This is a genomic window from Kribbella sp. NPDC104218 (assembly GCF_055584105.1).
Map to the genome: position 1 here is coordinate 3309776 of NZ_JBVJMQ010000001.1, position 53645 is coordinate 3363420.

Annotated in this window: 57 protein-coding genes (2 of these 57 running past the window's edge); 35 read left to right on the plus strand and 22 right to left on the minus strand. The window is 69.8% G+C overall.

Annotation, left to right across the window (positions count from 1 at the left end; genetic code table 11):
• Positions 1-22: the 3' end of a HEAT repeat domain-containing protein gene (locus ACZ6ZD_RS15515; protein WP_465672354.1), read on the plus strand. 782 nt of this gene lie to the left of the window's left edge; only the last 22 of its 804 coding nucleotides appear in the window; the start codon falls outside the window, past its left edge; its stop codon occupies positions 20-22.
• Here ACZ6ZD_RS15515 and ACZ6ZD_RS15520 read toward each other — a convergent pair.
• The 3 genes from ACZ6ZD_RS15520 to ACZ6ZD_RS15530 are packed head-to-tail and all read right to left on the minus strand — an operon-like array spanning position 15 to position 2274.
• On the minus strand, positions 15-407 hold the full coding sequence (locus ACZ6ZD_RS15520; RefSeq protein ID WP_465672356.1) for an MAPEG family protein: 393 nt from the start codon (positions 405-407) through the stop codon (positions 15-17). The genes ACZ6ZD_RS15515 and ACZ6ZD_RS15520 overlap by 8 nt on opposite strands.
• Positions 404-1357: an ATP-grasp domain-containing protein gene (locus ACZ6ZD_RS15525; protein ID WP_465672358.1), complete on the minus strand. Its 954-nt coding sequence runs from the start codon at positions 1355-1357 to the stop codon at positions 404-406. The genes ACZ6ZD_RS15520 and ACZ6ZD_RS15525 overlap by 4 nt, the downstream gene beginning before the upstream one ends.
• Positions 1354-2274 carry a glutamate-cysteine ligase family protein gene (locus ACZ6ZD_RS15530; protein WP_465672360.1) on the minus strand — a complete coding sequence of 307 codons (921 nt, stop codon included), beginning with the start codon at positions 2272-2274 and terminating at the stop codon, positions 1354-1356. The genes ACZ6ZD_RS15525 and ACZ6ZD_RS15530 overlap by 4 nt, the downstream gene beginning before the upstream one ends.
• Before the next feature lie 56 nt (positions 2275-2330).
• Between ACZ6ZD_RS15530 and ACZ6ZD_RS15535 the strand changes: the two genes are divergently transcribed.
• From ACZ6ZD_RS15535 to ACZ6ZD_RS15545, 3 genes are read left to right on the plus strand one after another with little or no spacing between them, the layout of a single operon-like run.
• Entirely contained in the window at positions 2331-2810 is a 480-nt protein-coding gene (locus ACZ6ZD_RS15535; RefSeq protein WP_465672362.1) for a MarR family winged helix-turn-helix transcriptional regulator, read from the plus strand.
• 18 nt (positions 2811-2828) lie between these two features.
• Complete coding sequence (locus ACZ6ZD_RS15540; protein WP_465672364.1) at positions 2829-3455, plus strand: hypothetical protein; 627 nt, start codon at positions 2829-2831, stop codon at positions 3453-3455.
• A gap of 60 nt (positions 3456-3515) precedes the next feature.
• Positions 3516-4580, plus strand: coding sequence for a hypothetical protein (locus ACZ6ZD_RS15545; protein WP_465672366.1), 1065 nt, complete (start codon positions 3516-3518; stop codon positions 4578-4580).
• Here ACZ6ZD_RS15545 and ACZ6ZD_RS15550 read toward each other — a convergent pair.
• On the minus strand, positions 4570-4812 hold the full coding sequence (locus ACZ6ZD_RS15550) for a GGDEF domain-containing protein (RefSeq protein WP_465672368.1): 243 nt from the start codon (positions 4810-4812) through the stop codon (positions 4570-4572). The two genes, ACZ6ZD_RS15545 and ACZ6ZD_RS15550, sit on opposite strands and share 11 nt — an antisense overlap.
• A gap of 260 nt (positions 4813-5072) precedes the next feature.
• A complete protein-coding gene (locus tag ACZ6ZD_RS15555; RefSeq protein WP_465672370.1) occupies positions 5073-5648 on the minus strand; it encodes an ArsR/SmtB family transcription factor in 576 nt (191 codons plus the stop codon).
• Positions 5649-5705: 57 nt separating this feature from the next.
• Here ACZ6ZD_RS15555 and ACZ6ZD_RS15560 point away from each other — a divergent pair, with 57 nt between their 5' ends.
• On the plus strand, positions 5706-6275 hold the full coding sequence (locus ACZ6ZD_RS15560) for a dienelactone hydrolase family protein (protein ID WP_465672372.1): 570 nt from the start codon (positions 5706-5708) through the stop codon (positions 6273-6275).
• On the opposite strand, the gene ACZ6ZD_RS15565 is transcribed toward ACZ6ZD_RS15560, so the two are convergent.
• Complete coding sequence (locus ACZ6ZD_RS15565; RefSeq protein ID WP_465672374.1) at positions 6272-7195, minus strand: aldo/keto reductase; 924 nt, start codon at positions 7193-7195, stop codon at positions 6272-6274. The two genes, ACZ6ZD_RS15560 and ACZ6ZD_RS15565, sit on opposite strands and share 4 nt — an antisense overlap.
• A 15-nt stretch (positions 7196-7210) precedes the next feature.
• A complete protein-coding gene (locus ACZ6ZD_RS15570; protein WP_465672376.1) occupies positions 7211-8647 on the minus strand; it encodes an MFS transporter in 1437 nt (478 codons plus the stop codon).
• 125 nt (positions 8648-8772) lie between these two features.
• On the opposite strand from ACZ6ZD_RS15570, the gene ACZ6ZD_RS15575 reads away from it, so the two are divergent.
• From ACZ6ZD_RS15575 to ACZ6ZD_RS15600, 6 genes are read left to right on the plus strand one after another with little or no spacing between them, the layout of a single operon-like run.
• Positions 8773-9999, plus strand: a complete 1227-nt coding sequence (locus tag ACZ6ZD_RS15575) for a cytochrome P450 (RefSeq protein WP_465672378.1) — start codon at positions 8773-8775, stop codon at positions 9997-9999.
• Positions 10000-10001: 2 nt separating this feature from the next.
• Positions 10002-10646, plus strand: a complete 645-nt coding sequence (locus ACZ6ZD_RS15580) for a TetR/AcrR family transcriptional regulator (protein ID WP_465672380.1) — start codon at positions 10002-10004, stop codon at positions 10644-10646.
• The gene (locus tag ACZ6ZD_RS15585; RefSeq protein WP_465672382.1) at positions 10643-11806 is read left to right on the plus strand and encodes an NAD(P)/FAD-dependent oxidoreductase; all 1164 of its coding nucleotides are present in this window, start codon (positions 10643-10645) and stop codon (positions 11804-11806) included. The genes ACZ6ZD_RS15580 and ACZ6ZD_RS15585 overlap by 4 nt, the downstream gene beginning before the upstream one ends.
• A gap of 29 nt (positions 11807-11835) precedes the next feature.
• Entirely contained in the window at positions 11836-13047 is a 1212-nt protein-coding gene (locus tag ACZ6ZD_RS15590) for a cytochrome P450 (protein WP_465672384.1), read from the plus strand.
• A 26-nt stretch (positions 13048-13073) separates the two neighbouring features.
• The gene (locus ACZ6ZD_RS15595) at positions 13074-13268 is read left to right on the plus strand and encodes a ferredoxin (RefSeq protein ID WP_465672386.1); all 195 of its coding nucleotides are present in this window, start codon (positions 13074-13076) and stop codon (positions 13266-13268) included.
• A 47-nt stretch (positions 13269-13315) separates the two neighbouring features.
• Positions 13316-14461 (plus strand): epoxide hydrolase family protein, encoded by a 1146-nt coding sequence (locus ACZ6ZD_RS15600; RefSeq protein WP_465672388.1) that lies wholly within the window; start codon positions 13316-13318, stop codon positions 14459-14461.
• Here ACZ6ZD_RS15600 and ACZ6ZD_RS15605 read toward each other — a convergent pair.
• Complete coding sequence (locus tag ACZ6ZD_RS15605) at positions 14442-15416, minus strand: alpha/beta fold hydrolase (protein ID WP_465672390.1); 975 nt, start codon at positions 15414-15416, stop codon at positions 14442-14444. The genes ACZ6ZD_RS15600 and ACZ6ZD_RS15605 overlap by 20 nt on opposite strands.
• 54 nt (positions 15417-15470) lie before the next feature.
• Between ACZ6ZD_RS15605 and ACZ6ZD_RS15610 the strand changes: the two genes are divergently transcribed.
• A complete protein-coding gene (locus ACZ6ZD_RS15610; RefSeq protein ID WP_465672392.1) occupies positions 15471-16061 on the plus strand; it encodes a TetR/AcrR family transcriptional regulator in 591 nt (196 codons plus the stop codon).
• Here the strand turns inward: ACZ6ZD_RS15610 and ACZ6ZD_RS15615 are convergent.
• A complete protein-coding gene (locus ACZ6ZD_RS15615) occupies positions 15976-16350 on the minus strand; it encodes a GNAT family N-acetyltransferase (RefSeq protein WP_465672704.1) in 375 nt (124 codons plus the stop codon). The genes ACZ6ZD_RS15610 and ACZ6ZD_RS15615 overlap by 86 nt on opposite strands.
• 284 nt (positions 16351-16634) lie before the next feature.
• Here ACZ6ZD_RS15615 and ACZ6ZD_RS15620 point away from each other — a divergent pair, with 284 nt between their 5' ends.
• On the plus strand, positions 16635-17117 hold the full coding sequence (locus ACZ6ZD_RS15620; protein WP_465672394.1) for a winged helix-turn-helix transcriptional regulator: 483 nt from the start codon (positions 16635-16637) through the stop codon (positions 17115-17117).
• 10 nt (positions 17118-17127) lie between these two features.
• On the opposite strand, the gene ACZ6ZD_RS15625 is transcribed toward ACZ6ZD_RS15620, so the two are convergent.
• A complete protein-coding gene (locus tag ACZ6ZD_RS15625; protein WP_465672396.1) occupies positions 17128-17997 on the minus strand; it encodes a helix-turn-helix domain-containing protein in 870 nt (289 codons plus the stop codon).
• Between the two features lie 152 nt (positions 17998-18149).
• Between ACZ6ZD_RS15625 and ACZ6ZD_RS15630 the strand changes: the two genes are divergently transcribed.
• Positions 18150-18980 carry an SAM-dependent methyltransferase gene (locus tag ACZ6ZD_RS15630; RefSeq protein WP_465672398.1) on the plus strand — a complete coding sequence of 277 codons (831 nt, stop codon included), beginning with the start codon at positions 18150-18152 and terminating at the stop codon, positions 18978-18980.
• Positions 18981-19134: 154 nt separating this feature from the next.
• Here the strand turns inward: ACZ6ZD_RS15630 and ACZ6ZD_RS15635 are convergent, their stop codons facing one another.
• Positions 19135-19689 carry a helix-turn-helix domain-containing protein gene (locus tag ACZ6ZD_RS15635; protein WP_465672400.1) on the minus strand — a complete coding sequence of 185 codons (555 nt, stop codon included), beginning with the start codon at positions 19687-19689 and terminating at the stop codon, positions 19135-19137.
• Between the two features lie 69 nt (positions 19690-19758).
• On the opposite strand from ACZ6ZD_RS15635, the gene ACZ6ZD_RS15640 reads away from it, so the two are divergent.
• Genes ACZ6ZD_RS15640 through ACZ6ZD_RS15655 form a run of 4 tightly spaced genes read left to right on the plus strand, consistent with a single transcriptional unit; the run spans position 19759 to position 22152 of the window.
• A complete protein-coding gene (locus ACZ6ZD_RS15640) occupies positions 19759-20442 on the plus strand; it encodes an AzlC family ABC transporter permease (protein ID WP_465672402.1) in 684 nt (227 codons plus the stop codon).
• A complete protein-coding gene (locus ACZ6ZD_RS15645; RefSeq protein ID WP_465672404.1) occupies positions 20439-20762 on the plus strand; it encodes an AzlD domain-containing protein in 324 nt (107 codons plus the stop codon). The genes ACZ6ZD_RS15640 and ACZ6ZD_RS15645 overlap by 4 nt, the downstream gene beginning before the upstream one ends.
• A gap of 18 nt (positions 20763-20780) precedes the next feature.
• Positions 20781-21416 carry a hypothetical protein gene (locus ACZ6ZD_RS15650; RefSeq protein ID WP_465672406.1) on the plus strand — a complete coding sequence of 212 codons (636 nt, stop codon included), beginning with the start codon at positions 20781-20783 and terminating at the stop codon, positions 21414-21416.
• Positions 21417-21447: 31 nt separating this feature from the next.
• A complete protein-coding gene (locus ACZ6ZD_RS15655; RefSeq protein ID WP_465672408.1) occupies positions 21448-22152 on the plus strand; it encodes a tyrosine-protein phosphatase in 705 nt (234 codons plus the stop codon).
• On the opposite strand, the gene ACZ6ZD_RS15660 is transcribed toward ACZ6ZD_RS15655, so the two are convergent.
• Positions 22149-23153 (minus strand): glycosyltransferase family 2 protein, encoded by a 1005-nt coding sequence (locus ACZ6ZD_RS15660; RefSeq protein WP_465672410.1) that lies wholly within the window; start codon positions 23151-23153, stop codon positions 22149-22151. The two genes, ACZ6ZD_RS15655 and ACZ6ZD_RS15660, sit on opposite strands and share 4 nt — an antisense overlap.
• Before the next feature lie 6 nt (positions 23154-23159).
• A complete protein-coding gene (locus ACZ6ZD_RS15665; RefSeq protein WP_465672412.1) occupies positions 23160-24632 on the minus strand; it encodes an LCP family protein in 1473 nt (490 codons plus the stop codon).
• A 249-nt stretch (positions 24633-24881) separates the two neighbouring features.
• On the opposite strand from ACZ6ZD_RS15665, the gene ACZ6ZD_RS15670 reads away from it, so the two are divergent.
• The 4 genes from ACZ6ZD_RS15670 (at position 24882) to ACZ6ZD_RS15685 (ending at position 29388) form a co-directional block, all read left to right on the plus strand.
• Entirely contained in the window at positions 24882-25742 is an 861-nt protein-coding gene (locus ACZ6ZD_RS15670; RefSeq protein ID WP_465672414.1) for a S1 family peptidase, read from the plus strand.
• 94 nt (positions 25743-25836) lie between these two features.
• Positions 25837-27930 carry a spermine/spermidine synthase domain-containing protein gene (locus tag ACZ6ZD_RS15675; protein ID WP_465672416.1) on the plus strand — a complete coding sequence of 698 codons (2094 nt, stop codon included), beginning with the start codon at positions 25837-25839 and terminating at the stop codon, positions 27928-27930.
• A 75-nt stretch (positions 27931-28005) separates the two neighbouring features.
• The gene (galE, locus tag ACZ6ZD_RS15680; protein WP_465672418.1) at positions 28006-28962 is read left to right on the plus strand and encodes a UDP-glucose 4-epimerase GalE; all 957 of its coding nucleotides are present in this window, start codon (positions 28006-28008) and stop codon (positions 28960-28962) included.
• 102 nt (positions 28963-29064) lie between these two features.
• The gene (locus ACZ6ZD_RS15685) at positions 29065-29388 is read left to right on the plus strand and encodes a hypothetical protein (protein ID WP_465672420.1); all 324 of its coding nucleotides are present in this window, start codon (positions 29065-29067) and stop codon (positions 29386-29388) included.
• On the opposite strand, the gene ACZ6ZD_RS15690 is transcribed toward ACZ6ZD_RS15685, so the two are convergent.
• Together ACZ6ZD_RS15690 and ACZ6ZD_RS15695 are read right to left on the minus strand one after the other, a co-directional pair.
• Positions 29385-30158 carry an SDR family NAD(P)-dependent oxidoreductase gene (locus ACZ6ZD_RS15690; protein ID WP_465672422.1) on the minus strand — a complete coding sequence of 258 codons (774 nt, stop codon included), beginning with the start codon at positions 30156-30158 and terminating at the stop codon, positions 29385-29387. The genes ACZ6ZD_RS15685 and ACZ6ZD_RS15690 overlap by 4 nt on opposite strands.
• A 2-nt stretch (positions 30159-30160) precedes the next feature.
• Complete coding sequence (locus ACZ6ZD_RS15695; protein WP_465672424.1) at positions 30161-30841, minus strand: TIGR03089 family protein; 681 nt, start codon at positions 30839-30841, stop codon at positions 30161-30163.
• A 43-nt stretch (positions 30842-30884) separates the two neighbouring features.
• Here ACZ6ZD_RS15695 and tatA point away from each other — a divergent pair, with 43 nt between their 5' ends.
• The 4 genes from tatA (at position 30885) to ACZ6ZD_RS15715 (ending at position 34570) form a co-directional block, all read left to right on the plus strand.
• Entirely contained in the window at positions 30885-31076 is a 192-nt protein-coding gene (gene tatA, locus ACZ6ZD_RS15700; protein WP_465672426.1) for a twin-arginine translocase TatA/TatE family subunit, read from the plus strand.
• Between the two features lie 66 nt (positions 31077-31142).
• A complete protein-coding gene (locus tag ACZ6ZD_RS15705) occupies positions 31143-32087 on the plus strand; it encodes a hypothetical protein (RefSeq protein WP_465672428.1) in 945 nt (314 codons plus the stop codon).
• Positions 32088-32123: 36 nt separating this feature from the next.
• Positions 32124-33461: a hemolysin family protein gene (locus tag ACZ6ZD_RS15710; protein WP_465672430.1), complete on the plus strand. Its 1338-nt coding sequence runs from the start codon at positions 32124-32126 to the stop codon at positions 33459-33461.
• On the plus strand, positions 33458-34570 hold the full coding sequence (locus ACZ6ZD_RS15715) for a hemolysin family protein (RefSeq protein ID WP_465672432.1): 1113 nt from the start codon (positions 33458-33460) through the stop codon (positions 34568-34570). Before ACZ6ZD_RS15710 ends, ACZ6ZD_RS15715 begins: the two co-directional genes overlap by 4 nt.
• On the opposite strand, the gene ACZ6ZD_RS15720 is transcribed toward ACZ6ZD_RS15715, so the two are convergent.
• The 4 genes from ACZ6ZD_RS15720 to ACZ6ZD_RS15735 are packed head-to-tail and all read right to left on the minus strand — an operon-like array spanning position 34491 to position 38150.
• A complete protein-coding gene (locus ACZ6ZD_RS15720; protein ID WP_465672434.1) occupies positions 34491-35294 on the minus strand; it encodes a heme ABC transporter ATP-binding protein in 804 nt (267 codons plus the stop codon). The two genes, ACZ6ZD_RS15715 and ACZ6ZD_RS15720, sit on opposite strands and share 80 nt — an antisense overlap.
• Entirely contained in the window at positions 35291-36328 is a 1038-nt protein-coding gene (locus ACZ6ZD_RS15725; RefSeq protein ID WP_465672436.1) for a FecCD family ABC transporter permease, read from the minus strand. Before ACZ6ZD_RS15725 ends, ACZ6ZD_RS15720 begins: the two co-directional genes overlap by 4 nt.
• Positions 36325-37467, minus strand: coding sequence for a heme/hemin ABC transporter substrate-binding protein (locus ACZ6ZD_RS15730; RefSeq protein ID WP_465672438.1), 1143 nt, complete (start codon positions 37465-37467; stop codon positions 36325-36327). The genes ACZ6ZD_RS15725 and ACZ6ZD_RS15730 overlap by 4 nt, the downstream gene beginning before the upstream one ends.
• Positions 37464-38150 (minus strand): biliverdin-producing heme oxygenase, encoded by a 687-nt coding sequence (locus tag ACZ6ZD_RS15735; RefSeq protein WP_465672440.1) that lies wholly within the window; start codon positions 38148-38150, stop codon positions 37464-37466. The genes ACZ6ZD_RS15730 and ACZ6ZD_RS15735 overlap by 4 nt, the downstream gene beginning before the upstream one ends.
• Positions 38151-38244: 94 nt before the next feature.
• Between ACZ6ZD_RS15735 and ACZ6ZD_RS15740 the strand changes: the two genes are divergently transcribed.
• Genes ACZ6ZD_RS15740 through ACZ6ZD_RS15760 form a run of 5 tightly spaced genes read left to right on the plus strand, consistent with a single transcriptional unit; the run spans position 38245 to position 44742 of the window.
• A complete protein-coding gene (locus tag ACZ6ZD_RS15740; RefSeq protein ID WP_465672442.1) occupies positions 38245-38991 on the plus strand; it encodes a hypothetical protein in 747 nt (248 codons plus the stop codon).
• On the plus strand, positions 38988-42212 hold the full coding sequence (locus tag ACZ6ZD_RS15745; protein WP_465672444.1) for an HtaA domain-containing protein: 3225 nt from the start codon (positions 38988-38990) through the stop codon (positions 42210-42212). The genes ACZ6ZD_RS15740 and ACZ6ZD_RS15745 overlap by 4 nt, the downstream gene beginning before the upstream one ends.
• Complete coding sequence (locus ACZ6ZD_RS15750) at positions 42209-42493, plus strand: DUF2470 domain-containing protein (protein ID WP_465672446.1); 285 nt, start codon at positions 42209-42211, stop codon at positions 42491-42493. The genes ACZ6ZD_RS15745 and ACZ6ZD_RS15750 overlap by 4 nt, the downstream gene beginning before the upstream one ends.
• Positions 42494-42547: 54 nt before the next feature.
• A complete protein-coding gene (locus ACZ6ZD_RS15755) occupies positions 42548-43633 on the plus strand; it encodes an NAD(+)/NADH kinase (protein ID WP_465672448.1) in 1086 nt (361 codons plus the stop codon).
• 11 nt (positions 43634-43644) lie between these two features.
• Positions 43645-44742, plus strand: a complete 1098-nt coding sequence (locus ACZ6ZD_RS15760; RefSeq protein WP_465672450.1) for a mannose-1-phosphate guanylyltransferase — start codon at positions 43645-43647, stop codon at positions 44740-44742.
• A 55-nt stretch (positions 44743-44797) separates the two neighbouring features.
• Here ACZ6ZD_RS15760 and ACZ6ZD_RS15765 read toward each other — a convergent pair whose 3' ends face one another.
• The 3 genes from ACZ6ZD_RS15765 to cofD all read right to left on the minus strand — a co-directional run bounded on the left by ACZ6ZD_RS15765 (position 44798) and on the right by cofD (position 47553).
• Positions 44798-45517 (minus strand): DUF3105 domain-containing protein, encoded by a 720-nt coding sequence (locus ACZ6ZD_RS15765; RefSeq protein WP_465672452.1) that lies wholly within the window; start codon positions 45515-45517, stop codon positions 44798-44800.
• Positions 45518-45604: 87 nt separating this feature from the next.
• Positions 45605-46579 (minus strand): coenzyme F420-0:L-glutamate ligase, encoded by a 975-nt coding sequence (locus tag ACZ6ZD_RS15770; protein ID WP_465672454.1) that lies wholly within the window; start codon positions 46577-46579, stop codon positions 45605-45607.
• Positions 46576-47553, minus strand: coding sequence for a 2-phospho-L-lactate transferase (gene cofD, locus ACZ6ZD_RS15775; protein WP_465672456.1), 978 nt, complete (start codon positions 47551-47553; stop codon positions 46576-46578). The genes ACZ6ZD_RS15770 and cofD overlap by 4 nt, the downstream gene beginning before the upstream one ends.
• Before the next feature lie 115 nt (positions 47554-47668).
• Here cofD and ACZ6ZD_RS15780 point away from each other — a divergent pair, with 115 nt between their 5' ends.
• From ACZ6ZD_RS15780 to ACZ6ZD_RS15795, 4 genes are all read left to right on the plus strand, one after another.
• Entirely contained in the window at positions 47669-48844 is a 1176-nt protein-coding gene (locus tag ACZ6ZD_RS15780) for a hypothetical protein (RefSeq protein WP_465672458.1), read from the plus strand.
• 358 nt (positions 48845-49202) lie between these two features.
• Complete coding sequence (locus ACZ6ZD_RS15785; RefSeq protein ID WP_171678158.1) at positions 49203-49454, plus strand: WhiB family transcriptional regulator; 252 nt, start codon at positions 49203-49205, stop codon at positions 49452-49454.
• A 156-nt stretch (positions 49455-49610) separates the two neighbouring features.
• Entirely contained in the window at positions 49611-52523 is a 2913-nt protein-coding gene (locus tag ACZ6ZD_RS15790; RefSeq protein WP_465672460.1) for a glycosyltransferase, read from the plus strand.
• Positions 52520-53645: the 5' portion of a DUF5719 family protein gene (locus tag ACZ6ZD_RS15795; protein WP_465672462.1), read on the plus strand. Its footprint extends 359 nt past the window's final position; 1126 of the gene's 1485 nt are visible here — the first part of the coding sequence; it begins with the start codon at positions 52520-52522; its stop codon lies beyond the right edge, outside the window. The genes ACZ6ZD_RS15790 and ACZ6ZD_RS15795 overlap by 4 nt, the downstream gene beginning before the upstream one ends.

Here is a 53645-nt window from a genome sequence, read left to right on the forward strand (position 1 = left end):
GGCGCTCAAGCGGTTCACATAGTGGCGATGGCGGTGATGCCGATGGTCAGGCCGACGAGGTAGGTGCCGAGGGCGCCGATGTCGCGGAGGGGGCCGTGGGCGGCGAGGGTTTTGGCGGTGAGCATGCCGATGGCGTGGGCGAGGCGGACGACGAGGGCGGCGATGGCTAGGCCGTCGACGAGGGGGCTGTCGCTCAGGGTCGAGCAGATCAGGAGCAGGACGAGCAGGGTGGGGATGTACTCGGCGGCGTTGCCGTGGGCGCGTTGGGCGATCAGGAGGCGGTCGGCGGGGTCGGAGGGCTGTTGGTTGCCGGCGCCGCGGAGGATGCGTTGCCGGGTGACGTTGGCGCCGAGCAGGAAGAGCAGGATGCCGAGCAGCGCCATGCAGACGACGGTCACGGTGGTCATGTCAGGACTCCTTCACGGGTCAGATGACGAACGATGGTTTCGCTGAGGGTGGTGCCGAGTAGGGCGTCGGTCTTGTGCATGCCGCCGGGGCACGTCACGTTGACCTCGATCAGGCGGCCGCCGATCACGTCGGCGCCCGCGATGGCCAGGCCGTGCTCGATCAGGACCGGGCGGAGCGCGGCGGCGATCGCGCGATCGGCCGCTTCGATCGGCGCCACCGCGACCGGCGGCCCGATCCGGAAGTCGGCCGCGGCCGGACGGCGTAGGACGGCGCCGACGATCTCGCCGTCCAGCAGGAAGAGTCGTTTGTTGCCGTGTGCAACGGCTGGCAGGTATTGCTGCGCGATCACCTGCCGGCGGCCGCCGCGGGTCGCCGACTCCAGGAGCGACGTGGCTGCGTGGTCGTCGGGGACGAGCCAGACGTCGAGTCCGGCGAAACCGTCGACCGGCTTGACTATCGCTGTCCCGACCCGTGCGACGAACTCCCGGAGCGCGGCGACCGACGTCCCGACGGTGGTCGGTGGGCACAGCTCGGGGAAGCGCAAGGCGATCAGCTTCTCGTGGACCGCGCGGACGCCGTCCGCCCGGTTGATCACGCGGGTGCCGGCGAGGTCGAGCAGGTACGTCGTGTGCAGGTACCGCTCGTCGACCGGCGGGTCGATCCGCAGGTGGACGACGGCGAACTCGCTGACCGCGACGACGTCCGTCTCGAGCTCGTCGAACCAGGTCGAGTCGACGATCCAGCGGTGGTCGATGCCGGGGTGGCGCGGCCGGAGGCGGATCCGGTGCGCGCGGGCGACGAGCCGACCGTCGGCGACGGCGAGCTCCTCGGGCCCGCAGCACCAGACGGCGTGGCCGAGGCGCTGGGTCGCGTCCATCATCCCGATGGTGGCGTCGATGTCGGCGGCCAGTCCGCTGAGCGGGTCGGTGACGAACAGGACGCCGTTCATGCTGCCAACTCCTGGTAGCGCGGGAGATCGCCGGCCGCGGCGGCCTGCCAGTGCGCGGCGAGGTTGGTGCGCTCGGGTTCGAGTGCGCGGAGGACGGCCCGGCGGCGGACGTCGTCGTACAGCAGGCTCGTCAGCGTGGTGATCACCCGGTCGACGGAGGTCGGCTCCTGGACGTCGAGGAACCGGACCTCCAGGTACGTCGAGCGCGGGCGGACGGGCGGGAACATCGTGGTCAGATGCTCGGCCGGGTCGCCGGAGGTGAAGACGGTCGCTCCGGCCGCGAAGGCGGTGTACGCCGCGACCGGGTCGTCGCCGTACAGCAGTCGGTCGTCGAAGCCGGTGCGCGCCGGGTCGAGTTCGAGCCAGGTGGCGAGCCGGCCTTGTGGCCCGGAGCTGCGGGCGAAAGTTGCGGCGAGGAACGGCGCCGCGAGGTTGAGCACCCGCCATTGCTCGGCGCCGGCTCGGCCCGGCCACCAGTCCAGGCAGATCTGCGTGGACGCCGTCCGCCGCATCATCCGCCGTCCGGCTGGTCCGATCGAGTCGAAGTGCCGGTGCATGGCGACGTACCGCGGGCTGGTCAGCTGCAGGGGGACCTCATGCTCGGGGCGTGGGTCGACCGGCAGCGCGTAGAGGGTGATCTGGTTCGCGGCCAACTGTTTGGTGAGGCCGGCGACGGCAGTGCGGAGCTGGTCGGCCGGGTCGAGTCCGCACGGCAGGCTGAGTTCCAGCTGGCCGCCCGGCTCGAAACCGACGTACGGCGTCCTGCCCGCGGCCTGTCGCGTCCGGGCGATCGGCACAGCGGCGCCGGTGACCGCGTCGGCGACCAGGAACTCCTGCTCGACGGCGACCCGGACGCTGCGCCGGCGGCCGCGGGTGAACAGGGCCGCGACGTGCGGTGACAGCTCCTTCGGATCCATGACCACTCCTGATACTGTAAGGATTCCTGTCGAAATATTGGAAGGAATCCTTACGAGTGTCAACCCCTGAGCTGCCCCGGATCGGGGTCAAGCCGTTCATCGCGCTGGTCGACCGGGCGAATCGGGCGCTCCAGAACGACATGGTCGAGACGATGCGCCGCGCCGGTCATCCGGAGGCCAAACACGCCTACAACGGCGTCTTCGGCACGCTGCAGTCGGAGGGTTCCCGGTCGGCCGACATGGCGGCCCGGGCCGGGATGACGCGGCAGTCGATGGGCGAGGTGATCCGCGAGATGGTCGCGCTCGGCATCCTCGAGATGGCGCCCGATCCGGAGGACAAGCGGGCCAAGATCGTCACCTACAGCCCACGCGGGCGGGAGATCGCGCGCAGCGGCTACGCCCACCTCCGCGACCTCGAGGACCGGTTCGCCGCGGAGTTCGGGCCGGCGGAGTATTCCACCGCGCGCGAAGTGTTGGCGCGGGTCGCCGACGTCTTGGAACAATGGGCGTCCGAGGCGGACCGCGCCCCGGAGTGACCCCTGGGGGAGGCCACCATGCGGGCCGATCGTGTTCTTGCCATCGTCTCCGTCGTCGTCGGAGTCCTGGGCGCCGCCGCCGCTCAGCTCGGCGCACCGGAGGCGGACCGGACGTTCGCGCTGGCGGCGACCACCGCGCTGAGCATCATCTCGATCGGGTTGCCGTTCATCGGCGCGCTGATCGGTGCGCGCTATCGACGGACGGCGATGCAGCCGGCCTATCGCGAGGCGTACGGCTGGGCCCTGTTGCTCGGCGCGATCGGATTGGTGGCCGCGCTGCTGATCACCGTGCTCGTTCCGTCGACGGCCGCCGACCAATGGCAGTACGCGCCGGTGATCGTGCTCGGCGCCTTCGTGACGCAGCTGGTCGCGCAGACGACCGGTATCGGTCTCGGCGTCCTACTCGGGCGTGGGTGGATCGCGGGTGTGCTGACCATCGTCGTCCCGCTTGGTCTGTACTTCGCGCTGCCGGAGTCGGTGCGCGCGTTCTTCGCGCCGTACGCGTCGGCTCAGCTGTGGTGGTCCGGTGAGTTCGGGCTGGGCGATCTGCTGCCGTTCCTGGTGATGGTCGCGCTGTGGGGTCCGGTACTGCATTTCTTCGCCTGGTCGCGAACAAAAACCGCGGTCCGAGCATCCAGTCGTTGACGTAATTCCAACGACTTGGAGGAACTTGTGGTCCAACTGGTGAGGCGTCGGAGCGGGCGGATGGCGTTCGGGGCCGGGGCGGTGGGGCTGCTCACGGCGTCCGCGCTGACCGCACAGGCCGCGCCGGCAGCCCTGCAGTGGCAGGATCTTCCGATCAACGCGGCGTCGGCGATGATCGACGACGTCGACAGTCGCGGCGGCGCGACCTGGGCGGTCGGGGCGACCGGCGAGAGCGTGGAGGACCAGAAGGCGCTCGTACTCCGGTTCGAGGCGGGCAAGTGGAAGACGGTCGCGCAGCCGGTGAAGACCAACGCGTCGCTGCATGCGGTCGCGGTCGCAGGTCCGAAGAACGCCTGGGCGGTCGGTGACGACAACAGCGTCTCCGGTCAGCCGAAACCCCTTGTTCTGCAGTGGAACGGGACGCGCTGGAAGGTCGTCCCGCCGCCGGCCGTGCCGACCGGCTCGCTGAGCAGCGTCGCGATCGGGCCGGACGGCGTCCCGTGGATCTCCGGCTGGGCGGACGTCGCCGGCCGCGAGCACGCGACGGCGTACCGCTTCGTCGGTGGTAAGTGGCAGTCGCTGACGAAGGGTCTGGAGGGCTCGATCAACGGCAACACCCTCGCCGTCGTCGGCCCGAACGACGCCTGGCTCGGCCTGAACGCCGGCCTCGCCCACTTCGACGGCAAGACCTGGAAGCTGGTCGCCGACCTGCCCACCAACGGCAGCAAGATCCCGACCGCCCTCGCCGTCGCCGGCCCCAAGGACATCTGGCTCGTCGGCGTCGACCACACCAACCGCGAACGCCGCCTCGCCATGCACTACGACGGCGCCCGCTGGACCGACGTCCCCGTCCCGGCCGGCTGGGCCCAGCTCCACGACGTTGCCCTCCACAACAATCGCCCCGTCGCCGTCGGCGAGAACTTCACCGACGAAGGCGACTACACCCGCAATCAGCCCGACGTCCTCACCTACAACGGCAAAGCCTTCGTCAAGGCCCCCGCCCCCAAGACCCCCCTCGGCGTCCTCACCGCCGCCACCATCACCAACAACCAACTCCTCACCGTAGGCATCGCCCAAGACAACTTCACCACCCCCTACAAGGGCCTCTCCGCGATCACGCGATAACGACGCGGTTCCGTCCACTGCTCTTCGCTCGGTAGGCCGCGGTATCAGCGGCCAGTAGGACGGCGTCCAGCGTGTCGCCATGACTCGGATAGCCGGCCGTCCCGACCGAGCAGGTCAGACCGGTCAGCGAGGCCTTGCCGTCGGGGCTGTCCACCTCGACGGCAAGCGCCTCCACCCGACAACGGATCCGCTCCGCAATCACCGCCGCATCCACAACCGACGTCCGCGGCACACGAACGGGTAGAGGTGGGCTGCCCGGGCCGCGCTTGCGCTTGGCGGTTCGGCTTGGGGTGGACTACTACCCGTCGGTCGGTTCGTCGTCGTCGGTGGGTGGAGGTTCTTCTTGGATCGGGCCGGAGGGGGAGAGCCAGGAACGGGCGAGGGCGATGGCTGCTTCGAGCAGCGATGGTCGCTCCATCGTGCGCCTCCCCGACGTCGGCTCCTAGTAATAAGGGATTTCGGCGGGGTTCGGGGGGTGGTGGCAGGAAGTGGTCACGGGGTGGGTGGGGGGAGGGTGGGGTAGTTGAGGATGGGGTAGAGGCCGACGGTGAAGCCGTAGGTGGTTTCGCCGGAGCGGGGGAGTTGGTCGAAGGTGTGGATGAGGGTGTCGACGGCTTGCCAGAAAGCGGCGGCTTGGTCTTCGGGGATGCGGGCGTGGCGGATGAAGGAGCGGAGCTGGCCGGCGTCGTAGGCGGTGCGGGACTCGTCGGCGGCGACTTCGAAGTCGTTGAAGTCAGGTGGGAGGGGGACGCCGTTGGCCTGGCGGCCGAGGCCGACGAAGAACATCCGGGCGGCGCGGCCGTAGAAGCGCTCCTCGATCGCGCGGACCTTGCGGGTCCGGACGACGCGCAGGACGCCGGCGTCGGTGAGCACCTTGACGTGGTGGGCGACGGTGCTCTTGGGGCGTTTGACCGCGGTGGCCAGCTCGGTGACGGTCGCGGCGCGCTCGTGCAGCAGGCCGAGGATCGTCGTCCGGAGCGGGTCGCTGATCGCCCGGACCTGCTCGGCGGTGGTCAGTTCGAGGGTCTCGGCGAGCTCGTAGTCGGGCACCGGACTGTTGCCTGTCACAGTCGAACATACTAACATCGCCGATTGTTCGAGATATTTGGATCATTGGAGCGCATCGTGACCGAGATCGTGCTGTTTCACCACGCCCAGGGCCTGACGGACGGCGTCCTGGCGTTCGCCGAGCAGCTCCGGCAGGCCGGGCACGCCGTCCATACCCCCGACCAGTACGAGGGCAACACCTACGCCACGCTCGAAGAAGGGCTCGAGTACGCCAAGGCGACCGGCTTCGGCGCGCTCCTCGAGCGCGGGCTGAAAGCGGCCGAGGACTACCCGAGCGAGGTCGTGTACGCCGGATTCTCGCTCGGCGTGATGCCGGCCCAGCAGCTCACCCAGACGCGGCCCGGCGCCCGCGGCGGGCTGTTCTTCGACTCCGTCCTGCCGTACACCGAGTTCAGCGCGAGCTGGCCGCAGGGCGTGCCCGCGCAGATCCACGCCAAGGCGGAGGACGAGTTCTACCTCGAGGACGCCGAGAGCGCGCAACAGCTGATCGCCGCGACCGACGACGTCGAGCTCTTCCTCTACCCGGGTAAGGAGCACATCTTCGCGGACGCCTCGATCCCGTCGTACGATGAAGCGGCCGCGAAGCTGCTCATCTCCCGCGCGCTGGCCTTCCTCGATCGCCTTTAGGGCAAGGTGTTTCCGGCGGCCGTGTAGAGGCGGTACCACTCCTCGCGGCTGAGCCGGATCGCCGCGCCGGCGGCGGCGTCCTGGACCCGGCTCGGGGTGGTGGTGCCGACGACGATCTGCATCTGCGCGGGGTGCCGGGCGAGCCAGGCGATGGCGATCGCGTCCGGGGTGGTGCCGTGTGCGTTGGCGATCTCGTCGAGCGCGTCGTTCAGCGCGGGGTAGTTGGTCCGATCGCCGATGAAGACGCCGGACGCCGGGCTCTGCACCGAACCCCAGGTCTGGATCGTCATGTCGTTCAGCCGGCTGTAGTCGAGGATGCCGAGGTCGCGGTCGGCCGACTGCTCCAGGCCCATGATGTTCGCGGCTAGGCCCTGCGCGACCAGGGCGGCGTTGGTGATGCTGAACTGCAGCTGGTTCGCGACCAGCGGCTGCCGGACCGACTTCTTCAGCAGCTCGATCTGGCCGGGCGTGTGGTTCGAGACGCCGAACGCGCGGACCTTGCCCTTGTTGTGCAGCTCATCGAACGCCGCCGCGACCTCGTCCGGCTCGACGAGAGTGTCCGGGCGGTGGATCAGCAGGACGTCGAGGTACTCCGTCCGGAGCGCGGCCAGTGACAGGTCGACGCTGGACAGGATGTGCTCGCGGGAGGAGTCGAAGAAGCCGGACCGGATCCCGACCTTCGACTGCAGCAGGATCTGGTCGCGCTCCGCGGCCGGGACCGGCGCGGCGTCGCCGTACCGCTGCTCGCAACCGTGCGGACCGCCGTAGATGTCCGCGTGGTCGAACATCGTCACGCCGGCCTCGCGCGCCGTCCCGACCAGAGTGCGGATCTCGGCGTCCGTCTTCTCCTTGATCCGCATCAGCCCGAGTACTACCCGCGATGCCGTCGTCCCACTGCTGCCCAACTCGACCGTCGTCATACGACCGACGCTAGCTCACGCCGTCGCCTCGACCACGGCCGCCGGGGCCTCGGCCGGCGTCCGGCGGGTCGGAATGCAGGCGGCGACGGCGAGTGCGAGCAGTGCGGCGCCCGCGCCGATGGCCAGGACGACGCGGAATCCGTTCTGCGAGGGCAGTGCGTAGCCGCCGAGGTTGATTGTCAGTTGGGCGAGGACGGTGCCGGCGACCGCGCTGGAGACCGACGTACCGATCGAGCGCATCAGGGTGTTGAAGCTGTTCGCGGCCGCGGTCTCCGAGACCGGTACGGCGGCCATGATCAGCGCGGGCATCGCGCCGTACGCGAGACCGATCCCGGCGCCGATCAGCAGGGACACGAGGACCAGCTCCCAGACCGAGCCCATCAGCGCGATGCCGAAGCCGTAGCCTGCGGCAACGACTACTGCGCCCAGCATCAGCGTCACCTTGGGGCCGCGGGCCTTCGAGAGTTTGGCCGACAGCGGTGCGGTGACGAGCATGATCAGACCCGACGGGCCCATCACCAGACCCGCGCCGAGCATCGACTGCCCGAGTCCGAAACCCGTTGCCTTCGGCATCTGCAGCAGCTGCGGCAGGACCAGCGACATCGCGAACATGGCGAACCCGAAGACGAGTGACGCGGCGTTCGTCAGCAGAACCTGCGGGCGGGCCGTCGTCCGGAGGTCGACGAGCGGCTCCGGCGTACGCCGTTCCCACCAACCCCAGGCCAGCACCGCCACCACGGCCAGGGCGAACAGGCCGAGCGTCCGCCCGCTCGTCCAGCCCCACTTGGCGCCCTGGGAGATTGCCAACAGCAACGAAATCAGACCGACCGAGAGGCCGATCCCGCCGAGGACGTCGAAGCGGCCGCCGGAGCGAACCGATGACTCGGGGACGAAGCGCAGGACCAGGCCGAAGACGACCAGGCCGAGTGCGGCCGAGACCCAGAAGAGCGTGTGCCAGCTGGCGTACTCGGCGAGCAGCGCGGACGCCGGGAGGCCGAGCGCGCCGCCGACGCCGAGGGAGGCGCTCATCTGTGCGGTCGCAGTGCCGAGCCGCTCGCTGGGCAGCTCGTCGCGCATGATGCTGATCCCGAGCGGGATCACTCCGGAGGCCATGCCCTGCAGGGCGCGGCCCGCGATCATCGGCAGCAGTGAGCTGCTGAGCGCCGCGACCACCGAGCCCGCGACCATCAGTCCGATGCTGATCAGCAGCATCCGGCGCTTGCCGTACATGTCGCCGAGGCGGCCCATGATCGGGGTCGCGACCGCGGCGGCGAGCAGGGTCGCCGTGATCACCCAGGCGGTGTCGCCGGCGGCGGCGTGCAGCAGTCGCGGCAACTCGGGGATCAGGGGAATCACCAGGGTCTGCATGAGCGCGACCGTGATGCCGGCCGAGGCGAGCACCGGGACGACGGCGCCGGCGCGCACTGCGGGTTCGGCGGGAACAGCGGACATCGAACGCCTCCGGGAGAAGGATCACCAAATAGTTGGTTTCTGCAACCATAGATTAAGTCAGGCGGTTGACTTAAACAAGATCGCGAGGCAAGGTGGGAGGAAGATCAACGCGGAGGTGATGTCTCGTGACCCAGAGTGAGCCGAGCGAGCGTGCGCTGGACTACCCGATGCCCCCGATCGACGCGATCGAGCCGCCGTCCGAGTGGGCCGAGCTGCGGCAGCAGTGCCCGGTCGCCCATGTCCGGCTGCCCAGCGGTGATCAGGCGACGTTGCTGACCCGATACGGCGACGTCCGGCAGGTGCTCGCGGATCCGCGCTTCGGCCGGATCGCCGAGGAGGAGGGTGGCGTCCGTATCGCGGCCGAGGGGTCGAGCACGATCTTCGACCGGCGGGCCGAGCCGTCGCCGATCCCGCAGTCCGGGGAGGGGCATCAGCGTTGGCGGCGGATGCTGACGAAGTGGTTCACCGCCAAGCGGATGGCCGCGATGCGGCCGCGGATCGAGGCGATGGCCGAGCAGCTGGTGGACGAGATGGTGGCTGCCGGGTCGCCGGCCGATCTGAAGGCCGGGCTGGGGTATCCGCTACCTGTCTGGGTGATCTGCGACCTGCTCGGCGTCCCGGACTCGGATCGGGATCGGTTCGCGTACTGGTCGGACACCTTCCTCAGCCTGAGCCGGTACCAGCAGGCGGAGATCGACGCGGCGCAGGCCGAGCTGACGGCGTACATGGCCGGGCATGTGGAGGCCAAGCGGCTGGCGCCGGGTGACGATCTGCTCAGTGACCTGATCACCGGGGCGGATGCCGCCGGCGCGAAGCTGAGCACCGAGGCATTGGTTGTCACCGGCAAGGGATTGTTGATCGCCGGGCACGAGACGACGACCAACATGATCGGCAAGATGATGGCGATGCTGCTGGCGGACCGATCGGCCTGGGAACAGCTGGTCGCCGATCCGGGGCTGATCCGGACGGCGGTCGAGGAGATCCTGCGGTACGACGCCAACCCCGGCTTCGGGTTGACGCGGTATCTGACCGAGGACGTCGAGGTGCCGAGCGGCGTCCTGCCGGCCGGGACGACGGCGGTCTGCAGCATGGCGGCCGCGAACCGGGACGACAGCGTGTTCGCGGATGCGGAGTCGCTCGACCTGACTCGGAGTCCGAACGTGCACATCACCTTCGGCGTCGGGCCGAAGTCCTGTGTCGGTCAGTCGTTGGCGCGGACGGAGCTGCAGGTCGTGCTGGAGGTGCTGGTACGCCGGCTGCCGGGCCTCGCGCTCGCCGTAGGGTCGGCGGAGTTGCGACCGGTGGAAGGGCTGCTGGTCGGTGGGTTGCAGAAGGTTCCGGTGGTTTGGTGATGATGGCGAAGACGGTGCGGACCGATCGGGTGCAGGCGACGCGTGAGTTGATCCTCGTGACGGCGGAGCGGATGTTCGCCGAGCGCGGGATCCATGAGGTGTCGAACCGGCAGATCAGCGAGGCGGCCGGGCAGGGCAACAACACCGCGGTCGGCTACCACTTCGGGACGAAGACCGACCTGATCCGGGCGATCCTGCGCCGGCACTCGGGTGCGGTAGAGGAGCGCCGGCAGGAGCTGGTCGCGGCGCTGTCGCCGGACGCCGATCTGCGCGCGTGGGTCGAGGTGCTGGTTCGGCCGACGACGGATTACCTGGCGACACTCGGCGTCCCGAGCTGGATGGCGCGCTTCACCGCGCAGCTCGCGACCGATCCGGCGTTGCGGGACGTGATGTTCGAGGAGATGCTCGGCTCGCCGACGATGTTGCGCGTGATCGACGCGCTGTCGGAGTCGATGGGTGAGCAGCCGCCCGCCGTCCGGATGGAGCGCGGCGCGATGGCGCGCATCCTGATCGTCCAGATGAACGCCGACTTCGAACGCGCCCTCGCCGCCGGCGACCTCACCGCCCGCGCCACCTGGCACGACATGGCCACCGGCCTGATCGACGGCATCGTCGCCATCTGGTCCGCCCCCGTCAGCACTCCATGAGCACCCTCATCGTCGGCGCCTCCGCGGCCGGCCTCGCCACCCTCGAAGCCCTCCGCCGCCACAACTACCCGCACCCCATCACCCTCCTCGGCGCCGAACCCCACCTCCCCTACGACCGCCCACCCCTGTCCAAGCACTACCTCACCGGCGCCACCACCCACCCCACCCTCCGCCCCGAAGCCCACCTCGCCAACCTCAACGCCACCTTCCTCCTCGGCGACCCCGCCATCAGCCTCGACGCCACCCACCGCACCGTCCACACCGCCTCCGGCCGCTCCCTCACCGCCGACCACATCGTCATCACCACCGGCCTCCACGCCCGCACCCTCCCCAACCAACACACCCTCACCGGCGTCCACGTCCTCCGCACCCTCCCCGACGCCACCGCCCTCCGCCAAGACCTCCTGGACCGACAGGTGATGGGTGGTGCGGCTCGGGTTGTGGTGGTGGGGGATGGGGTTTTGGGGGCTGAGGTTGCGGCTGCGGCTCGGGGGTTGGGGTGTGAGGTGGTGTTGGTGGGGCCGCAGCGAGGGGTGTTGTGGGGGCAGTTGGGGGAGGTGGTTTCGGGGTTGTTGGGGGAGGTGCATGGTGCGGCGGGGGTGGAGTTGCGGTTGGGGTGTGCGGTTAGTGGGCTGACTTCGGTGGATGGGCGGGTGACTGGGGTTCAGCTGGTTGGGGGTGGGCATCTGGCGGCTGAGGTTGTGGTGGTGGCTTTGGGGGCGGTGCCGGCGACTGAGTGGTTACAAGGGAGTGGGGTGGAGGTGGGGGATGGGGTGGTTTGTGATGAGTGGTGCCGGGCGGGGGAGGGGATCTGGGCCGCGGGGGATGTGGCTCGGTGGTGGCATGGCGGGCTGAATCGGCTGCTGCGGTTGGAGAATCGGACTAATGCGTCCGAGCAGGCTGCGGTGGTGGCGGCGAATATCGCGGGGCAGCCGACCAGGTACGAGCCGATTCCGTACTTCTGGACGGATCAGTTCGCGACCAAGATCCAGGTGCACGGGATACCGACCGCGGACGCCGAGGTGAGTGTCGCGGAGGGCTCGATCGACGAGCGGCGGTTCGTCGCGCATTACCGGCGCGACGGGCGGATCGTCGCCGTCCTCGGGTGGAACATGCCCAAACAGACCCGCCTGCACAGGAAACACCTGCTGCCGGCGTAATCCGGAAACCTCACTGGGGAAGGGATTCGATGACAACGACCGATCATGCTCCGGCGTATCCGATGACCCGCGCGCAGGGCTGCCCGTTCGATCCGCCGCCGCAGCTGAAGGACCTGCAGGACGAAGCGCCGCTGGTCAAGGTCGAGGTGTTCGGCCGACCGGCCTGGCTGGTCACCCGGTACGCCGACCAGCGCCGCCTGCTCGCGGACCCGCGGCTCAGCTCCGACGTCTACCGGCCCGGCTTCCCGGGCACCACGAAGGAGCCGCTCCAGCCCGACGAGAACGCCGGGATCGGCTTCATCGTTCTCGACGACCCCGAGCACGCGCGGCTGCGCCGGATGGTCACCGCGCCGTTCATGATCAAACGCGTCGCGGCGATGCGGCCGCGGATCCAGCAGATCGTGGACGGGCTGATCGACGACCTGCTGGCCGGGCCGAAACCGGTCGACCTGGTCGAGAAGTTCGCGCTGCCGATCCCGTCGCTGGTGATCTGCGAACTGCTCGGCGTCCCGTACGAGGACCACGAGTTCTTCCAGCGCAACAGCAGCGTCCTGCTCCGGACGAGCGCCTCGATCGAGGAGCGGACCAAGGCCCGCGGCAACATCGGCGGCTACCTGAACGAGCTGATGGGCGACAAACTGGAGCACCCCGGCGACGATCTGCTCTCCGGGCTGGCCGAGCGGGTCACGGCCGGTGAGCTGACCCGCCGGGACGCCGCCGGCATCGGCGTCCTGCTGCTGATCGCCGGGCACGAGACGACCGCGAACATGATTGCCCTCGGCACCCTCGCGCTGCTCGAACACCCCGACCAGCTGGCCAAACTCCAGCAGTCCGACGACCCGGCCGTGGTCGCCGGCGCCGTCGAGGAGCTGCTCCGCTACCTCAACATCACCCACAACGGACGCCGTCGCGCCGTCCTCGAGGACATCGACTTCGACGGCGAGATCCTGCGGGCCGGTGACGGCGTGATCTTCCCGAACGACATCGCCAACCGTGATCCGGCCGTCTTCGCCGATCCGGACACCCTCGACCTGGACCGCGACGCCCGGCGGCACGTCGCGTTCGGCTTCGGCGTCCATCAATGCCTTGGGCAACCATTGGCGCGGCTCGAGCTGCAGGTCGTTTACGGCTCCCTCTACCGGCGGATTCCGACGCTCCGGCGCGCGGCGGAACTGACCGAGATCCCCTTCAAACACGACGGCGGCGTGTACGGCGTCTACGCGCTCCCCGTCACCTGGTAACCCCCGCGAACAGAATCGAGAATCCCATGAAGATCATCGTCGACCAGGACAAGTGCGTCGCCTCCGGCCAATGCGTCACCGCGGCCGAGACCGTCTTCGACCAGCGCGACGAGGACGGCATCGTCGTCCTGCTCACCGACAACCCGTCCGAGGACCTCAACGCCGACGTCCACCAGGCCGCCGCGGTCTGCCCGGCGCTCGCCATCGTCGTCGAGGACTAGCGGCCGAATCGCCGGGGCCGCCCCGCCCGGCGACGTAGGTTCGGTCCATGGACGAGTTCAGGATCGCCATACCGGACAGCGTGCTCGACGACCTGCACGACCGAATTCGTCGAGCCCGCTGGCCGCGGCAGCTGCCTGGCGACGGGTGGTCGCGCGGCGTCCCGGTCGACTACCTGCGGTCGCTCGCCGAGCGGTGGCTGGAGTTCGACTGGCGGCGATGGGAGGCGCGGCTGAACGAGTACCCGCAGTTCACGACCCGGATCGACGACCAGACCATCCACTTCCTGCACGTCCGATCGCCGGAGCCGGACGCGTTGCCGTTGATCCTCACGCACGGCTGGCCCGGCTCGATCGCGGAGTTCCTCCCGGTGCTCGGGCCGTTGACCGACCCGGCGGCGTACGGCGACGATCCGCGCCAGGCGTTCCACGTCGTCGCGCCCTCCGTACCCGGCCATGGCTTCTCCGTCCCGCTCGAATCGGGTTGGGATCATCAGCGGATCGCTCGCGCTTGGGCCACGCTGATGGCGTCTTTGGGGTACGAGCGGTACGGCGCTCAGGGCGGTGACACCGGATCGGTCGTGTCGCCCTTGCTCGGAGTCGTCGATCCGGAGCACGTGGTCGGCGTCCACATCAATGGCGGCCTCGCGTTCCCCGACGTACTCGCCGCTGATCTGCCGCAGCTGACCGAGGTCGAGCGGGCCAGGCTCGCGGCGGCCGAGCGGTTGCGCGCGGTCGGGACCGGGTACGCCGAACTCCAGGGCACCCGGCCGCAGACGGTGTCGTTCGGGCTCAGCGACTCACCGGTCGGGCAGTTGGCCTGGATCGCGGAGAAGTTCTGGGAGTGGACCGATCCGGCGCGGCCGTTGCCCGAGGATGCGGTCGACGTCGAGCACCTGTTGGTCGACGCGAGTATCTACTGGTTCACCAACACGAGCGCGACGTCCGCCAACCTGTACTACGAAGGCCGCGCCGAACCGGCGTACCCAAAATCGGCCGTGCCCACCGGGGTCGCTGTCTTCCCGACCGACCCGGCGATCCGCCGGGTGCTCGACCGCCAGCACCGGATCACCCACTGGTCGGAGTTCACCCGCGGTGGCCACTTCGCCGCCCTGGAGGCGCCCGACCTACTGGTCGCCGATATCCGCCAATTCTTCCGACCGTTCGGCCTGTCGATCAGGGGTGGGCGGCGGTGAAGGCGGTGATATCGGCGGCGATCTCCTTCGGGTACTCGCCGTTGATGGCGTGCGAGGCCTCCGGATAGAACTTCACCGTCTTGGCCGGCAGGGCGCGATCGGCGGTGGCGCGGGCCTTGGCCGGGTCGTGCATGACGGATTTACCGGCGATGATCGCGAGGGCCGGGACCTTCAGGGCCTTGAGCTGGTCCTCGGTGATGCGCTGCGGTTGCGGCTGGTGCATCGTGTAGTTCTTCATGCCGGACTCGATCATCTCCGCGACCGGGACCTGCTCGACCGGGGCGCCGCCGGCGGTGTAGGAGTTGAAGCTGTCCCGCCACGACCGCGGCAGCCACTTCACCGCGGCCGGCAGCGAGCGGATGGCGGTCTCGACCGGGATCGAGTCGAAGATGCTCACTCCGTCGAGCGTGGTGACGGTCGCGACATGGGCCGGCCGGTGGACGGCGAGGTTCATCGCGGTCCAGCCGCCGATCGACAGGCCGAGGACGTGGAACTTGTCGCCGGGCAGCGCGGCCAGGGTCTGGTCGATCCAGGCCGCCTTCTCCTCGGACGTCGTGATCGGCCGGTTCTGGATGCTCATCCCGGGCTCACCGAGCAGGTCGATCGCGTAGACGTCGCCGCGCTCCAGCAGCGACGGCAGGTTGTCCGCCCAGACCGGCGTCCCGGACGACGTGCCGGGGAGCAGGACCAGCGGGCGCGCCTTCGGTTGGGCGCCGGTGAACCGGTACGCGCGGACCAGGCCGTAGTCCGTCCGGATGTCGAGGGTCGCGGCGGGTTTCGGCAGGTCCCGCATCGCGAGGTCGTACTTCGCGACGTAGTCCTGGTAGCCGGCGGCGCTGTTCCAGTGCCCGACAGGGGACGGCGAACGCAGCACCAGAGCGAACCCGACGACGATCGCGGCGACCACGCCCAAGGCGATCAGCAGGCGGCGGCGGCGCCGGGGTTTCTTCGTCATGACGACTCCCTAACCAAGTGGTAAGTGCTTTAACCATACGGTAAGTTGGAGGTCATGCGCGAACGGACCTTCACCGAGCAGGCCCGGCGGGCCCAGCTGATCGACGTCACGATCGAACAGGTGGCCGAGCACGGCTACCCGGCCACCTCGCTGGCGCGGATCGCCGCCGCCGCGGGGATCACCAAGGCCGCGGTCATCTACCACTTCGCCTCGAAGAACGCGCTGGTCGAGGCGGCGCACGCGCAGGTCCTGTCCGCCCTCGTCACCACGGTAGGGACGGCGGTCGACGCGGCCGGGCCCGCCGACGCGCCCGCGGCGTACGTCCGCTCGATGATCGGCCACCTGCGCGAGCATCCGCGGCACACCCGGATGATCATCGAGGCGATGACGAACGTCGTCCCCCCGGAGCAGCTCCTCGAGCAGCGCGTCGCTCGCTGGTCCCCGCTCGCCGAGCTCCTGCGCGCCGCCCGCGCGGCTCACGGCCTCGTCGCGGAGGTGGATCTTCGGACGGCGGCCCTCGTTATCGGCGGCGGTATCGACGCGATCGTCCAGGAGTCGCTCAGCGACCCGTCGTACGACACAGCTCCCGCGGCCGAGCTGCTGATCGAGGCTCTGCAGCTTGCCTGGCTGGCACCACGAAACTGAGCAGGCTCCCATCCCGCTCAACCACCGCCTCCGGCCAGCGCCGCCGCACCATTTGCAGACTCCGCTCATTGGAAGCGCCAACCACCAACAGAAAATGCGTAGCCCCCGCAGCGACCGCATCCGCCGCGGCGGTCGCCAACATTCGCACGCCTAACCCCCGCCCCTGCTCTTCGTCAGCAACCACCGCCGCCAGCTCAGCAATCCGAATCTGGCCCGGCTGCGCAGAGGAGGCGCCGGCGCTCGGCGCTGCCTGCGTGGGAAGGGACGCGGGGGTTGCCCAGGCCCACATGGCGTGGGCTGCGGGACGGGCGGCTCGGGTCGCCAGCCAGGCGGCGCCGTTGGGGTGCAGGAGGTGGTTGAGCAGGGTGCGGCGGGGCGGGGCGCCGATGGCGGTCTGGAAGCGGTGGTGGCGGCTGGCGTCGGAGAGGCCGGTGAGGAGCTGGGAGAGGAGCTGGACGTCGGACTCGGCGGCGGGGCGGATGGTGACGGCAGGGGCAGCTACCTGAGTCTGATTCACGGATTCAGCTTGGCTGGGGTTTGCTGAGTCTGTCAAGGAGACTTATCGTGATGGGTATGGCGGAACCGGAGGCGATGAGCTGGTCGACCGAGAACTGCACGATCTCGCGGACGATGGAGATCCTCGGCGACAAGTGGACGTTCCACGTCTTGCGGGAGCTGTTCGTCGGCGTCCGCAAGTTCGAGGACATCCGGGCTCGGGCCGGGATCCCGCGGCAGGTGCTGACGGATCGGCTGGCCGGGCTGATCGAGCGCGGCGTCATCCGCCGGCATCCGTATCGGGTGCCCGGGCAGCGGGAGCGGTCGGAGTATCGGCTCACCGAGGCGGGGCTGGCGCTGTACCCGGTGCTCGTCGCGCTGATGCAGTGGGGTGATCAGTACGTCGCCGTCGACGCCGGCCCGCCGATCGAGGCGCGGCATCGTGAGTGCGGCGGTCAGGTGCAGGTGGTGCTGCAGTGCGAGGCCGGGCACGAGCCGGCTCCGCGCGAGGTGGCGATCCGGCCGGGGCCGGGCGCCGTCCGCCGGGAGCCGGCTGCTTAGAGCTTGTCGCTCAGAGCTTGTCGATCGCGGCGCGGATGAGGCGCTCGGTGTCGCGCGGCTGGGCGGCGGCGATGGACAGGGCGTCCATCGTGACGACGTACGTGTCGAGGTCCTCGCGTTTGTCCAGGTAGACGGCGCTGGTCAGGTGCTCGATGTAGACGATGTCGGGCAGGTCGGTGGCGTTGAATCGCAGCAGCGTGAACGAGCCGCCGGTCGCGGTGTAACCGCCGGTGCCGAACGGGATGACCTGCAGCGTCACGTTGTGCCGCCGGGACGCCTCGATCAGGTACTCGAGCTGGTTGCGCAGGATCGTCTTGCTGCCGATCGGGCGGTGCAGCACGGCCTCGTCGATGACGGCCCACAGCCGCGCCGGCCGCTGCCGCGTCAGCACATCCTGGCGGCGCATCCGCAAGGTGATCAGGCGATCCTGCTCGGCGCGCGGGAGCGGCTCGTCCAGCCGGCCGAGCGCGACCACGGCGCGGGCGTAGTCCGGCGTCTGGAGCAGGCCGGGGACGAACTGGAGCTCGAAGGTGCGGATCAGGTCCGCAGCCATCTCGAGGCCGATGTAGGAGTTGAACCAGCTCGGCGTGAGGTCGTCGTAGCGCTGCCACCAGCCGGGGTTGTTGGCCTCGCGGGCCAGCGTCAGCAGCCGGTCGCGCTCGACGTCGTCCTCGAGTTTGTAGAGCGTGAGCAGATCCTCGACGTCGCGGACCTTGAAGCCGACCCGGCCGAGCTCGAGCCGGCTGATCTTGGACTCCGAGCCGCGGATCGCCCAGCCGGCGTCCGTCCGGCTGATCCCGGCCTCCTCGCGGAGCCGGCGCAGGTGGGCGCCCAGCATGATGCGCAGGGCGGTCGGCCCGCCGTACGCCGCTTCCGTCACGCCTGTCCCTCCCGGTCTGCACTAGCGCAGCGATCATTTCACAACCGAATGTAACCGCGTCTACCCCCGACCCGCGTACACGACGTGTTCAGGGAGCCTTACTGTCAGTAGAGTCTCCTCACAGACTTCCCGACATTCACGAGGTTCAGCACATGCCAGACACCAGCAAGGCTCCCAGTTCGGTTCCGGTCGGGGTGGATACCACCAGGGCCAGTATCGCCCGGGTGTACGACGCCTTCTTGGGCGGCAAGGACAACTTCGAGGTCGACCGCGAGGTACTCCGCGGCGTTCAGGCGGCCGCGCCGCAGGCCCAGGACCTGGCCTGGTCGAACCGGAACTTCCTGATCCGCGCCTGCCGGTTCCTCGCGGGCCAGGCGGGGATCACGCAGTACCTCGACTGCGGATCCGGGTTGCCGACCGCCGAGAACACCCACCAGGTCGTGCAGCGGATCCAGCCCGATGCCAAGGTGCTCTACATCGACAACGACCCGGTGGTGCTCGCGCACGGCCGCGCGCTGCTCGAGGAGAACGAGAACACGCTCTTCATCGCGGCCGACATCTTCGAGCCCGAAGCGGTCCTGAAGGTGGTCAAGGAGCAGGACTTCCTCGACTTCACCCAGCCGATCGCCGTGATGCAGGCCGGCACGCTGCACCACTACATCGGTTCCGAGGGCGCGCAGATCATGCAGGAGTACGTCGACGCGGTGGTGCCCGGGTCGTACACGGTGATCTCGCACTTCTTCGACCCGGAGACGCCGGAGCACACGGCGGTCGCCCAGAAGATGGAAGACAAGTTCATCCACAGCCCGATGGGCAGTGGCCGATTCCGCACCCGCGCGGAGCTGATGGAGTTCTTCCCCGGCCAGGAGCTCGTCAACCCCGGCCTCGTCCTCTGCGACGACTGGTGGCCGGACGGCCCCCGCATCAAACCGCTCAACCAGGTCGAAGAGTGCATCGTCGGCGCCGTCGGCCGCAAAATCTAGAACCCCAACCCCGAAGCGCCCGGAACCACCAGGTTCCGGGCGCTTGCCGTTCGCCGTCCTCGGGTTGCCCGGGCGGTGCTGGTCGTTTGTCTGGGGTGAGTGGTCGGGGCGCCGAGATGGGGGTTGCCGCAAGCTCGTGGGCGTGGGGGGTGGGTCAGGGGTGTTCGGAGATTAGGGTGGCGAGGGTGTTGGGGGTTAGGGCTTGGAAGATGTGGGGGAGGTCGCCGGGGTAGGCGAGGTAGTCGCCGGGGTGGAGTTCTACGGGGTTGTCGGCGGGGCCTACGAGGGCTCGGCCGGTGCCGAGGAGGACGTGTTCGACGACGCCGGGCATGTGGGGGTCCGAGCGGCGGCCGGGGCCTGGGTTGACGGCGATGCGGTAGATGTCGCGGCGGGCGTAGGGCGGGGAGGAGGCGACCAGGGTAGCGCTGTACTCGGGGTTCTCGGAGTAGATGACCGGGCCCTCGCCGGCGCGGATGAGCTGGACCTGCGGGCGGGGCGGGTCGAGGAGCGCGGCGAAGGGCGTGTCGAGGGCGACGGCGAGGGCCCACAGGGTCTCGACGCTGGGGTTACCGGTGCCGGACTCGAGCTGGGAGAGCGTCGACTTCGCGACCCCCGCGCGTTTGGCCGCCTCGCTGAGCGAGAGACCGGCGCGGGCGCGGTGCCGGCGTAGCGAGGCGGCGATCACGTCCAGTGGCGCCTTGGTATCCATCGGTGTTCGCTCCATCGGTCTAGGCGTTCGGCTTGACGAACGAAAGCTGACGTGTTCATCATAATGGCCATGCGTTCGATCTGGCGAACACTCGACCGGCGGCTCGCCCGCGACATCGCCCTGGTCTGTCTTGCGGACGGCGTGGTCGCGGTCTCGTACGGCGCGATCAGCGTCGGCAGCGGGCTGGCCTGGTGGGTGCCGGTGGTGTTGTCGGTCGTGGTCTTCGCCGGCGCGTCGCAGTTCCTGTTCGTCGGGATCGTGGCGGCCGGCGGCAGCCCGATCGCCGCGACGATCGCCGGCCTGCTCGTGAACACCCGGCACGTCGCGTTCGGCCTGGCGGTCAGCGACGCCGTCGGGACCGGCTGGCGCCGCTGGCTGGGCAGCCACGTGATGACCGACGAGAACGTCGCGTTCGCGATCGGCCAGGACGACCCGCGCCGGCGGCGCGCGGCCTACTGGGCCTGCGGGATCGGCATCTTCGTCTGCTGGAACCTCGGCGTCCTGATCGGCGCCGCGGCCGGCTCGGTGATCACCGACACCGACGCCTTCGGCCTCGACGCGGCCTTCCCCGCCGTCCTGCTCGCCCTCGTCCTGCCCGCCCTCCGCGACAAGTCCACCCGGACGGCGGTACTCGTCGGAGTGGTGATCGCACTCGCGACGACGCCGGTCCTGCCGGCCGGCGTCCCGGTGCTGTGCGCCCTGCTGGGGCTGGCGTTCTACCGCAGTCCGAAACTCGTGGAGGCGACCCGATGACCAACACCCCGCTGCTCCTCGCCGCGATCGGGATCCTTGCTATCGGCACCTTTACGCTCCGGATCGCGGGCCCGGCGATCAGCAGCCGGTTCGAGCTGTCGGAGCGCGTCCAGCGCATGCTCGCCGCGGCGGCCGTCGTCCTGCTCGCCGCGGTGGTCGCGACCGCCGCACTGACCGAGGGCCACGGCCCGGCCGGGGTCGCCCGACCGGCCGGCGTTCTGGTCGGCGGCGTCCTCGCCTGGCGCAAGGCGCCGTTCATCGTCGTGGTGGTCGCGGCCGCCGCAACAGCTGCTGGACTGCGTCTACTCGGGGTTGAGTAATCCGGCTACGGTGGCGCCATGAGCAGCTACTCCGCCCCTGCTGCGCCGCGTCGACGACTGGTCTGGATCGGTATCGCCTGCTGGTTGGCAGGCCTGGCGCTCACGGCGTTCTTCGTCGTGCGGATCGTCGCGTCCGCGCCCGCCACGCCGCAGCCCGCGCAGGGCACCGTGACGCTGAGCGAGAAAGGCCTGACGATCTGGGCCTCGATCCCGGTCGAGGGTGAGCCGTGCGGCGTCAAAGACGCCCAGGGCAACGACATCCCGCTGGTCGACCCGCGCGGCACGGAGCAGATCACCGTCAACGGCGACAGCTGGTACGTCGTCGCCCGGTCGGCCGAGCCGGTCCCCGCGGGCGACTACGCCGTCGAGTGCACGGACGAGGTGGACGGCGCGGAGTACGGCATCGGCCCGCGGAGCACCGTGACGTCGTTCGTCCTGTCGATCTTCGGGGCGATCGGCTCGTTCCTGGTGTTCGGGGCCATCGGCGCGATCCTGTTCACCATCGGCATGATCAGAAGCCGTCGCGCGCCTGTCGGTCGCGTGCCGGGCTACGCGCCGCCCCCTGGCAGCCCGGCCCCGCCGGTCAACCAGACCTTCCCCGCGCCCCCGCCGTACGTCCCCGGCTCGAACCCGGACCGCCCGCAGGACCGCTGATCGGTCCGCTCGGGTCTGTTTGGATGGGGGAATGGATCTCGACTGGCCCGGGTGCCGGAACGTACGCGATGTGGGTGGTTTGCCGACCGGAGACGGACGGCGGATTCGGCCCGGCGTGCTCATTCGCTCGGAGAGTTTGCAGTACTTGACCGCCGCGGGGGTCGAGGCGCTGGGCAAGGCGGGCGTCGGGCGGATTCTGGATCTGCGCAGTGACGGGGAAGTCGAGTTGGCGCCGACGCCGTTCACCGGGACGGCGCTGGCCGTGCGACAGCGGGTCGCGGATCCGGCGGATCCGCAACACGGGCAGCCGACGATCATCGCCGCGTGCACGTGGATGCTGGATCGGCGTCCGGAGCTGTTCGCCGCGGCGGTCAAGGCGGTGGCGGACGAGGAGGACGGCGCGGTCGTCGTGCACTGCCACGGCGGCAAGGACCGGACGGGGATGGTGGTCGCGCTGGCGTTGCGGGTGGCCGGCGTACCGGACGACGAGATCGTCGCCGACTACTTCCTGACGCAGAGCCGGCTCCAGCCCTGGCTGGAGGAGCAGCTGGCCGCGGAGCCCGACACCGCCAAACATCCGGAGATGATCGAGTTCCGCGACACCCGCGCCGAGTCGATCGTCGCGATCCTGCGGCACGTGGACGACGTGTACGGCGGCGCCGCGGCCTACCTGCGCCACGGCGGTCTCACCGACGCCGACCTGGATCGGCTGCGAGACCGCCTGATCGAGCCCTAGACCGTGCGGGGCTGCTCGCGCAGACCGACGAGGAAGCCGAGCCCCCACGACATGTGCATGGTCATCACGATCATCGGCATCCGGGCCAGCGCCTTCCACGGCAGGTAGCGGCCTTCGAAGACCGAGCCGAACAGGATCAGGACGCCGTACCCGACCGGCGCCAGGAAGCCCAGGTCGAGCCAGGTGATCCCGGTGATCAGCCCGACGATGCCGAGCAGCGTGCCGAGCGCGATCGCGATCACGGCCAGCGGCGGCGCCAGGTAGCGCTTGTTCGCGGTCTCCGGGTGCCGGCGGACGACCTCACGCCGCCACTGCCCGGTGTGGAAGAACTGCTTGGCGACCGCCGACAGCGAGGAGCGCGGCCGGTACGTCACCGACAGGTCCGGGCTGAACCAGATCAGGCCGCCGGTCTTGCGGATCCGGTAGTTCAGCTCCCAGTCCTGGGCGCGGTGCATGGTCTCGTCGAACCCGCCGACCCGCTCCAGCGCCGCCCGCCGGAAGACGCCGAGGTAGACCGTGTCGGCCGGTCCGGCCTTACCGCCCTGGTGGAACGTCGACGCGCCCAGCCCGAGCCGGGACCGGTACGCGCACGCGACCGCCATTTCGGTCGGCGTCCGGCCCTCGGCGGCCATCACGCCGCCGACGTTGTCCGCGCCGCTCTCGTCCAGGACCTCGACCGCGCGGGTGATGTACCCGTCGGTGAGCGCGCCGTGGCCGTCCACCCGGACCAGGATGTCGTGCCGCGCGTGCGCGATCCCGACGTTCAGCGCGGCCGGCGTCTTCCCGGTCGGGTTGTCCACGATGCTGATCCGCGGGTCGCGGTCGGCGAGCTTCCCGGCGATCTCGTGGGTGCGGTCCTTGCTCGGCCCGATGGCCAGCACGACTTCGAGCTCACCGGGGTAGTTCTGCTCGAGAACGCGGCCGACCGCCTCCTCGAGGTGGCGCTCCTCGTTCAGCACGGGCATCACGACGGACACGGGCGGCCAGTGGGACAACGGCATATCAGGTCAGGCCTTACAGATCGAAGCGACGTCGTCGACGTCGTTGGCGGGTTTGGTCGGTGAGCCCGTCGGCTTCTTCGAGGTCGACGTACTCGGTTTCTTGGTGGTGGCGGTGCTCTGCGGTGCCTCGGACTTCTTACCGTCCCCCTCCTCGGCGGCCTTGTCCAGCGCTTCCGATTTCCGGATCGCGTCGGCCACCTTGGAGCGGATCAGCTCGAAGTCCGGCTTGCCGGTGTGGATCAACGGCGGGACCGCGGAGAAGCTTGACACCGGCAGCTTCTTCGCGTCCAGCGCGAGGTCGGTGAAGGTACCGAGCTCACCGGCCGGAATGCTGGTCTTGACCACTTGTTTACTGGCCGCCGCGATGCCCTGGAACTTGGTCAGCACCGTCTGCGGGGACAGCTGGTTCAGCATCGCAGACATCACGCACTTCTGCCGAGTCATCCGCTCGTAGTCCGAGGACTCGGCGCGCGACCGGGCGAACCACAGCGCGTGATAACCGTCCAGGTGCTGGTTCTTCCCGGCCTCGATGTAACCCTTGATCGGCGAGCTGCCGCCGCCGATCGGGACCCGTTTGCCGATGTCCAGGGTGATCCCGCCGACGGCGTTCAGCAGGTCGCGGAACCCGGCCAGGTCGATCAGCACGTAGTAGTTGATCTTCAGCCCGGTGGTCGCCTCGACGGCCTGCTTGGTCGCGGTCTCACCCGGGTTCGGGTCGCCGGGGAAGAGGTCCTTGTGATTGACGGCGTACGTGTAGACGGCGTTCAGCAGGCACTCGGCCGCGCACTTGTTCCACCGGAAGCCGTCCGGGAACTCCTTGTTCATCGCGGTTCCGGCCGGGAACGGGACCCGGGCCAGGTTCCGCGGCAGGCCGATCAGGACCGTCCGGCCGGTGTCGGCGTCGATACTGGCCACCGTCATGCTGTCCGGCCGGGTGCCGATCCGGTCCGCGCCGGAGTCGCCGCCCATCAGCAGCACGTTGTAGCGGCCGTGCTCGGCCTTGGACTTCTGGCCGTTGCCGAAGACGCTGGCGACGAAGTCACGCTGGGTGTTCACGAACGAGCTGGCCCAGATCAGCGCGCCGGCCACGACGAACACCAGGACGGCGTCCAGGATGCTGGTGGTCAGCCGGTGGTTGCGCTCCAGCGTCAGCGGCTGGCCGAGCCGGTAGGCGTCGACGAACAACGCGGCCCACCCGATCGCCAGCAGGATCAGCAGGATCTGGACGACGCGCAGCGTGCCCGGCCGGGCCAGAAGGTTGATGGTGCCGGAGCGCCAGATCAGGCCCAGCAGCACCAGGAAGATCACGATCGCCAGCAATCCGGCGACGATTCGCCAGGCGTATCGCCCGGCACGTTTACTACCCGCCACGATCTGCGCGGACCCGGGCAGCACCAGGGTCATCAACACCAGCGCCAGGGCCCGCTTGAACCGCACCGGCTCGCTGAGGTTGCGCAGGTCTGCTTTCTCCTGCGGCATGAGGTCCTTCCGTTCTCGGCTCGGGCGGGCTCTGCCGACCGTACCGTGTCGCTCCCACCGTCAGGAGGTACGACGTGCCGGAGGCCGCGATGGTTCGAGCCGAAGACGAAGCGTAGCAGGGCGGCCACTCAGTGCAGGAAAACCCCTGCATACACCCTGTGGTCGCCTGGTTTCACACGGTTGTGATGGTGCTGTGCGCTACCGATCGGTTATCTGTTCTGCACACCGCAAACAGTGAGGAACCGCCCCATGAAACTGTTTCGTCCCCTTCTGGCTGCCGTCACGGTGGCCACCGTCGGGCTCACCGGCCTGAGCACCGCCCAGGCAGCGCCGGCGTCCACGACCGCCCCGGCCGCCGTCCAGGCCCCGGGCGCGGACTACACCGGCATCGCCGGTCTCAGTAACTGCTCGGGTTCGCTGGTCCGCTTCGCCGAGTCGCAGCCCACCGACCCGGCGCTGATTCTCACCAACGGTCACTGCCTGGAGAGCGGGATGCCGGCGCCGAACCGGGTGATCGTGAACCAGGCGTCCAGCCGGACCTTCAGGCTGTACAAGTCCGCGACGCAACCGACCCGTGCGGGTACCGTTCGCGCGAACCGCGTGCTGTACGCGACGATGACCAAGACCGACGTCGCGCTGTATCGGTTGACCGAGACGTACGCGGCGATCCAGTCGCGGCTGCCGGGCGTCAACCCGCTGACGCTGGCCAAGTCCGCGCCCGCGAACGGCGCCGGGATGGCCGTCATCTCCGGCTACTGGGAGCGGATCTACACCTGCTCGGTCCAGGCCACCATTCCCGAGCTGCGCGAGGCCGGCTGGGTGATGAAGAACTCGATCAAGTACCGCCAGCCGGGGTGCGAGACCATCGGCGGGACGTCGGGCTCCCCGATCGTCAGCACCAGCACCGGTGAGGTGATCGGCGTCAACAACACCGGGAACGAGGACGGCGGCCGCTGCACGCTGAACAACCCGTGTGAGGTCGACGCGAACGGCAACATCACGGTCGATCGGGGTGCGGCGTACGGACAGCAGACCTTCTGGTTCTACAGCTGTCTGACGGCGTCCCGGACGATCGATCTCAACAAGGCCGGGTGCCAGCTCGCGAAGTAGCTGGTCACTCTCCGGGGTCGGCCGTCATTGCGCGCGGCCGACCCATGGAGTGTGAGTGACGTAGAGCACTGTGATTGAGGTAACGTCGCGCCGCATGGCAGTCGACTCCTCCACCGCACCGGTGACGACGAGCAATTGGCCCAGTCCCTTCGGGGTCCGCACCCGACTCGTGGCAGCCAGTGCGCTGATGCTGTTCACCGAGCTCGCGCTGATCCGCTGGACCGGATCGAACGTCGTCCATCTCAGTTACTTCTCGAACTTCGTGCTGCTCGGGTCGTTCCTGGGCATCGGTATCGGCATCCTGCGCGCCGGTAAGGCCAAGCGCCTGCCGTACTACTCGCCGGTGATGCTCGGCCTGCTCGTGCTGGTGATCGCGTGGAAACCCGTCACCGTCGACCGCGGCTCGTCGTCCGATGTCGTGTACTTCACCAGTCTGAGTACGACCGGGCCGCCGGTCTGGCTGATCCTGCCGATCATCTTCATCGCGGCGGCCGTCGTCCTCGCCGGTCCGGCCGAGCTGGTCGGTCGGTGCTTCACCGAGCTGCCGCGGCTGACGGCGTACCGGTTCGATCTGATCGGGTCGCTGCTCGGCATCGTCAGCTTCACCGTGCTGTCGTTCCTGGGCGCGCCGCCGGTCTGGTGGGGGCTGATCGTCACGATCGTCTTCGCCGCGTTGATGATTCCGCGGTCGCGGGGCGCCGGCGTACCGGTGCAGTCGATGGTCGCGACGGTGGTGACCGCGGCGCTGGTGCTGGTCCCGTTGCTGGCGATGGTCGGCGTCCTGGTGAACGAGTCGACCAAGTCGGAGAACAGCTGGTCGCCGTACTACAAGGTGCAGACCAAGTCCGAGGTCCACAAAGAGGTGCCGCTGCTGACGATCACGGTGAACGGCGTACCGCATCAGCAGGCGATCCCGGCCGACTTCCGGCTGCAGTGGGAGCCGCAGTACGGCCTGCCGTACGAGCGGGCGAACGCCGGTAAGGCGCCGAAGAACGTGCTGATCATCGGCGCCGGCTCCGGTTCGGATGTCGCGATCGCGCTGAAGAAGGGCGCCGAGCACGTGGACGCGGTCGAGATCGACCCGCGGATCCGCGATATCGGCAAGGCGCTGCACCCGGACAAGCCGTACCAGGACCCGCGGGTCTCGTCGCATATCGACGACGGGCGCGCGTTCCTGTCCCGGTCCGACAAGAAGTACGACCTGATCCTGCTCGCCCTGCCGGACTCGCTGACGCTGGTGAACGGCGCGAGCTCGCTGCGGCTGGAGAGCTACCTATTCACGCAGCAGGCGTTCGAGTCCGCGCGCGACCACCTGGCCCCGGGTGGCGCGTTCGCGATGTACAACTACTACCGCGAGACCTGGCTGATCGACCGGCTCGCCTCGACCGCCGAGCAGGCCTTCGGCCACAAACCCTGTGTGGACAAGGTCGGCGACGACCTGCAGCAGGCCGTCGTCACCGTCGGCCTGACCGAGGCCGACCAGAACTGCGGCGCCGCCTGGGCCGGGACGACGTCCACCACCCCGCCGCCGGCCACCGACAACCGGCCGTTCCTCTACCTGTTCACCGACCGGATCCCGTCGCTCTACCTGATCACGATCGGCCTGATCCTCGTCGCGGGCGTGATCGGCGTCGGCATCGGCGGCGGCGGCTCGTCGTACAAGCGGATGCGCCCGTACGCCGACCTGTTCCTGCTCGGCGCCGGCTTCATGTTGCTGGAGACCAAGAGCATCACCGGTTTCGCCCTGCTCTTCGGGACGACGTGGGTCGTGAACGCGATCGTCTTCGCCGGCGTCCTGGTCGCCGTCCTGGCCGCCGTCGAAGTCACCAGACGCTTCAAGACCCCACCAATGAAGGTGATGTACGCGATCCTGTTCGGCGGCCTGCTGCTGTCCTGGATCTTCCCCGACAACTGGCTGCTCTCGATGCCCGTCGGCCTCCGCGCCGTCGTCGCCGTCCTGATCGCCTTCACCCCGATCTTCGCCGCCAACGTCATCTTCGCCAAACGCTTCACCGACACCGCCGACGGCACCGCCTCCTTCGGCGCCAACCTCCTCGGCGCCATGCTCGGCGGCTGCCTCGAATACGGCGCCCTGCTGATCGGCTTCGACGGCCTCCTCATCATCGCCGCCCTCCTCTACATCGGCGCCTTCCTCCTCACCCCCAAGGTGCGAGCCGCGGTCGGCTGATCGACCCCCAGACCCCCTGGTACGGGTTCGGCCCGTTCTGGGGGGTTTGGGGTGGTGGGGTGCGAGGATTTGGGTATGACATGGCTGGTTAGTGGTGGGGCTGGGTATATCGGGGCGCATGTGGTGCGGGCGTTTCTTGCTGATGGCATCGATGTGGTGGTGGTCGATGATCTGTCGAGTGGGAAGGCGGAGTTCGTGCCGGGCGGGGTGCCGTTCGTGCAGGCGAATCTGCTGGATGGGGACGCCGTGCGGGGGGCGCTGGCGGGGGTGAGTGGGGTGGTGCACCTGGCGGGGTACAAGTACGCCGGGGTGTCGGTGGAGAAGCCGTTGCACACCTATACGCAGAACGTGTCGGCGATGGTTTCGTTGCTGGCGGCGATGGACGCGGAGGGCGTGCGGAATCTGGTGTTCTCGTCGAGTGCCGGTGTCTACGGGACGCCGACGGACGAGGTGGTGACGGAGGAGACCACGCCGGCGCCGGAGTCGCCGTACGGGGAGACGAAGCTGATCGGGGAGTGGCTGCTGCGCGACCAGGCCGCGGCGACCGAGCTGCACCACACGTCGTTGCGGTACTTCAACGTGGTCGGCTCGGGTGACCCCGAGGTGTACGACGCCAGTCCGTACAACCTGTTCCCGATCGTCTGCAACCTGCTCAGCCAGGGCAAGACGCCGCAGATCTACGGCACCGACCACCCGACCCCGGACGGGACGTCGGTCAAGGACTACGTGCACGTCGCCGACCTCGCCCGCGCACACGTCGCCGCGGCCCGCGCCCTCGACGGCGGCACAAAACTCGCGCCGGTCTACAACCTCGGCAGCGGCACCGGCACGTCCGTCCGGCAGATCATGGACGCCGCCCGCCGCGTCACCGGCATCGACTTCACGCCCGGCGAGACCCCCCGCCGCCCCGGCGACCCCTCCCGCGTCGTCGCCAACGGCGACCTGGCCACTCGCGACCTGGGCTGGCAGAACACCCACACCGTCGACGAGATGTTCGCCTCCGCCTGGGCCGCCTGGCCCGCGAACCGCTAACGCTCCACAATCGACGCGCCGACCGCGCTTCCCCGCTCACACGGCAAGCTGCCGGCCAATTGTGTAGCGCTGGCGATCCGCACCTCCATTAAAGTCCCGGCCATGAGCTACCTACAGCAGGCGCCGGTGGGGTGCGGGTGCGGGCGGGAGGTGCGGCAGCCGTGGCGTACGCCGGACAGCGCCTACAGCCCGGCGTCGTTCGTGGGTGGGCTGTTCTGGCTGGCGCTCGGCGTCGGGTCGGTGATCGGCGGGTGGACCGTGTTCGGCCTGGCCGTGCTCGGTGTTCTCGCGGGGTTGGTGCTCGGCGCGCTGGTGGTGCAAGGACGCCGGGGGCATCGCGGCGGCTGCCTGGTCAGGCGCGGGTTCTGGTTCGGGATCGCCGTCTCAGGCCTGCCGCTGCGCGTCGCCTACTGGTTCAACTTCTAGTACTCCTTGCGGAACGGCCCCGACGGCGTGAGGTCGAGCAGACCGGGCCCGGTGAGGACGCCGCCTTCGACCGGCAGCGTGTGGCCGGTGATCCAGGAGGCGTCGTCCGAGGCGAGGAAGGCGACCGCGGCCGCGACGTCCTCGGGCTCGCCGACCCGGCCGAGCGGGTAGAGCTTCTTGAACTTCTCCAGCGTGTCCAGCTGGTTGTCCCAGTTCGGCGTCCGGATCGTCCCGGGCGCGACGACGTTGAAGCGGACGCCGAGGCCGCCGTACCGGGCCGCGTAGTTCGTCGTCATGGCGATCTGGCCGGCCTTCGCGGCGGCGTACTCGAGGTTGCCGAAGGCGCCGATCGCGTTCACCGAGCTGATCGTGACGACATTGCCGCGCGCCTCCACCAGGTGCGGGAGCGCGGCCTGGATACAGCGCGCGGCGCCGACCAGCGTGAGGTCGAGCTGGCGATGCCAGTCCTCGTCGGTGGTGTCCTCGGGGACGGAGGTGACGATGCACCCGCCGGCGTTGTTCACCACGACGTCGAGCCGGCCGAACCGCTCGACGGTCGCCGCGACCGCCGCGTCGACGTCCGGCCGCTGTGTGACATCGACCCGCAGCCCGAGACCGCCGATCTCGGCCGCGATCTCCTTGACCTTGTCCTCCTGCAGATCGGTCACCACGACCGACCCGCCCTCGGCCGCGATCCGTCGCGCCACCGCGGCGCCGATCCCTTGCGCGCCGGCTGTGACCAGCGCTACCCGCCCCTCGAACCGCTGCACTGTCAGTCCTCCAACACTCGGTCGATCTTCTCGTCCGCTACGCGGCGGTCGAGCTTCGCGGGATCCAGATTGCGGCACAACACGATCGACCCGCCATCCGTGATCGCCCCGATCAGGACCCGGAGCCCGTCGGGCGTCGTCAGATCGCGCGTCGTCAGGATGCGATCCGCGAACGGCGTCGCCGCCTCGATCAGCTCGGCATGCGTCAGCTCGTCGTACGCCGGGGAGTCGGCCGTCGGCGGGTCGAACGGGACGAACACGTCCGGGTGGTTGTAGACCTCGGCCCCGTAGTCGTGCACGCCGTCCGGCAGCGGCTCCCGGAAGCGGCCGCCCAGCGGCAGCAGCGCGGACGCGATCGTCTCCCGCTCGCCCCGGACGGCGAAGTCCGGCCCGGTGATCGCAAGCGTGCCCGGCCCGGAGGTCAGCGACGCCCCGGCCGACCAGGTCGCGAGCGCCCAGACCACGCCGAGCCAGTGCGGCGGCAGGCCGATCGCCACCGTCTCGCCGGCCTCCAGGTCGTACTCGTCGACGAGCAGGTTGGCCGTCTTGGCCACCCAGTTCGCCGTCGTCAGCGCGCTCAGCTCGATCCGCTCACCGGTCGCGTCGTCGTAGTACGTCAGCAGCGGGCTCGCGCCGTCGCGCCGCACCGCCGCCGCGAACACCTCAGGCAGAAGTCGTGACATATGGCCCAGCCTACGGTCCGCGAACCGGCCTAGCGTGGCCGGTATGTCACCACTCCTCGCACTGCCGGCGGGCGGCGAATGGCTGGTCATCCTGGCTGTCGTCGTCCTCCTCTTCGGCGCAAAGAAACTCCCCGAGCTGACCCGCAACGCGGCCCTGGCGATGAAGGAGTTCAAGAAGGTCCAGAACGAGTCCGACGAACCCGCTTCGACCCCCGTCGAACAGCCCCGGAGCTGACCCCGGAAACGGCTTACCCTGCAGTCGACCGGCAGCTCGCCGGCTGGGCTGCCGGGAGGGTGTCACGTGCTGGGACTGTCGAGCTACGGACTGCGATTCGGCCCGCCGAACTCCCTGACGGTGACGGTCGTCGTCGGCCTGGTCTTCTTGCTGGCCGGCGTCGCCGGGATCCTGCTCACCAATCGCCGGATCGCCGCGGCCCGCGCGCAACTCCCGCCGCCGCAGCCCCCGCACCTCGGCCCGCCGCCCCAGCAGCCGTACGGCGTCCCCCCGGCCCAGCCGCCGTTCGGCCAGCCCCAGTTCGGCCAGCCCCCGATGAGCCAGCCCCCGGTTGGCCAGCCCCAGTTCGGCGGCCCGCCGCCGCAGTACGCCGGTCCGCCGCAGCCCCCGTTCGGCCAACCGCAGTTCGCCGGCCCGCAGCAGCCGCCGTTCGGGCCGCCGCGGCCGGTCAGCTCACCTGAGCTGCAGCGCGCCCAGACCCTGCGCGGCTTCGCCATCGCGGCCCTGATCGCGGGCATCCTCGCGATGGGCGTCCACTACGAGGTCCGGCTCGACGGCCGGATCGCGATCCCCGAGGTGGCCGGCGGCATCCCACGGGTGCCGACCCCGCCGGCGGTCGAAGCGGACGCACAACGCCAACTCCGGAACGGCAGCTCGTTGAAGTACGGCACGTACGAGCACCCGAAGTACAAGGGCGTGCGCGGCCCGGAGGCGAGTGTGATGGTCTTCTACGGCCTCGAAGGCAACCAGCAGCCGAGCGCCACCTTCGACCGCGCCTTCGTGGCGCTGGGCAAGAAGGGCAAGCTTCTGAACGGGGTCAGCGACCACCCCGGCGGTCGTGGCAACGAGACGATCCGGTGCGCGTCACTGCAGGGCCCGGGTTTCGTCGAAGCACATTGCTTCTGGGCCGATGCGACCACGTTCGGGCACCTGTTCGCCACGGAGATCACCGAGGCCGAGCTGGCCGAGCTCCTGGCCCGGATGCGACCCGACCTCGAGCCGACCGCCTGACCGGACGCGAGCCCGGCATCCCATAAAGTCTGGGGCATGTTGATCCTGGTCGGGCTGGGCGTGGTCCTGCTGCTGACTGTTGCCACCGGCTACTTCGTGTCGCAGGAGTTCGCGTACGTCGCGGTGGACCGGAGCCGGCTGCAGACGCTGGCGGACGGCGGCAGCGCGGCGGCCGAGCGGGCGTTGAAGGTGACGGCGCGGTTGTCGTTCGTGCTGTCCGGCTCGCAGGTCGGGATCACCGTGACCGCGCTGCTCGCCGGGTACTTCGCCGAGCCGTACCTGGGTGAAGGTCTGGAGGGCGTCCTCGGCGCCGCCGGGGTGCCGACGGCGGTGAGTATGTCGCTGTCCGTCGTCCTCGCGCTGCTGCTGGCGACGATCATCCAGATGGTGCTCGGGGAGCTCGCGCCGAAGAACCTGGCGATCGCGAAGGCTGAGGCGATCGCGTTGCGGTTGTCGCGCTCGACGCTGATCTACCTGACGGTCGCCGGTCCGATCATCCGCGTCTTCGACGCCGCCTCGAACCGGATCCTGCGCCGGGTCGGGATCGAGCCGGTCGAGGAGCTGCCGCAGGGCGCCACCGCCCAGGAGCTGGACCGGATCATCGTGTCGTCGTACGAGCAGGGCCTGCTCGACGAGGACACCATGCGGCTGCTCGACCGCGGGCTGGACTTCCGCGGCCGGACGGCGGACGAGGCGATGGTCCCGCGGGTCGACGTCGTCACCGTGCACCGCGACGACCCGCTGACCAAGGTGGTCGCGCTGCAGGACACCGGTCACAGCCGGTTCCCGGTGATCGCCGGCTCGGTGGACGAGGTGGTCGGGGTGATCGCGGTCGGGGACGTCGTCGCCGTCGAGCCGGTCGACCGGCTGCAGGTGACGGTCGGGTCGCTGGCTTCGCCGCCGGTCGTCGTACCGGAGACGCTCGCGTTGCCCGCCGTCCTGGAGCGGTTGCGGACGGCGCACCGGCAGCTGGCGATCGTCGTCGACGAGTACGGCGGTTTCGCCGGGATCGTCACGCTGGAGGACATCGCCGAGGAGCTGGTCGGGGCGATCCGGGACGAGGACGACCTGCCCGAGACCTCGCCCGTTCAGGGCGGTGACGGGTCGTGGGTGCTGCCAGCCCGGTGGCGGCTCGACGAGGTGGAGGAGTCGACCGGGATCGCGCTGCCGGACAGTGACGACTACGAGACCGTGTCCGGGCTGGTGATGGAGCGGCTCGGGCGGATCCCGGCGATCGGTGACGAGGTGGTCGTCGAGCTGCCGCAGCGGCTCGACCACGAAGGACGTCCGGTACCGGCGGAGTTCGTGAAACTCGTCGTCCAGACGCTGGAACGCCGGGTTCCCGGCCTCGTCGTGATGGAGCGGGTCGGATGAGTACGACGCTGGCACTGATCATCTCCGTCGCATTGCTGGCGGCGAACGGGTTCTTCGTGGCCGCCGAGTTCGCGCTGGTCGCGTCGAAGCGGCATCGGCTGGAGGAGGCCGCGGCGGCCGGCAGCCGGTCGGCGCGGTCCGCGATCGCGGGGATCAGCGACCTGTCCCTGATGCTCGCGGGGGCGCAGCTCGGGATCACGTTGTGCACGCTCGGGCTCGGCTCGCTCAGCGAACCGGCGATCGCGCACCTGCTGCATCCGTTGTTCGAACTCGTGCATATCCCCGAGGGCGCCGGGCATGTGATCGCGCTGATCATCGCCGTCGGCGGGATCGGTCTGCTGCATGTGCTGCTCGGCGAGATGGCGCCGAAGTCGTGGGCGATCAGCAACCCCGAGCGTGCGGCGCAGCTGCTGGCGATGCCGTTCCGCGGGTTCACGACGCTCGTTCGTCCGCTGCTGCTGGCGCTGAACGGGATCGCCAATCTCTGCCTGCGCCTGATCGGCGTCACCCCGCAGAACGAGCTCGCCAGCGCCCACGGGCCGGACGAGCTGCGCCTGTTGATCGAATCCTCCCGCGAGCACGGCACCCTCGAAGCGCCCGAGCACGACCTGCTCACCGCGATGCTCGCCCTGCAGAACATCACGATCTCCCAAGTGATGACCCCGATCGAGCGGCTCGTCACCGTCCCCTACGACGCGTCCGCCCGCGACGTCGAGCTGACCAGCCGCCGCGAGGGCCGCTCCCGCCTGGCCGTCGTCACCGGCCCGACCATCTGCGGCATCGTCCACGTCCGCGACGCCGTCCGCGCCACCACCACCGGGGGCACGACCCTCCGCGCCGCCGAGCTGATGACCGCACCGCTCAACCTCTCGCCGACCACCCCGGTCGCCACCGCCATCCGCACCATGCGCGACCGCCGCTCCCAGCTCGCCGTCGTCTGCACCGGCACTGACCCCCTGGGCGTAGTGGCCCTGGAAGACCTGCTCGAACAGGTCATCGGCGAGTTCGACGACGAGACCGACCCCATCATCACCGCCGCGGCAGAATCACCGGCCCGCCGCTCCCCGGATGCTCCCAAACCTCCACCGGATGCCGATAAACCCCGCTGAGCAACTCCGCCGTCAACACCTCTCCAGGCTCGCCCTCAGCAACCACCCGCCCTCCGTCCAGCACCACCACCCGATCCGCATACCCCGCTGCCAAGTTCAAGTCATGCACCACAACCACCACCGCATCTGCCTCGGCGGCCTGCGCGCGGGCGAGTTGGAGGACTGCTTCTTGGTGGTGGAGGTCGAGGGCTGCGGTTGGTTCGTCCAGCAAGAGGAGTTGGGTTTGCTGGGCGAGGGCTCGGGCCAGGGAGACTCGGGCGCGTTCGCCGCCGGAGAGGGAGTTGAAGGACCGGTCGGTGAAGGGGGTGATGTCGGCGGTTTGCAGGGCGGCGCGGATGGCGTCTTCGTCGTGGGCGGCTCGGGGGGTGTTGTGCCAGGGGGAGCGGCCCATCGCGACGATGTCGGCGACGGAGAAGGGGAAGGAGATGGCGGACTGCTGGAGCATGACGGCTCGGCGCATGGCGGTTTCGACGGGGGACCAGTGCGACAAGGGTTCGCCGGCCAGGTGCACCGAGCCGCTGTCGGGGGTGTGGTCGCCGGAGAGGACGCCGAGGAGGGTCGACTTCCCCGCGCCGTTGGGGCCGACGAGGGCGAGGACTTCGCCGGTGCGAACGGCGAGTGAGACGCCGTCCAGGATGACGGCGCCACCGAGCCGCAGCGACACGTCGCGGACTTCGGCGATCGTCGTCCCGGCGTCCAAGCGCGTCGGGAGGCGGCGTCTCATCCCCAACCTCCTTGCCGAGTGCGAGTACGCCGAAGCAGCCAGAAGAAGAACGGCGCGCCGACGAGGGAGGTGATCATGCCGATCGGCAGGTCCGCGTTCCGGATCAGCGTCCGCGCCAGCAGATCGGCGACGATGGTCAGTACCGCGCCACCCAAAGCACTTGCCGGGAGCAACAACCGGTGGCCGGGCCCGGCGATCATCCGGATCAGGTGCGGGACGACGAGGCCCACGAAACCGATGATCCCGGCGAACGCGACGCCCGCCCCGACCAGGAGCGCGACGACCACGATCACGGTCAGCCGGAGCCGTTCGACGTCCACCCCGAGGTGGGCCGCGGAGCGGTCCCCGAGGGCCAGCAGATCGAGCCGCCGGGCGAGCACGATCGAGGCGACCACGCCGACTGCCGTGAACGGCAGCACCGCGGTCACGGCCGGCCAGGTCGCGCCGTTCAGGCTGCCCAGCTGCCAGAAGACGAGCTGCTCCCGCGCGCTCGTGTTCGCGATGAACGTCGCGAACGAGATCAGCGTGAAGGCCAGCGAGTTGACCGCGATCCCGGTCAGCACCAGCGTGACGACCTCCGTCCGGCCGCCGGCCCGCGACAGCGAGTGCACGAGTAACGTCGTCCCCAGGCCGGTCACGAAGGCCGCCGCCGCGATCGTCCAGTTCCCGAGGAAGGTCACCCCGGTCACGATCACCAGACTCGCGCCGACGGCCGCGCCTGACGACACCCCGACCACCGACGGCTCGGCCAGCGGGTTCCCGAACACGCCCTGCATCAACGCCCCGGCCGTTGCCAGCGAAGCCCCGACCAGGACGGCGAGCGCCACCCGCGGGAACCGCACCTTCCACAACGCGTTGTCACCCTGGGGATGACTCGGCATCGGCCCGACGTCGAGGCCGAGCCGGTGCATGATCGACCCGACGATCTCGGCCGGTGGGATCCGCAGCTGACCGATGCCCGCGGCAACGATCGTCAGGACCACCAGCGCGACGACCAGGAACCCGACCAGGCCCAGCGATCGCAACCGGCTCAAGGCGTGTAGACCGCCTTGGCGAGTGCGGCGACCGTCCGTCCGGTCCGCGGCCCGAAGCCGAGCAGCTCGGTGTCGTTCATATCGATGATCCGCCGCCGCTGACCGGCCGGCGTCTGGCCGATCCCGGGCAGTTTCAGCAGCCCGTCGACGCCCTTCACCGACTTCAGCCCCTCGGTCATCACGATGATCACCTCGGGTTGCGCCCGGATCAGCGCCTCGCTGGTCAACGGCACGAACGTCTTGTCCAGCCCGATGTCGGTCCCGGTGTCGACCCCGCCGATCGCCTTGATCATCGCGTCCGCACCCGATCCCGGCCCGCTCATCAGGTACACGCCGGCCGACCCGCGGATGTACAGGAACGTCATCCGCAACGGTTTCCCGGACGCTGGCGCGAGGGCGAGGGACGTCGTGATCTCCTGCTCGGTCCGCTTGACCAGCTCCGCGCCGCGGTCCGGCACGCCGAGCGCCGCCGCGACCGCGCGGATCTGGCTCGGCATCCCGTCCATCGTCCGCGCGTCGCTGAAGAAGATGACCGGTACGCCGGATGCCCGCAACTGCTCGATCACCTCGGGCGGCCCGATGCTCTTGTCGGTCAGCACCACCGTCGGGTCGAGGGACAGGATCGCCTCGGCGTTCAGGTCGTGCGCGGACGGCGTCACTTTCGGCAGCTTGGCCGCCTCGGGGAACCCGGTCGAGGTGTCCCGGCCGACGACCTTGTCGCCGAGGCCGAGGCTGAACACGATCTCGGCCAGCGTGCCGTAGAGGTCGACGGCGATGATCCGGCTGACGTCCTTGACCTGTACCTGCTTGCCGTCACACGACTTCACGTCGACCGGCAGCTTCGGCTCGGATGTCGCCACCACCGGGTGGATCGCATGGTCGGTGAGCGTCGCCGTCGCCGGGCCGGTCAGCGTCTGCGGGTCCGGGCCGGGCTGTTCCGTGCTCGTTGCCTTGGGCAACGGTTTGCCGTCGGCGTCGGTGGTGACCGCGAAACCCTTGACCGGTGGGCGGCAGGCTTCGACGGTGGTGGTCTGCCCGGCGGCCGAGGTGGTGGCCGGTCCGGCGCACCCCACGGTGACGATGAGCAGCAGGACGACGAGGATCGCCGTCCGGTAGGTGCGGGACAGGTCCAGCGTCACGAGGCGACCTGGGGGTAGTGCGGCAGGATCTGATCGGCCAGCGAGGCCAGGACGTCGACGTTGAACCGGTAGGCCAGCAGGACCTCCTCCAGCACGCGCTCCTGCTCGGCGTCGTCGAACGGCGCCTCGTCGAGCAGCAACCGGTAGGCGTCCTTGAATGGCTTCGGTTTCACGTTGTCGAACACATAGAAGCGGACGCCGTCGCCGCCCGGGATCAATCCGTATTCGGTCGCGATCAGCCGCCCGATCGCCTGTCCGCCGGACAGGTCGCCCAGGTAGCGCACGTAGTGGTGGGCCACGAATCCGGCCGGCCATTCGGCCAGCTCGGCCAGGCGGGCGGCGTACTCGCGGGTCGCCGCGGTCGGCTCCGGGATCGGGACGCCGCGGGCGCGCAGGAAGGCCAGGTCGGCCTCGAGCGCCGTCCGCCGGTGCAGGTCCGGGAAGACGAACCGGCCGGCCACGGGGTCGCCGCTCAACCGGTCCGCGAGGTCTTCGAGGGCCTGGTAGATGGCGGCGTGCTGGGCGACCAGGGCGGCGTACGCCGTGAGGTCGAGCCGGCCCCCGGTCAGGGCCGTGAGATAGCTGCTTCCTTCGGCGTCCTGGTGCATGCGCATACTCCGCTCCCGGAGGCGCTGCGAGAACGACGGCTGTGCGGTGGCCGGCGGGCCCGATTGTGGGGTCACGAGAGTTAGGTTAGCCTAACCAATTGCATGTTAGGTGAGGCTATCCTGCATTTTTCGTGTCGTCCGCGGAGAGTGCAGTGGGGAGGAACAGAGCGTGACGACCAGGGTGGGACTGTGGCTGGCCGGGCTGGTACTGGCCCTCGGCGCGACCGGTACGGCGCTGCCGGCGTCCGCGGCGTCCGGGCCGAACGGGCAGACCGTGACGGCGTCCCGGACGAGCGGGCTCGACCCCGCCGGGACCAAGGTGACCGTCAAGGGCAGTGGATTCGACCCGAACAAGGGCATCTACGTCGCCTTCTGCGTGAACAAGGGCCCAGGGCAACTACCTTCGCCCTGCCTGGGCGGCGTCGACATGAAGGGTGAGTCGGGCTCCTCGGTCTGGGTCTCCTCCAACCCGCCGTCGTACGGCGAAGGCCTCGCGCGTCCCTTCACCCAGTCCGGTGGCAAGGGCTCCTTCGAGGTCCAGCTCACGGTCAAGGCCAAGGACCAGTTCACCAACTGCCTGGACAAGAAGGTCGCGCCCCTCGGCTGCGCCATCAGCACCCGCGCCGACCACACCCGGACCGCCGACCGCTCGGCCGACGTCCTCATCCCCGTCACGTTCACCACCGGCGGCTCCGGGGGCAACCCCACCACCACGCCGACCAAGAGCCTCACGAACCAGCCCACCTCCGGCCCCACCACCGGCAGCGGCGGTAACGACACCACCAAGCCGAAGGGCTCCCTCGCCAACACCGGTGGCCTCGCCCTCGGCTTCGGCGCAGCAGCTCTAGCCCTGCTGGGTGGCGGCGCCGCCCTCGTTCTCCTGACCCGCCGCAAGACCAAGGAGCCCCAGGCATGACCCGCCGCGCATGGCCCGCCCGCACCGCAGCTGTGCTCGCGGCCCTCGCCATCTCCACACTCGGACTGACCCTGCCCGCGCACGCCGAAGACCCGGCGCCGCAGGTGCCGGCTGCTTTTGTGCCGAAGATCGAGGTGTCGAAGACGACTGGGGTGACCAACGGGGAGGACCTGTTGGTGAAGGGCTCCGGGTTCGATCCGGCGGCGAATGTCTCGACGCGGGTGCCGGTGACGCCCGGGCAGCCGGCCGGGGTGTACGTCGTGTTCGGGAGCTTCGCGGAGAACTGGCAGCCGTCGACGGGGGCGGATGCGAGTACGCGGACGCTGCTCGACACGAAGTGGGCGGTGCCGCAGCCGTCGTTCGACCAGGTGCAGCGCGACTTCCCGGCGCAGAAGCCGCGGATGGTGCTGCTGAACCCGGACGGCACGTTCGAGGTGACGGTGAAGGCGAAGACCGTCGCGGAGAACCCGCGTAACTACGGCGTCTACACCTATCCCGGCGGCGGCGCGGTCAACGCCGCCCATGAGCTCGGCGTCCAGGTCACCTTCGCCGGTGACAACCCGACGCCGACGCCGCCTCCGGTCGGCTCCCTCGACTGGGGTCTCAAGGCGTCGTTCCGCACGTACATCGAAGGACCGATCGCGCATGGCTCGATCACCCTTCAGCCGCCCGCGACCCGCAACACCGACGGCACGTTCCGATTCGCGAACGGCTCCGGGACGGCGGCGCAGGTCGCCTTCCAGGGCGGCGTGTACTTCAAGGGTCACGAGATGCAGGCCGGTAACCCGCTCCTGGAGGTGACCGCGAAGGACATCCGGATCGCGCTCGCCGGCAGTAGCGGCAAGATCATCGCCGACGTCACGAGCAAGAGCCTCGAGACCGGCCAGCCGACGACGTACGACGATGTCGAGCTCGCCACCGTCGACCTCGCCAAGCACCCGGTCGTGATCAAGGACGACGTCGCCACGGTCCTCGGCGCGACCACCACCCTGACCGAGGCCGGCGTCCCCGCCTTCGCCGGCTTCTACACCGCCGGTACGGCGCTCGACCCGATCAGCTTCGCGGTCAAACTGACGACGACGCCGGTCTGGCAGCCGAAGCTCGACGTCCTCGGCCCGGACGGCAAGCCGCTGACGACCGTCCCGCCGCAGGGCGTGACCGCGACCGTCCGCGGCAGCGGCTTCGACCCGGCGGCGAACCTCTCGACCCGCCCGCCGGTCCCGGTCGGTCAGCCGACGGGCGTGTACGTCGTCTTCGGCAGCTTCGACAAGACCTGGCGGCCGTCCGAGGGCGCTCCCGCCGCGACGCGCCGCGTGCTGGACCAGAAGTGGGCGCTGCCCGATTCGTCCCGCCCCGGCTCGGACCCGGCGTTCGTCACGCTCAAGCCGGACGGCACCTTCGAAGCCACGCTGAACGTCAAGCCGGCCGATGCCGCCACCGGCACGTACGGGATCGCGACGTACGCCGCCGGTGGCGCCGCCCCGAACGCCGCGCAAGAGCTCTTCAAGCCGGTCGTCTTCACCGGCGGTACGCCGACCTTGACGGTCGACCCGAGCGTCGACCTGAACGACGGCCAGACCATCACGGTCAAGGGCGCCGGCTACGCGCCGAACCGCGCCCTGTACGTCGCTCAGACCCCGCAGGGCGCCCCCGGGACGTCGAACCCGTCGCCCTTCACCGGCGCGCAGCGAGTCGTCACCTCGGCGTCCGGCGCGTTCCAGACGACCGTCCCGGCCGTGGTCACTTTCACCAACGAGGGCGTGCAGATCGACTGCAAGAAGGTCGCCTGCTACGTCGCGAGTTTCAACTCACCGCTTGCCTCGGACAACGAGGTGGTCGACCTGCGCGGCGACCGGACCCAGGACGTCTTCAAGACGATCACCTTCAAGACCCCTGGCCCGCAGCCGGTCCTGCCGGTGGTCACCACTCAGCCCAAGGCGGCGACAGTGGTTGCTGGCGGCAACGTCCAGTTCACCGCGGCAGCGACCGGTACGCCGGCGCCGACCGTGCAGTGGGAGCGCAGCTCGGATGCGGGGAAGACCTGGGCGCCGATCGCCTCGCCGTCCGCCGTCACGGCGACGCTCGCGCTGACCGGCGTACAGGCAGCGGACCACGACGCTCGCTTCCGGGCCGTGTTCAGCAATGCGGCCGGCTCGGCTACGACGTCCGCGGTCGCGCTGACCGTCACGGGCGCGGAGCCGAAGGTTGCCGTGTCCCCGGAAACCGTCAAGCAGGGCGCCGAGCTGGTTGCCGATGGCAGCGGATTCCCGGCCGGGCAGAAGGTGTCGGCCGCGGTTGACGCGGCGGCGCCTCCGGGGGCGACGGAGTACAGCTTCAGTAACAGCAACGGGCAGACCGTGACGGTCAGCTCCGCCGACAGCAAGCCGCTGACGGTTGCCGGGGGCAAGCTGCGGCTCACGGACGGCGCGCAGCTGGCCGTGAAGGTCAGCGGACTGAAGAACAGCAAGGAGAACACCGCAGCCGCGCCGAGCGGGTTCTACACGCTGACCGCCGTCGACAACGGCGCGGGTCAGGTGGCTTCGCCTGCGATCGGCGGCGCCGACATGACCGGCAAGACCGGGCAGTCGGCGTGGATCACCAACTTCCCGTACGCCGGTTCGGAGAACATCGTCGTCAAGATCGGGGCGGACCTGATCGCGCGGACGACGCTGACGGTGGCGTCGAAGGACGAGCTGACCGACTGCTCGAAGGTCGCGAAGGGGTGTGTGCTGTACCTGCGCGCCGATCACCGCTCGACGGCGAACCGGGCGTTCGACGTCCGCGTGCCGTTGGAGTTCGCGGCGGCCGGAGCCATGGCGAAGGCCGCGACGGTCGCCGGGCCGACGCTGGGGGAGCAGGTGGCCGATGCCGAGGGCAAGGTTCGCTTCACCTGGAAGGTGCCGGCCGACTTTGCCGTCGGCAAGCATGTGCTGACGCTGAACGGCCCGTCGGGCCTGACCGCGGCGGCCAACTTCTCGGTGTCCTCGGCAACCACCCCGACGCCGACTCCCACGCCGACGCCCACTCCTTCGCCGACACCGACACCGACTCCGACTCCGACTCCGACCAAGACGACGCCGCCGGTGACCGATACCCCGACCAAGCCGACCGGCTCGCTGGCGAACACGGGTGGCGCGGGTGTCTGGCTCCCGATCGGCGGCGGCGTCCTGCTGCTGGCCGGCGTCCTGATCACGCTTGCCACGCGGAGGAAGAAGGCATGACGCACCCCTTCACGCCGGAGATCGTCGCGGCGGTCCTCAAGCACATGAACGCCGATCACGGCGGCCATTCGCTGGAGATCGTCCAGGTGCTCGGCGAGCGCCCGGACGCGACCGCGGTCGAGCTGACCGCGCTCGACCAGGCCGCGGCGATCTTCACCGCCCAGGTCGCGGACGGCGACCCGGTAGAGGTCCGGATCCCGTGGTCCGAGCCGATCACCGACCGGCCGCAGTTCCGCTCCGAGTTCGCCCGCATGCATCGCGAAGCCGAAGCCGGCCGCTGACCTGGTAGCTCCTTGGCCCAGCGGGCGCTCCGGCTACGGTTGGGGCACCCGTGGGTGAAGGAGGAACGCGCCGTGGTGGAGCGGATCGGGCTGGTGGTTCATCAGGGCCGGGAGATGGCCGTGCGGACGGCGGCGACCGTGCGGGAGTGGGCCGACCGGCACGGGATCGGCTGTACTGACATCGATGTCTGGCAGGACCACGGGCATCGGCGCGGCGGGATGGCCGAGCTGCACCATGCCGGCGATCCGGATCTGGTCGTCACTCTCGGCGGTGACGGGACCTTCCTGCGCGGCGCGCGGATCGCGGCCAAGAACGACGCCGCCGTCCTGGGCGTGGACCTGGGCAAGGTCGGCTTTCTGACCGAGGTCGCCTGTAAGGACGTCGAGGCGGCGCTCGAGGCCGTGCACCACGGCGGGGCGACGATCGAGGAGCGGATGACGCTCACGATGCGGGCCTCCCGCGCGCTGGAGATCCCGGAGGGGATCGAGTCGTTGCTGCGGTATGGGCACGGTCCGGCGCTCCCGCCGCCGGCTGTGCGGCCGGAGAGCACCGAGGGGGACGGCTGGGGCCTCGCGCTCGACGTGACCGCGCTGAACGACGTCGTCCTGGAGAAGCTGGCGCGCGATCACCAGGTGGCGCTCGGCGTGTACCTGTCCGGGCGGCTGCTGGCGTCGTACTCCGCGGACGCCGTGATCGTGGCGACGCCGACCGGGTCGACGGCGTACAGCTTCGCGGCCGGCGGGCCGATCCTGTCGCCGAACACGAATGCCATCGTGTTCACCCCGGTCGCGCCGCACATGACCTTCAACCGCAGCGTGATCGCCGCCCCGGATGAGCCGATCGCGCTGCGGGTGCTGCCGCATTCGGGGCAGGCGGCGGTGAGTATCGACGGGCAGTTGCGCGGCGTCCTCGACCCGGGGGACTGGATCGGCGTTTACGGGTCGGCGCGGCCGCTGCGGCTGGTGCGGTTGCGGCCGACGGACTTCTACGGCCGGCTGCGGGACCGGTTCCGGCTGACCGATGCGCCCGCGACCGGCGTCGACGGGGAGTCCGACGCGTTCTTCCTGCCTTCGGATTCGCCTGTCCCGCCGGACCTCGCGCACCTGCGCCTGCCACCTGCGGTTGGCGAATCCCGGTAGGGTCTGTCCCCATGCGAAACGTGGTGATCCTGGCCGGGGGCTCGGGGACGCGGCTGTGGCCGATGTCCAGGGACGACAGGCCGAAGCAGGTGCTGCCGTTGGCGGCCGGTGAGTCGCTGCTGCGGGTGGCGTACAACCGGCTGCAGGGGCTGGTCGAACCGGAGAACATCTATGTGTGCACGGTCGGCGCGTACGCCGACGTCGTCCGCAAGGAGCTGCCGGAGCTCGGCCCGCACGCCATCATCGGCGAACCGGCCCGCCGCGACACCGCGAACGCGGTCGGTCTCGCGTCCGCCGTCGTCGCCCGCAACGACCCGGACGCCGTCGTCGCGTTCGTCGGCTCGGACCACCTGATCAGCCCCGAGGACGAGTTCCGGTCGGCGATCGAGGCCGGGTTCGCGGTCGTCGAGGCGCGGCCCCGCTCGCTGGTCACCTTCGGCATCGAGCCGACCCACCCGCACACCGGGCTCGGCTACATCGAGCGCGGCGCGGCGATCGACGGGACGTCGGCGTACGTCGTCGACCGGTTCCGCGAGAAGCCGGATCTGGCCACGGCCGAGGAGTACCTGGCCACCGGCCGCTTCTGGTGGAACTCCGGCATGTTCGTCTGGCGCGCCGAGACCGTGCTGAGCGTCCTCGACGAGCTGCTGCCCGAGTCCGCCGCGAACCTCCGCCAGGTCGCCGCCGTCTGGGACACCCCCGACCGCGACGCCACCCTGGCCGGTATCTACCCCAACCTGCGCAAGATCAGCGTCGACTACGCCGTCATGGAGCCCGCCTCCCAGGGCAAGGTGAACGCCGAGGTCGTCGTCGTCCCGATGCCCGTCCACTGGCTCGACGTCGGCTCCTGGGCCGCCCTGGCCGGCACCTACACCGCCGACCCCGCCGGCAACCGCACCGACGGCACCACCCTCAGCTGCCTGCTCGACTCCCACGACAACATCATCGTCACCGACGACCCCAACCACCTGATCGCCACCGTAGGCCTCCGCGCCCACATCATCGTCCACACCAAGGACGTCACCATGGTCTGCCCCCTCACCGACGGCGAACGCGTCAAAGACCTGGTAGCCCAAGTCCAGTCCGACCACGCCGAGAAGTACCTGTAGCCGAGAACACCCCCGCGACCGACCGGTCGCGGGGGTGTTCTGTTCGCTGTTGGGGTCAGCCGCCGTTGGGCTCTTGGGCGTCGGCGGCGGGGTACTTGTCCATGAACTGGTTGAGGGCCTCGCCGGAGACGGCGCCGCAGAACTGGCGGTGGCCGAAGGCTTTGGTGGCGCCGGGCTTGTTACCGGACCAGTGGGAGAAGGCGACGTTCTTGCCGGCGGGCCATTCCTTGCCGTCGGTGACGCGGAAGGGGGCGGCGATGAACTTGCCGTTGGTGCTGTCGGGGAGCTTGGCCTTCGCGATCGACTCGATCTGCGACTTCTGGTCGTCCGGGAGGGTGTCGCGGTACCAGAGGATGGTGTAGCCGTGCTCCAGGTTGTGCACCAGGTTCGGGATCGCGGGCCGGTCGTCGAGGGTGTAGAACTTCCGCGCGAACGGCGCCCAGTCCGGGTAGTGCGAGCCGGACGACGGCGGTGAGACCGCGTAGTCGATCTGCGTGCCCTCGGGCTTGTGGTCCATGGTGCCGGTGGCCTCGTCCTCGGTGATCGCGTCACAGGACGCAGCCGACGCGGCGACGCCGAAGTCGCCGATGGGTTGGCCCTTGGTGCGCGAATCCTGGATCAGCTTGACCGCCGGGTAGGCGATGATGGCCAGGCCGACGACGATCGAGGCGACCACGATGAGGACGGTCCGGTTCCGGTCCGACTTCGCCTGGTCCCGCTGCATCTTCTCGATCATCTGGCGGCGCGACTGCTTCTGCGACGACGCTTTACCCACAGTGTTGGTCTTCCCGGTGTCGGGGCGGCCACCGCGCCGCCGTGCTGATGCAGTGTACGAGAGGACCCTGAGAAGTTGCCTAGGAATCTAAACCGACCGTGAGCCGAACGTGACCGTCGCCTCACTCCCCGGCCCCGTCCGTACGCTCACGCCGTAGCCCTCCGCGTGCAGCAGGACCGCCAGCCGCTCGGCGACGACCCCGACTGTGACCGGTTCCTCACCGAAAACGGTGACAGCGCTGTCAGCGACGTCGAGCCGCACACCCTCGACCGAATCGAGGAGGCCGTCCCACAGCGCCGGATCCGCCGGCCGCGGCCCGGTCGGCGCCTGCCGCGCCAGGACGGCGGCCCGCGCCGCCTCCCGGGTACCAAGGCTGAACATGTCGTGCTCGGCGTCCCGGACCAGCGCCCGCGCGCCCGGGCCGTGCTCGCCGACCGGCAGTACGACGTCCTGCAGCCCGCGCAGCACCGCGACCGGGACGCCGTCCGCCTTGCCCTTCACCAGCTCACTGGCACTGGCGATCTCGTCCGCCAGGGCCGGCTCGGTCACTGCGAGCACATTGCCGTGGCTGTCCGTCGTACCGCGCAGATCCGCCAGAACGCGGACTCCGGCCGCGCCGATGGCCAGATCGATCTGACCGGTCCGCCACGGCCGCCCCAGGGTGTCTGTGACGACGACGCCGACGTTCACGTCGTACCGGTCCTTCAGAGCCGTCCGCAGCGCCACAGCGGACGCATCCGGGTCGACAGGTAACAGCAGCACCGTCCCCGGCGCAGTGTTGGACGTGTCCGTCCCAGCGGCGGCCATCACGAGGCCGTGCCGCGTCTGCACGATCCGGGTGTCGCCGCGCTGGGCGACCACTCTGACCAGCTCCGAGTTCACTGCCTCGTGCCGGGTGCCGGTGGTGATCCGGCCCTCGGCCTTGCTCATGATCTTCGACGTCACCGACACCACGTCGCCGTCGCGCAGATCGGCGGCGTCGCCGATCAGCGCGGCCAGGTCGTCGCCGGCGGCCACTTCGGGCAGCCCGGTCACCGGTACGACTTCCAGGTGCTTCCTCATCGCCGTACAGCCTCCGCGAGGTTCAGAGCCGCGTCGGCCATCGCGGCGGTGGTGGTCTCGTCCGTCATCCACAACGGCACCGCCTGTACGTTGATTCCGGCGCCGGCGATCGAGTCCGCCTGGATGGCGTCCGAGGAGTCGATCAGCCACCCGTCCAGGACGCCGCCGGACGCGCGCGACCCGTAGTACCGGGCCACGGCGGACGCCGTCGCCGCGACGCCCACGGTCGCCAGCACCTTGTCGGCCATCCCGCGGACCGGGCCGGTGCCGATGATCGGCGACAGCCCGATGACCGGCGCCGACGTCTCCCGGACGGCGTCCCGGATCCCCGGTACGCCGAGGATCGTGCCGACCGAGACCACCGGGTTGGACGGCGGGATCAGCAGGACGTCGCAGTCCCGGATCGCCTCCAGGACGCCGGGGGCCGGTTTCGCCTTCTCCTGGCCGACGGCAACGATCTGGTGGGCCGTGACGTCGGCGTGCCAGCGCACCCAGTACTCCTGGAAGTGGATGGCCTTCCGCTTGCCCGGCTGCTCCGGGTCGTCGACCACGACATGCGTCTCGACGCGGTCGTCGCTCATCGGCAGCAGCCGCACCGGCAGCTTCCAGCGCTGACACAGCGCCTCGGTCACCGCGCTCAGCCCGTACCCGGCGTCCAGCATCTGCGTCCGGACCAGATGCGTCGCCACGTCCCGGTCGCCCAGCCCGAACCACGTCGGCTCGACGCCGTACTCCGCCAACTCCTCCTTGATCACCCAGGTCTCGTCCTCGCGGCCCCAGCCGCGCTCGGCCGAGATGCCGCCGCCAAGCGTGTACATCACCGTGTCGAGGTCCGGGCAGACCCGGAGCCCGAACAGGGTGATGTCGTCCGCCGTGTTCCCCACCACGGTGATGTCGGCGTCCGGGCGGGCCTTGATGAGCCCGCGCAGGAAGGTGGATCCGCCGACGCCACCGGCCAGCACTGTCAATCGCATGGGAAGAGTCTGCACGAGTCGTCAATGCGCCGAGCCACCGCACGACTATGCTGCGGTGGGTCCGAACATCCGCACAGCTCAGTTGTACGGCCCCCCAACATCCCGAGGAGCCCTCGTGGTCACCGACGCAACCAAGAAGCTCAGAGAGCCGGTCGCGTACATCCTGCTCGCATTCGCCGGCCTGTTCGTCCTGGCCGCGCTGATCCGGCTGTTCGTCGGCGGCGCGGGTTTCACTGCCTCCGCCGGCAGCGTGCAAGGCACTCTCACCCCTCCCGGCATCCCCGCGCTGGTGCTGCTGACGGCGCTGGTCGCATCGGTCTGGCTGGTGAACGAGTCCGGTGAGCGCACGCAGAACGCGCGGACCGTCACGCTGGCCGCGGTCGCCATCACCGGCGTCGCCGCGCTGCTCGGCCTGATCACGGCGTTCGCCGGGTTCGCCGAGACCAGCACCGCCGGTCTGAAGGTCGTCGCGTTCGTCTGGGCGCTGGGCGGTCTGTCGCTGTACGCGGCCGCGGGCCTCTACCTCTTCAAGACCTTCCAGGGCCTGCCGGCTCCGGTGCGCGCCCCGAAGCCGGGTCAGTTCGCGCAGCAGGGTCAGTACGGCAACCAGTACGGCGGCCAGCAGCAGTTCGGCGGCCAGCAGGGCTACGGACAGCAGGGCCAGCAGCAGGGCCAGTACGGCCAGCAGGGCCAGTTCGACCAGGGCCAGGCCCAGGGCGGTCAGTACGGCGGTTACGGCGCGGCAGCCGGTGCGGGTGCGGCCGCTGGTGCCGCCGGTGGGTACGCCGCTGCCCAGCAGGGTGGCGAGCAGCAGTGGCCGCAGGAGCAGAGCTGGAACCAGGGCGAGCAGCAGCAGGCCTGGTCCGCGAGCGACGCCGAGGCGCAGCCGCAGCAGCCGGCCGAGCAGGCCTGGTCCGCCGGTGGTCACGCCGAGCCGACGCAGCAGTGGAGCTCCGAGGGCCAGCAGCAGTGGAGCGGCCAGGAGCAGCAGGGTGCCCAGTGGCCGCAGGAGCAGCAGCAGTGGTCGTCCGGTCAGGACTACCCGCAGTCGGAGTGGCCGTCGCAGGGTGAGCAGGCGCAGCCGGAGGGTCAGCAGGCCTGGCAGGGTGAGCAGCAGAGCTGGCCGGCCGAAGAGGCTCCGGCCGCCGACGCGCCGGTCGCGGAGCAGCCGAAGACCGAGCCCGCGCCGAACGAAACCCGCGTGGATCCGCGCGTTTCCGAGGGTACGAAGGACGACCAGGGTCAGCAGCAGGGACAGGGTCAGCAGGGCTGGTGGTCGCAGCCGTCCTGACCGGGAACTCCTTCCTGAGCAGGCAGCAATCCGGCAGCAAGCCTTTGCCGCGTTACCCGATGCGGCAGAGCTGAAACAAGTTCAGCGAACTTCATGCGCTACCACATGATGACGAGAGGCCTGTGTACACAGGCCTCTCGTTGTTTTGCAGCCATGTTGCGGATGATGCCAATAGCAGACCACGGCTTGACTTTCGTGCATTGCAGGAATGTAATTTCAACCGTGTCGTTCGTTGGACACTCGGTATCGGGGACCGTTGCAGAGCGCAGGACGGACGAGGTCAGGCATGTGGACCGCAAACCCACATGTACAGGGGAACGAACAGGGTCGAGGAGGTCGGACCGTGACAGAGAGCCTGATGGCGATTGTCGACGGTGAGGCGATCGAGGAGGAGCCGAACTGGCAGGAACGGGCGTTGTGCGCCCAGACCGACCCAGAGGCGTTCTTCCCGGAGAAGGGCGGGTCAACCCGCGAGGCGAAGAAGGTGTGCCTCGGGTGCGACGTCCGCGGGGAGTGCCTGGAGTACGCACTACACAACGACGAACGCTTCGGAATTTGGGGCGGGCTGTCGGAGCGTGAGCGTCGCAAGCTGAAGAAGAGGGCCGTCTGACGGTCTGAGCAGAAGCCGCCACACAACTTCACACGATCTTTCCGCGAGGCCCTGGGGACTACCTGTCCACCGGGGCCCGCGGCTTTTCCGAAGGCTCCCGAGGCGGCTGTATGGTGACCCAGACCGTCCGTACCGACCGAGGTGTCACTGCGCCGCATGGAACAAGAAGCTCCGGCCGGCTGGGAGTTCTTCGACTCCGTCGACTTCCCGACCGACCACATCGACGACCCGATGGGCCGCCCGCGGATCCGGCACGTCGTCACCGCGGTGGTGGTCGGGCACGAGGGCGCCGCCTGGTTGCCGCGGCTGTCCGAGGCGCTCTGGGCGCTGAACCCGCGTCCCGACCGGCTGATCGCGGTCGACACCGGCTCCACCGACGAGACCGCCGAGCTGCTCGCGTCGATGCCCGGCGTCGAGCCGGTGGTCAGCGTCTCGGCCCGGACGGGTTTCGGGACGGCGGTTTCCCGCGGCGTCGAGGCGGTCGGCTTCGCGCCGATCCCGTCGCCCTACGGTCCGTACGGCGACGACGCGCAGATCCCGGTCGTCGAGTGGCTCTGGCTGCTCCACGACGACTGCGCGCCGGCGCCGAAGGCCCTGGAGAAGCTGTTGCTCCAGGCCACTACCGCGCCCGACGTCGGCATCTGGGGGCCGAAGCTGCGGCTCTGGCCGCGGGATCGTGAGCTGCTCGAGGTCGGCGTCACGACATCGCTGGGCGGCCGCCGCGACACCGGCATCGAGAGCGGCGAGCTCGACCAGGGCCAGCACGACCAGCCGCGGAACGTGCTCGCCGTCAGCTCGGCCGGCATGCTCGTCCGTCGCGACGTCTGGGAGTCGCTGCGTGGGTTCGACCCGCGGCTGCCGATGTTCCGCGACGACATCGACTTCGGCTGGCGCGCGAGCCGCGCCGGCTACCAGGTCGCGGTGGCGCCTGATGCGGTCGTCTATCACGCACAGGCCGCTGCGACCGGTGAGCGGGCCCTGGCGGGCACGCGGCGGCATGCTTACCAGCTCGACCGCGCCCACGCCTACTACACCGTCCTGGCGAACGCACCGGGCAAGCTGCTGCCGCTGCTGATCCTGCGCTTCCTGCTGGGCACGATTCTGCGCTCGGTCTGGTTCCTGCTCGGTAAGACGCCGTCCGGCGCCGTCGACGAGTGGACGGCGCTGCTCGGCACCGTCCTGGCCGGCGGCTGGACGCAGGCCCGCAAGGACCGCCGCAGTGTGGACCGGGTCCCGTACGACGACATCAAGGGCCTCTTCTCCCGGTCGGTGAACGCGCTGCGTCACAACCTGGAGGAGACCACCGGCACGATCTCCGAGCGGATCCGCGAGGCCTGGGCGGATGAGCCCGAGGAGCAGGTCGTCACGACCGCCCGGCGTGCGAAGAGCACTGCGCGGGTAGCGGTCGACCAGCCGCGTTGGCGCCGTCAGCTGATCCGTCGGCCGTTCCTGGTCGCGTGGGTCGTGCTGGCGCTCGGTTCGTTCGTTGCGGCCCGCAGTCTGATCGGCAGCGGCGTACTGCGGTCGAACCTGCTGCTCCCGGCACACGAGAACCTGGGCGCGCTGTGGCATGCGGCTGCGTCCGCACCGCCCGGTGTGACGCCGCCTGCCTGGTTGGGGCAGTTCTGGGCGTTCTCAACGGTCATGTTCGGCCCATCGGGTGCGACCAACATTCTGCTGCTCGGTGCGGTCCCGCTGGCTGGCTTGGCGGCCTGGGCGCTGCTGCGGTCCTTCATCGTCGATCGGGTCGCGCGAGCGTGGGGCGCTTCGGCGTACGGCATCGCGGTCTTCACCAACGGCGCGATCACCCAAGGCCGGCTCGGGACGGTCGTCGCGGCGATCGTGCTGCCGCTGCTCGGCGCCGCGGTGCACACTGTGGCTCGGCGGCGGCGCGTGATCATTCAGGGCAGCTGGCGAGCCGCATGGTTCGCAGGTATCTGCCAGGCCGTGTTGTTCGTGTTCACGCCGGCGCTGGGTGTGCTGGTCGGCGTCACTCTGGTCATCGGCGCGGTGCTCGGCCTGGGCTGGCGGCGGCAGGGCCGTCAGCTGGTCTTCTCTGTTGTGCTCGGCATGGTGCTGGTGCTGCCGTGGACGATTCAGCTCGTGCTGCACCCGTCGCTGCTCGGCCAGGAGGCTGGTGGCCGTCCGACGGCTGCGATCGGTCCGGGCGACAGCCTGGCGCACCTCCTGACCGGTACGCCGGTTGGCGGGCCGACGCCCTGGTGGTTCGCGCTGCCGCTGATTCTGGTCGCTCTGGTCAGCCTGGTGCGCGAGTCCCGGCAGCGGTACGAGCTGCTCGGCTGGGCGGCCGCGCTGGCCGGTCTGGTCGGTGTGCTGGTCGCCAGCCGGCTCGGTGGCGGCAGCGGCCCGCTGATGTTCTTGATGACCGCCGGCTGGATCATCGCCGTCACGGTCGCTTGGGACGCCGTGGGCAAGACGAGCGATCTCATCGCGCAGGGTGTGCTGGGCCTGGTTCTGGTCACGACCATCATCACCTCTGGTTTCTGGCTCGTCCGCGGGATGGATGGGCCGCTGTTCCGTGGCCCGGTTCAGGACCTACCGGCGTACTTGGTAGCCGCGCAGGGGCCGCCGACGGACAACTCGATCCTCGTCGTCCGCAAGGCGACCGGTGGTGCGATGCGGTACACCCTGGTCAAGGACGGCGGTCCGCGGATGGGTGCGATCGAGGCCGCGCCGAAACCCGAGCAGACCAAGCCGATCACCGACGTCCTCTCGACACTCGGCGGTGGCGGCTCAGGTGAGGAGGGCCGCCAGCTGGCCGCGCTCGCGGTCGACTACGTCTACCTCCCGGCGCCGGTCGACGCGACGCTGCAGTCGACTCTGGACTCGCTGCCCGGTCTGACGCGTGCCAGCGCCAACGAGGGGGATGCCTCCTGGCTGGTGGACAGGTCGGCCGGTACGGGCGAGTCGCCGCTCAAGGACGTCACCCATAGCTTCTGGCGCATCCTCGGCCTGATCGGCTGGATCATCGCGCTGGTCTTCTGTCTGCCGACCGTCCGGCGGACTGTCGCCGTCCCGCACGGCACCCACGCTAGGAGAGACCGATGAGCGGCCTGCTGTCGGATCCGCGCGCCCGGCTCGGCATCTGTGTGCTGGCGATCGCTGCCATCGGCGGGGTCGCTGTGGTCACGCAGCCGAAGCGGGCGGATGTCTCGCCCCAGGCGGCCGCGCAGTCCCCGGCCCGCTCGGTCGTGAACCGGGCGGCGCTGGCCTGCCCGGCGCTGACCGCAGGTAAGCAGACCGCCGTGGTGAACGCCGTCGCGCCGACTCTGCCCGAGGGCACGCCGACGGCGTCCGGCGACGAGCAGCCGCTGTCGATCACCCCCCTCGGAAAGGAGCCGGCGCCGGTCGGGTCGGTTCTCGTCCGTAACAAGATCGCCGCCACCACGCCGTCCGCCCAGCCGAAGACGCTGTCGATCGTCGGCACCGGCCCGCTCGCGGCCGGCACGGTCGGCACCAGCACGGCGACGGCGACGACCGGTGCGAACCAGGGGATGGCGAGCGCGCCGTGCCAGGCGCCCGGCTCCGACTTCTGGTTCGTCGGCGCGTCGACGGCGAACGAGCGGCGCGACGTCCTGACGCTCACCAACCTGGACAGCGTGAACGCCGCGGTCAACGTCACGATCTACTCGAACAAGGGCCAGCTGGATCTCCCGGCGACCCGGGGCATCGTCGTCGCCGCGCATGCGACGACGGAGGTCTTCCTCGGTCAGTTCGCGCGCAGCCAGAAGGACCTCGCGCTGCACGTCGAGTCGACCGGTGGGCGCGTGGCGCCCGCGCTGCGCAGCAACGCGGCCAAGGCCGACAAGAGCCCCGGCGGCGTCGACTGGATCGGCCCGTCGGCCACCCCGGCGAACAAGGTGTTCGTCCCGGCCGTCGCGCCGGGCGGCGGCGCCCGGACGCTCGTCGTGGTGAACCCAACCGACCTGCAGGCGACGATCGGCATCACGGTGAACGGCCCGAACGGCCCGTTCAACCCGGCCGGTCAGGAAAACGTCCGCCTCCCGGCCGGCGCGGTGGTCGCGATTCCGCTCCAAGCGGTGCTGAAGGGCGACGCCAGCGCGATCAGCCTGACGTCGGACCAGCCGATCACCGCCTCGGTGCGGACGGTCGACAAGAGCGGTGGGGACTTCGCCTCGGTCGGCTCGTCGGATCCGCTCCGCGGCCCGG

What these genes read in the sequence shown, in the direction of transcription:
- ACZ6ZD_RS15520 (WP_465672356.1), bottom strand. Translation starts at nt 407, where the DNA reads ATGACCACCGTGACCGTCGTCTGCATGGCGCTGCTCGGCATCCTGCTC.
- ACZ6ZD_RS15525 (WP_465672358.1), bottom strand. Translation starts at nt 1,357, where the DNA reads ATGAACGGCGTCCTGTTCGTCACCGACCCGCTCAGCGGACTGGCCGCC.
- ACZ6ZD_RS15530 (WP_465672360.1), bottom strand. Translation starts at nt 2,274, where the DNA reads ATGGATCCGAAGGAGCTGTCACCGCACGTCGCGGCCCTGTTCACCCGC.
- ACZ6ZD_RS15540 (WP_465672364.1), top strand. Translation starts at nt 2,829, where the DNA reads ATGCGGGCCGATCGTGTTCTTGCCATCGTCTCCGTCGTCGTCGGAGTC.
- ACZ6ZD_RS15545 (WP_465672366.1), top strand. Translation starts at nt 3,516, where the DNA reads ATGGCGTTCGGGGCCGGGGCGGTGGGGCTGCTCACGGCGTCCGCGCTG.
- ACZ6ZD_RS15565 (WP_465672374.1), bottom strand. Translation starts at nt 7,195, where the DNA reads ATGACGACGGTCGAGTTGGGCAGCAGTGGGACGACGGCATCGCGGGTA.
- ACZ6ZD_RS15570 (WP_465672376.1), bottom strand. Translation starts at nt 8,647, where the DNA reads ATGTCCGCTGTTCCCGCCGAACCCGCAGTGCGCGCCGGCGCCGTCGTC.
- ACZ6ZD_RS15580 (WP_465672380.1), top strand. Translation starts at nt 10,002, where the DNA reads ATGGCGAAGACGGTGCGGACCGATCGGGTGCAGGCGACGCGTGAGTTG.
- ACZ6ZD_RS15585 (WP_465672382.1), top strand. Translation starts at nt 10,643, where the DNA reads ATGAGCACCCTCATCGTCGGCGCCTCCGCGGCCGGCCTCGCCACCCTC.
- ACZ6ZD_RS15590 (WP_465672384.1), top strand. Translation starts at nt 11,836, where the DNA reads ATGACAACGACCGATCATGCTCCGGCGTATCCGATGACCCGCGCGCAG.
- ACZ6ZD_RS15595 (WP_465672386.1), top strand. Translation starts at nt 13,074, where the DNA reads ATGAAGATCATCGTCGACCAGGACAAGTGCGTCGCCTCCGGCCAATGC.
- ACZ6ZD_RS15600 (WP_465672388.1), top strand. Translation starts at nt 13,316, where the DNA reads ATGGACGAGTTCAGGATCGCCATACCGGACAGCGTGCTCGACGACCTG.
- ACZ6ZD_RS15605 (WP_465672390.1), bottom strand. Translation starts at nt 15,416, where the DNA reads ATGACGAAGAAACCCCGGCGCCGCCGCCGCCTGCTGATCGCCTTGGGC.
- ACZ6ZD_RS15610 (WP_465672392.1), top strand. Translation starts at nt 15,471, where the DNA reads ATGCGCGAACGGACCTTCACCGAGCAGGCCCGGCGGGCCCAGCTGATC.
- ACZ6ZD_RS15615 (WP_465672704.1), bottom strand. Translation starts at nt 16,350, where the DNA reads ATGTGGGCCTGGGCAACCCCCGCGTCCCTTCCCACGCAGGCAGCGCCG.
- ACZ6ZD_RS15620 (WP_465672394.1), top strand. Translation starts at nt 16,635, where the DNA reads ATGGCGGAACCGGAGGCGATGAGCTGGTCGACCGAGAACTGCACGATC.
- ACZ6ZD_RS15630 (WP_465672398.1), top strand. Translation starts at nt 18,150, where the DNA reads ATGCCAGACACCAGCAAGGCTCCCAGTTCGGTTCCGGTCGGGGTGGAT.
- ACZ6ZD_RS15635 (WP_465672400.1), bottom strand. Translation starts at nt 19,689, where the DNA reads ATGGATACCAAGGCGCCACTGGACGTGATCGCCGCCTCGCTACGCCGG.
- ACZ6ZD_RS15640 (WP_465672402.1), top strand. Translation starts at nt 19,759, where the DNA reads ATGCGTTCGATCTGGCGAACACTCGACCGGCGGCTCGCCCGCGACATC.
- ACZ6ZD_RS15645 (WP_465672404.1), top strand. Translation starts at nt 20,439, where the DNA reads ATGACCAACACCCCGCTGCTCCTCGCCGCGATCGGGATCCTTGCTATC.
- ACZ6ZD_RS15650 (WP_465672406.1), top strand. Translation starts at nt 20,781, where the DNA reads ATGAGCAGCTACTCCGCCCCTGCTGCGCCGCGTCGACGACTGGTCTGG.
- ACZ6ZD_RS15655 (WP_465672408.1), top strand. Translation starts at nt 21,448, where the DNA reads ATGGATCTCGACTGGCCCGGGTGCCGGAACGTACGCGATGTGGGTGGT.
- ACZ6ZD_RS15660 (WP_465672410.1), bottom strand. Translation starts at nt 23,153, where the DNA reads ATGCCGTTGTCCCACTGGCCGCCCGTGTCCGTCGTGATGCCCGTGCTG.
- ACZ6ZD_RS15665 (WP_465672412.1), bottom strand. Translation starts at nt 24,632, where the DNA reads ATGCCGCAGGAGAAAGCAGACCTGCGCAACCTCAGCGAGCCGGTGCGG.
- ACZ6ZD_RS15670 (WP_465672414.1), top strand. Translation starts at nt 24,882, where the DNA reads ATGAAACTGTTTCGTCCCCTTCTGGCTGCCGTCACGGTGGCCACCGTC.
- ACZ6ZD_RS15675 (WP_465672416.1), top strand. Translation starts at nt 25,837, where the DNA reads ATGGCAGTCGACTCCTCCACCGCACCGGTGACGACGAGCAATTGGCCC.
- galE (WP_465672418.1), top strand. Translation starts at nt 28,006, where the DNA reads ATGACATGGCTGGTTAGTGGTGGGGCTGGGTATATCGGGGCGCATGTG.
- ACZ6ZD_RS15685 (WP_465672420.1), top strand. Translation starts at nt 29,065, where the DNA reads ATGAGCTACCTACAGCAGGCGCCGGTGGGGTGCGGGTGCGGGCGGGAG.
- ACZ6ZD_RS15695 (WP_465672424.1), bottom strand. Translation starts at nt 30,841, where the DNA reads ATGTCACGACTTCTGCCTGAGGTGTTCGCGGCGGCGGTGCGGCGCGAC.
- tatA (WP_465672426.1), top strand. Translation starts at nt 30,885, where the DNA reads ATGTCACCACTCCTCGCACTGCCGGCGGGCGGCGAATGGCTGGTCATC.
- ACZ6ZD_RS15710 (WP_465672430.1), top strand. Translation starts at nt 32,124, where the DNA reads ATGTTGATCCTGGTCGGGCTGGGCGTGGTCCTGCTGCTGACTGTTGCC.
- ACZ6ZD_RS15715 (WP_465672432.1), top strand. Translation starts at nt 33,458, where the DNA reads ATGAGTACGACGCTGGCACTGATCATCTCCGTCGCATTGCTGGCGGCG.
- ACZ6ZD_RS15720 (WP_465672434.1), bottom strand. Translation starts at nt 35,294, where the DNA reads ATGAGACGCCGCCTCCCGACGCGCTTGGACGCCGGGACGACGATCGCC.
- ACZ6ZD_RS15745 (WP_465672444.1), top strand. Translation starts at nt 38,988, where the DNA reads ATGACCCGCCGCGCATGGCCCGCCCGCACCGCAGCTGTGCTCGCGGCC.
- ACZ6ZD_RS15750 (WP_465672446.1), top strand. Translation starts at nt 42,209, where the DNA reads ATGACGCACCCCTTCACGCCGGAGATCGTCGCGGCGGTCCTCAAGCAC.
- ACZ6ZD_RS15760 (WP_465672450.1), top strand. Translation starts at nt 43,645, where the DNA reads ATGCGAAACGTGGTGATCCTGGCCGGGGGCTCGGGGACGCGGCTGTGG.
- ACZ6ZD_RS15770 (WP_465672454.1), bottom strand. Translation starts at nt 46,579, where the DNA reads ATGAGGAAGCACCTGGAAGTCGTACCGGTGACCGGGCTGCCCGAAGTG.
- cofD (WP_465672456.1), bottom strand. Translation starts at nt 47,553, where the DNA reads ATGCGATTGACAGTGCTGGCCGGTGGCGTCGGCGGATCCACCTTCCTG.
- ACZ6ZD_RS15785 (WP_171678158.1), top strand. Translation starts at nt 49,203, where the DNA reads ATGGCGATTGTCGACGGTGAGGCGATCGAGGAGGAGCCGAACTGGCAG.
- ACZ6ZD_RS15790 (WP_465672460.1), top strand. Translation starts at nt 49,611, where the DNA reads ATGGAACAAGAAGCTCCGGCCGGCTGGGAGTTCTTCGACTCCGTCGAC.